The sequence below is a fragment of the Bradyrhizobium sp. USDA 10063 genome (genome assembly GCF_054063735.1).
Window position 1 is genome coordinate 7,619,408 of sequence record NZ_JBSSGP010000002.1, and the last position, 57,671, is coordinate 7,677,078.

Genomic DNA, 57,671 nt, shown 5'->3' on the forward strand with positions numbered 1-57,671 from the left:
CGCGCTCGGTGGTCGGCGTCGCTTCGCTCGCCAATCCCGGCTTCCTGGTCGAGATCGAAGTAGTCGCGGCCAAGGACGCGAAATAGCTTCACGGCGCGATTCGTTCACCCGGAACCAGGCTCCCGAGCGTCGGCCGTGAGAGACGCCGGTGTCTTCGGCGCGAAAGATACAGCAGAAAGCCGGTCACCACGAGCAGCGGCATCAGGCTCGCAGCTAGCATGAACAGCAGCTTGCCCGGCCATCCAAATATGCTGCCGCGATGAATATCGAGCACGCTTGAAAGTATTCGCTCGCCGAAGGTCTTGTCCGCGTAGATCTCCGCCGATATCAGCCGGCCGGTGACGGCATCTACCCGGAATTCGTCGCGCGCGCCCGGATGCGACGCATCGCGTGCCCAGGACCGGATCCGCACGACGGTACCCGCACCGGTCGGCAGTGTCAGTTGGGCCGTCGCGAAACGGCTGCCCTGTTCGTGCAGGAATGTCGACCATACGCGATCAAGCGCAAGCGGTCTGGCATCGGCTGCGGCGGCGTCTCGCACTGGCTTGGGCTTCATCGGTGCAGCAGCACTCGAAGGGCGCGACAGCAGCCAGGTGGCGCCGTTCTTGTACCAGTCGAACGAATACCACAGGCCGGTGAGCACCATCACCAGGTAGATCGGCAGCACCCAGGTTCCAGCGACGGCATGCAGCGACCTGTGGAAGCCGCGGCCGCGCAGCGCCAGATTTGGCTTCAACCACATTTTCGCGCTGCCGGCGCGATGAGGCCATCGCAGCACGATCCCGGAGATCAGCATCGCGATCAGGCCGATCGCGGCCACGCCGGTGATCTGCCGGCCATAGCCATTGGCATCGCCGGGCAACAACAGCCAGCGATGCAGCTTGCGGACGGTGACAAAAAAATTCTCGCCCCGCGGCGAGCCGAGCACGTGCGCATCATAGGGATCGACATAGATCGAGGAAGGCCGGGAGCCGCCCTCGCTGCGGGCAAACCGGATCCGCACCGCCGACGACGGCTCGCTCGCCATCGTCACGGCTGAAACCTTGCCGAAATCCGGATTCGTCTGCAGTCGCGCGATCAACTGGTCCGGTGTCAGCATCGGGGCCGGGCGAGCCTCGACCCGCATGATCCCGGCATTCAGGCTGGCCTGGATTTCATCCTCGAAGCTCATCATCGCGCCGGACATCCCGACCAGCCCCAGCACCAGCGAAAGCGCAAGGCCAATGACGGAGTGGACCTGCAACAAGGCGGCCTTGATCGATTGCTTGTTCATCAATTGGAAGGAACAGGTCGCGGGATCAGCGTCGAAATCGGCGAGGCCTGATGATCACCGCCCACTCAACAGCGTTTACCAAACGATACCGAAAAGATATTCGTCCCGCCACCCAGGCGAGGCTCACACAGTTTGTAATAGTTCTACGTTGTGTGCCGGCGCGCTATCGAGCACTCTCTACGACACTTGCCGTGAATAATAATGTCATCTTCGCGGGGTTTATGACAATTTTGTTTTCACTTCCACGCGCCTCCCCGCAGGACTACCAGCATATAGCCGATGAATGTGAACGAGGCGGGCCTCATGGTTCGAGACGCGCCGCAAGCGGCGCTCCTCACCATGAGGGTCTAAGATGCCGTCGCGAAATCAGACCTCATCCTGAGGAGCCTGCCAAAGCGGGCGTCTCGAAGGATGGGCCGCGAAGGGACTGCCCACCAAGTTCTATTGCATATGCGACAGCCCTGTGCCTCCGCGAGAGGTCCGTCTCAGAACTTCACCGTGGCCGAGAGCGAGACGCGCCGCGCGTCGCCGAGCGCGACGTTCAAATTGCTCACAGCCGAGGGATAGTAGACGGTGTCGAACAGGTTCTTGACGTTCAGTTGATAGATGACCGGCAGGTTCTCGTATTTGGTCTCATAGCTCGCGAACACGTCCGCAACGACGTAGGACGGCAGGACGAACGTGTTCGCTGCGTCGCCAGGCCGGTCACCGACATAATGCGCTCCACCGCCTAGCCGGAGCCGGCCCGGCAAGGCCGTGCCGAAGTCGTAGACCAGGTAAAGCGAGGCCGTGTTCAGGGCGACGTTCTGCAGCGCCATGCCGGCCAGCGTCGGATCTTCGATCACCCGCGCATCGGTATAACCATAGCTCCCGATCATGCTCCAATTGTCGCTCAGCCGTCCGGTGACGTCGACCTCGATGCTGATCCTTCAGCACCTGCTCCGGCACGACGTTGACGACTTGCGAGGTGTCGAGCGGCGAAGCGCCGGTGCGCAGCGTGGTCGAGCTGGGCATCGCGCGATAGCCCAGCCTGGCCTGGTACAGCGCCGCCGCTGCCGCGGCAGCGCGCTCCGACGGCGTGGGCTCGGCGGGCGCAACATTCCGATTTCGTTGAGGCGTTGTCGTCGCTGCTCGCGTGTGCGGCGCGGACGGACCCGCTGGGCGCGCCGGCCTGCGCTTCTGTGTCGGCGATTCCACCGTCACCGCCGGCAAGGTGACGCTCGATTGTGCCCGCGCGATTGTGATGGAAGAGGAGCAACCAGCCAGCAGGACCGCGGTGCCGATGAAAAAATTCCCCTGTCCCAGGAGACGGCGATCAGTGCTGACCTTCACTTCGATTCATTTCCAAGACGAGTTTTGCGGCGGTGCCTTTAGCAGCCGCAGCAAACAGAAAGAACAGCGCTGGAATTGAATCTCTCTAAGGACGCGCGTCGCACGAATGATTTGCAAATCTGTCGCGCGATACGCCAAGAGTCTGTTGTCGCGTCGAGCTGCTTCTTTCAATTTGTTGCGAAGGAGCGGGGGAAAACTTGACAGTGGCGTCACCGCCACCGCGCCGCGCCATCTTGCAAAACCTCAGCGTCCCTGTCTGAATATCGCACAACTGGGGCGAGTGGAATCGGAGACCCGAGATGGTTGGAAACGTCAGACCAAGGCTTGCAATCCTGCTATCGACCGCGCTCGCTGCGGCTCTTGGAACGACAGCGATCGCCGCGGAAGGACTGAGTCCCGAGCGGCAGTTCGCGCGCGACATCTACCAGGAGCTTGTCGAGATCAACACCGTCACCGCGACCGGCGACACCGCGAAGGCGGCGGAGGCGATGGCCGCCCGGTTGCGCGCCGGCGGCTTTGCGGACAGCGACGTGCAGGTGTTCTCGCCGGCGCCGCGCAAGGGCAATCTGGTGGCGCGGCTGCGCGGCAGCGGCGTGCGCAAGCCGATCCTGCTGCTCGCCCATATCGACGTGGTTCCGGCCAATCGCGAGGACTGGTCGGTCGATCCGTTCAAGCTGACCGAGCAGGACGGCTATTTCTATGCCCGCGGCAGCGGCGACGACAAATACATGGCCGCGGCCTTCGTTACCAATCTCATCAGATACAAGAAAGAGGGCTACAAGCCCGACCGCGACATCATCCTGGCGCTGGAGACGGATGAGGAGATCCTGGACGCCAACGGCCTCGGCATCCAATGGCTGCTCAAGAACAAGCGTGACCTGATCGATGCCGAATTCGCGCTCAACGAAGGCGGCGGCGTCGGCTTGAAGGATGGCAAGCCGATCCGCAACAGCGTGCAGACCACCGAAAAGGTCTCGCTGAGCTACCTGCTCGAAGTCAGGAACCGGGGCGGCCACAGCTCGGTGCCGATAAAGGACAATGCGATCTATCGCCTCGCCGAAGGGCTAGTCCGCCTCTCGAAGTTCAGTTTCCCGCTCAATCTGAACGAGACGACGCGGGCTTATTTCGAGCGCACCGCCCAGTTCGAGAGCGAGCAGACGGCATCCGACATCCGCTCGGTGCTCTCGGACAAGCCCGACCCGGCCGCGATGTCGTTTGTCCGGCTCGCTGCCAATCCTGCCTATAACGCGCAGCTCCGCACCACCTGCGTCGCGACGATGCTCGAGGCTGGTCACGCCGTGAACGCGCTGCCGCAGCTTGCGACCGCCAAGGTGAACTGCCGCATCATGCCGGGCGAACCGGTCGACGGTGTCAAGGCGACGCTGGAGCGTGTGCTCGACGACGATCAGATCAAGGTCACCCAAATGGGCCAGGCCGTGTTGAGCGCGCCGTCGGCCCTGCACGAGGAGATCATGGGCGCGATCGATAAACTGTCGCACGAGTTCTGGCCGACAGCGGCGGTGATCCCGACCATGAGCACCGGCGCCACCGACGGCAGCTATCTACGCAACGCGGGCATCCCGACCTACGGCCATTCCGGGCTTGCCGCCGATATCACTGACATCCGCGCCCATGGCAAGGATGAACGGATCCTCGTGAAATCATTCTACGAAGGCGAGGAGTACCTCTACCGCCTGGTGAAGACGCTCGCCGGCGGCACGTGAATCGCCTCGTCATTGCGAGCGAAGCGAAGCAATCCATGCCTCCACGAGCGGCGAGATGGATTGCTTCGCTTGCGCTCGCAATGACGTGAGAGTGGCAGTGCGCCACGCCCACTCTCCACGTCGCCCAATGTTTATGCAGGGGTGAGCAGAATGAGCAGGGATTAGCTGCATTTACATGCAGTTCTGGTCGCCTTTGGGCTCGCCGGCTTTTGACCGGCATTGTTACACTGCAGATACTTTCATCTCGTGCTTCCAAGCCGATGCGGATGCGTTCGTCGAACGAGCCTTCATGAAGCCTGCTCCCTTCAAATACATTGCCGCTTCGTCGCTGGATCACGCGCTCACGCTCAAGGCCGAATATGGCGACGAGGCGAGATTCCTGGCGGGCGGCCAGAGCCTGATCCCGGCGATGAATTTTCGCCTGGCGCGGCCGGCGGTCGTGATCGATATCAATGGTCTGGATGAGCTTGCTGGCATCGATCACGGCTCAACCATTCGCGTCGGCGCACTGACGCGCTATTGCGCGCTCGAACAAGACAGCGAGTTCCTCGGTTCCTGTCCGCTGTTCGCCGACGCGCTGCCGCACATCGCGCATCCGCAGATCCGTAACCGCGGCACGATTGGTGGCAATCTCTCGCATGCCGATCCGGCGTCCGAGCTTCCTGCGCTGGCGGTCGTGATGGAAGCGCATATGCGGCTGAGATCGGCCGGCGGCGAGCGGAAGCTCGCGGCAGCGGAGTTTTTCCAGGGCTTGCTGACCACCGATCTCGCCGCCGACGAGATGCTGGTTGACGTCGAGTTTCCGGCACTGCCGCCGCGCAGCGGCGCCTGCTTCATGGAAGTGGCGCGGCGTCGCGGCGACTTTGCCATCGCCGGTGTGGCCGCCATCGTGACACTGGACACGGAAGGCCGCTGCACCAAGGTCCGGCTCGCGCTATGCGGTGTCGGCGAAACGCCGGTTGACGCCAGCGAAGCTGCTACCGCGGCCCTGATCGGTCAGACTTGCAGCGATGGCTCGATCAAGGCGGCCGCTGCCGCCATACAAGCTACGATTGAGCCGGCCGGCAACATCCACGCCAGCGCAGACTATCAGCGGCATCTCGCCGGCGTGTTGGCGCAGCGCGCGATTCGCATGGCCTATCAGCGGGCGGCCAATGCAGCCTGACCGCCACGAGATCAGCGTCTCCGTCAACGGGACCGCCTATCGGCGCAGCGTCGAGTCGCGGACGCTGCTCAGCGATTTCCTCCGCCACGATTTGCTGCTGGCGGGCACCCATGTCGGATGCGAGCACGGCGTCTGCGGCGCCTGCACGGTCCTGCTCGACGGCGCGCCGATCCGCTCCTGCCTGATGCTCGCAGTCCAAGCCAACGGGCATGAACTCTCGACCATCGAAGGCCTTGCCTCCGATAGCGGTGAACTCAGCCCGGTGCAGAAGGCGATGCACGAGCATCACGGCCTGCAATGCGGCTATTGCACGCCGGGCATCCTGATGACGATGACGGCGTTCCTGAAGCAGAACCCGTCGCCATCGGAAGATGAAGTTCGTGAGGCGCTGTCCGGCAATCTCTGCCGCTGCACCGGCTATCAGCATATTGTCGATGCCATGATGGCGGCGGCGCACGCAATGCGGGCGGCCACGCCATGACCACGCGTTTCTTTGGCGCCCCCGTCAAGCGCAACGAGGACCGCAAGCTCCTCACCGGGCAGGCGCTGTTCATCGACGACGTCGAGCTGCCGGGCATGCTGCACGCAGCGTTCCTGCGCAGCCAGGCCGCGCACGCGCACATCAGGCGTATCGACGTTTCCCGCGCGCTGCAGCGTCCGGGCGTCGTGGCGATCTATACTGCCGAAGATTACGGCGCCTATTGGCAGCCCGGTCCGCTATTGGTGCCGCCGCCGCCGATCCCGGGAAGTGTGTTCAACCTGCGCACGCAGGTGCCATTGGCGAAGGACAAGGTCCGGCATGTCGGCGAGCCCCTGGCCGTCGTCGTCGCCGAAAGCCGCTACATCGCCGAGGATGCTCTCGACGATATCGACGTCGATCTCGAGCCGCTGCCGGCGGTGATTGATCTTGAAGCCGCGCTGCGCCCCGGCTCAGTCCTGGTGCATGACGATCTCGGCTCGAACGTGTCAGCACATGTGCATCAGAGCAAGGGCGACTATCGTGCGGCCGCCGCCAAGGCGAACCTGGTGATCAAGCGCCGCTTTGCTTACGAGCACGGCATTTCCTCGACCATCGAGACGCGCGGCGTCGTCGCCCATTGGGAAGCGCGCAGCCAGCACATGACGATCTGGGATACGACCCAGGCGCCGGTGTTCGTCCGCAACGGCCTTGCCGCGGTGCTCGGCCTCGGTGAGCGGCAGGTGCGGGTGATCGCGCCGTTCGTCGGCGGCGGCTTCGGGCCGAAGATCATGATGTTCTATCCGGAAGAGGTCGCGCTGCCCTGGATATCGATGCGGCTCAACCGTCCGGTGAAATGGATCGAGGACCGGCTGGAGCATTTCTTTGCCACCACGCATGAGCGCGGCCAGATCCACGATGCCGAGATCGCGGTTACGCGCGACGGCCGCATCCTTGGCGTCAAGGACGTCTTCCTGCATGATGGCGGCGCCTATGATCCCTACGGCCTGACGGTGCCGATCAACAGCCAGTGCACCTTGCTCGGGCCCTACGTGGTGCCGTCCTACGACTCCACCTTCACCGCCGTGTTCACCAATCTGCCGATCGTGACGCCCTATCGCGGCGCCGGGCGGCAGCATGGCGTGTTCGTGATGGAGCGGCTGCTCGATCTCGCCGCACACGAACTGAACATCGACCCTGCCGAAATCCGGCGGCGTAACCTCATCCCGGCCGACGCATTCCCGTACAGGAACGGCATCATCTACCAGGACTTTTCCCAGCTCGAGTACGACAGCGGCAACTACGAGCCAGTGCTCGACCAGGCGCTGCAGGCGATCGGCTATGCCGAGTTCAAGCGGGAGCAAGACAAGTTGCGCGCGCAGGGCCGCCACGTCGGCATCGGTGTCGCCTGCTATGTCGAGGGCACTGGCATCGGGCCCTATGAGGGCGCGAAAGTGCAGGTGCAGGCCAACGGCAAGGTCAGCGTCGCGACCGGCATCGGCACGCAAGGGCAGGGGCATTTCACGAGCTTTGCCCAGATCGTCGCCGATCAGCTCGGCGTCGATGTCACCGATGTCGACATCGTCACCGGCGACACCGACCAGTTCTATTGGGGCGCCGGCACCTTTGCGAGCCGCGGCGCGGTGGTCGCCGGCAATGCGGTCAACGAAGCCTCGCGGGCGGTGCGGCAGAAGGCGCTGAAGCTTGCGAGCGACGCCTTCGAATGCGCCGAGGAGGATCTGGTGCTTGCCGACGGCAGGATCTCGATCGTCGGCATTCCGGAAAAATTCTTGAGCCTCGGCGAGCTCGCGCGGCGCGCCAACCCGATGCGCGGCGCGGTGAAGCCCGGCACCGAGCCGGGATTGGAATCGACGCAATATTTCGGGCCGCCGAGCGGCGCGACCGCCAATGGCGTGCATGCCATGATCGTCGAGGTCGATCCTGATACGTTCGATCTCAAGATCTTGAACTACGTGGTTGTCCACGATTGCGGCACGGTGATCAACCCGCTGATCCTCGAGGGGCAGATCCACGGCGGCGTCGCGCAAGGGATCGGCAATGCCTTCTACGAGAAGCTCGTGTTCGACGACCAGGGCCAGTTACTCAACGCCTCCCTCGCCGACTATCTGTTGCCGACCGCGCTTGACGTGCCGCGCATGGAGCTCGGCCACACCGTAACGCCATCGCCGCTCAACCCGTTGGGCATCAAGGGCGCCGGCGAGGCGGGCGCGATTCCGGTCGGCCCCCTGTTCGCGCAGGCGATCGAGGACGCGCTGCAGCTCAAGGAAAAGAATGTCGAACTGTTGGAGATCCCCTTGAGCCCGAGCCGGATCTTCGAGCTGATCGAGGCGAGCCAGCCATGAGAACGGCGCGGGTTTTCCGGCTTTCGATGGCGCATCCCGGCGATCTCTCCGAGCTCGAACGCCTGATCGCCGATGGCACAGTGCGCGCCGCCGACGTCGTCGCCATCATCGGCAAGACCGAAGGCAATGGCGGCGTCAACGATTTTACCCGCGGCTACTTCACCCAGACCTTGATGCTGCTGCTGTCGAAACATCTGAACAAGCCGGCCGAGCAGTTGATCCGCGAGATCCCCTGCGTGCTCTCGGGCGGCACCGAGGGCGTGATGAGCCCGCATTACAGCGTCTTCTGCATCAGCGAGACCGAACCGGCGCCAGAGGCCGGATCGTCGCTTGCGATAGGCACCGCTTTCAGCCAACCGGTCCCGGCGGAGGATGTCGGCCGCCGCGCCCATGTCGACAGCGTCGCCAATGCCGTGCGCGCCGCCATCGCCAATGCCGGGATCGAGCGACTGGAGGATGTGCACTTCGTGCAGGTCAAATGCCCCTGCGTGACGGTCGCCCGTGCCGCGGCCGCGATCGCTGCCGGCAAGACACCGCTCACCAACGATCCCAACAGGTCGATGGCCTTTGCCCGCGCCGCCGGTGCATTCGGCGTAGCCGTCGCGCTCGACGAACTGGCGCCATCGGCCTTCGCCGACGCGTCGCTGCTCAGCGACTTCTCCATCCAGTCGCCACGCGCCAGCATTTCCTCCGGCGTCGAGGTTGAAAGCAACGAAGTCGTCGTGCTCGGCAACAGCCCGCGCTGGACCGGCCCCTTGCGCATCTCGCACCGTCAGATGGCGGACGCGCTCGACATCGGTGCCGTCATCGACGTGCTCGCCGATCTCGGCATCGCGGCCAGTCCGCAGGTCTCAGCGGCGGACGCGACGCGGATCGTGACCGTGCTGGTCAAATGCGAGCCGGACCGCCGCGGAAGAATTCGCGGCAACAGGCACACCATGCTCGACGACACCGATATCAACGCCCAGCGCCACATCCGCGGCGCGGTCGCCGGGCTCGTCGCCGGCGTCATCGGCGACACCAGAATCTTCGTCTCCGGCGGCGCGGAGCATCAGGGCCCGGACGGCGGCGGCCTGATTGCCGTGATCGCTTCGCAAGGGAAAGGTTTGGCCTGATGCGCATCGTCATCATTGGCGCAGGCGTGGCGGGATGCGTGATGGCGCGGAGGCTCGCGCTGTTGGACGGCGTGGAGGTGACCTGCCTCGAGCAGGTGTCGCGCGATGATCATTCCGAAGCCGGCACCGGGCTCAATGTGGGGCCGAACGCCGTCAAGGCGATGAAGCTGGTCGATCCTGATCTTGCCGCGCGCATCACGGCGGCGGGATTTCTCTGGCACAATTGGCGGATCTCGCTCACCGACGGCACCGTGCTGTTCGACCTGCCGCTGAAGGAGGTCGCGGACGGACCAGGCTGGCGCATCCGTTGGTCGGAGCTTTACCGCGTGCTGCGCGAGGCCGCCGGCAACACGGTCTCCTATGGCTGCGAGATCGTCGAGGTCGGCCGTGATTGCGGCGATCCGCGCAAGACTTTCGTCACTTGGACCCAGGACGGCAAGACGCGTCGGCTCGACAACATCGATCTTCTGATCGCCGGCGACGGGCGCTATTCGCAGGTGCGCCGCTCGATCTCCGGTGAGCCGCGGATCACGCCGACGGGAGTAGCCATCTTCCGCGTGCTGGTGCCGAATACGTCGCTGGGCCTGATCGACGATTACGAGCAATGGTTCAACGGCCCCAACCGTCTCTTGTCGTTCCGCGTGCCGCCGGACCACATCTACGTCGCGGGCACTTTCCCGATCGATCCCGAGGCGCAGATCTCCGACCGTCAGAAAACGCCCGAGGTTCTGCGCGCCGCCTATACGCCGCGCGCGGCGCCGCCGAGCGCCCAGGCGCGCTGGCTGATCGACACCGTCTGCAACAATGTCGCCGACACCCATTGGGCGCGGATGCAGGAGCACGAGGTGCTCTACCGCGCCCCCGATTGCAACGTGCTCTATCTCGGCGATTCCGCCCACGGCATGGTGCCGACGCTGGGGCAGGGCGCGACCCAGGCGCTGGAGGATGCCGCCAATGCGGCAGCGCTGATCACGCAGCGCTACACGACCGGAAGCCGCGATATCGCAAGCTGGCTTACCGAGTTCGAGGCCCTGCGCAAGGACCGCATGCGCTTCGTGATGGAGTTCTCGCTTGCCGCCACCGATACGATGCTGGCAGGCGCCGATCCCGTCGCGGGAACCCTGCACAAGAACGAGGCGCCGTTCCTGAACAAGTTGAAGTCGCTCTATTGCGACGTCGGACTGCCGCTAACCTGACGGCCAAGGATTTGAGGAGATCAACGTCATGACCAGAGCCGAACCGACCCTGCCGATCGCAACCGTGCACGGGCTCTATCACATCGCCATCAAGACCGAGAATTTGGCGGCAACGCGGAAGTTCTATACCGAGATCATCGGGCTTCGCGAATTCCCGCGGCCCGATTTCGGCTATCCCGGCGCCTGGCTCGGCTGTCCGCAGCCCGGAGGGCTTGCGATCATGCACATCTATGCTGGCGGTCCCGCGCTCGGCCCCGAGGGCAAGGCGCCGGCGGGAACGGCGGCGATCGACCACGTCTCGCTGTCCTGCTCCGGCTATCGCTCGTTCGTGTCGCGCTTCAAGGCGGCGGGGCTCGATTGGCGCGAATTCATCGTGCCGGGTACGACGCTGTGGCAATTGTTCGTCTATGACCCCAGCGGCGTGCAGCTCGAACTGACCTTCGAGTGTGGCGGGGAGGGCGAGGAAAAGCCGGACATGTCGCCCGGCCGCAAATATGTCGCGGGCTCGAGCTTCTTCGACAAGGCGACCTATCCCAAGCTCGCCTGACGATGGCCGGTGAGCGCGCGGGACGATTGACACCCAGCTGCTTCTGCGGGAGAGGACAGTCACCTTTCCTTGGAGCAGTTGCATGGTGGATTCGAGCAGCACGCGATCCGGGGCACGCGTGGCCGTTGCAGGCCTCGGTGCCATCGGCGCGAGCGTGGTGAAGGAACTGGACCGCGGCATCGAAGGATTGGCGCTCAGCGCGGTCTCGGCGCAGAACATCGCAAAGCACCAAGCCTGGCTCAATGATCTGAAGACTCCGCCAAAGATCCTGCCGATCGAGGAACTGGCCGAAGCCGCCGATATCGTGGTCGAATGCGCGCCGAGCAAGCTGGTGCGTTCGATCGTCGCGCCCGTGGTCGAGCGCGGCAAGACTGCGATCGTGCTCAGCGTCGGCGCGCTGCTCCAGAACGAGGACCTGATCGCGCTCGCGCGGAAGAACGGCGGCCAGATCGTGGTGCCGACCGGAGCCCTGATCGGGCTCGACGCCGTCACCGCGGCGGCCGAAGGCACCATCCATTCGGTCCGGCTGGTGACGCGGAAGCCGCCGCTGGGGCTCGCCGGCGCGCCCTATCTCGTCGAGAACGACATCAGCGTCGAAGGGCTTTCCGAGCCGCTGCGGATTTTCGAAGGAACCGCACGCGAGGCGGCAAAGGGCTTTCCCGCCAACCTGAACGTTGCCGTCGCCCTTTCGCTCGCCGGCATCGGCCCCGACCGCACCCGAGTGGAAATCTGGGCCGACCCGACCGTAACGCGCAACACCCACCGCATCGAGGTGGATTCCGATTCGGCGCGCTTCTCGATGACGATCGAGAACATCCCCTCGGAAAACCCGCGTACGGGACGCATCACCGCACTGTCCGTGATCGCCTGCCTGCGCAAGCAGCGCGCCTCGCTCCGCATCGGGACCTGATGAGCGGCGCGGTTGCCTGCTGCGAGGCTGCGGGTTTTCGGCTAAGCTCCGCAGCCAGCCACAGCCGGATTGCCCATGCAGATTCATCCCGACGACCTGCTTCTCATTGTCGATGTGCAGAACGACTTCTGCCCCGGTGGCGCGCTGGCGGTTGCCGAGGGCGACGCGGTCGTGCCGGTGATCAATCGGCTCTCTGCGCGGTTCGATCACGTGGTGCTGACCCAGGACTGGCATCCGCCCGGCCACGGTTCCTTTGCCACCTCACATCCCGGCGCGGCGCCGTTCGAAACCATCGCCATGTCCTATGGTCCGCAGACGCTGTGGCCGGACCACTGCGTGCAAGGGACAGAAGGCGCTGCGTTCCATCCGAAGCTTTCGACCGAGAAGGCGGAGCTTGTGATCCGAAAGGGCTTTCGCTCCGCCATCGATTCCTATTCCGCGTTCTACGAGAACGATCGCACCACGCCGACCGGCCTTGCCGGCTACCTGCGCGAGCGTGGATTGAAGCGGATCTTCATGGCCGGGCTCGCCACCGACTATTGCGTCCACTATTCCGCGCTGGATGCGCGCCGCCTCGGCTTCGAGGCCGTGGTCGTCGAATCCGGCTGCCGGGCGATCGATCTTGCGGGTTCGCTTGCGGCTGCGCATGCGGGAATGGCTGCGGCCGGCGTTCAGGTCTTGAGCGACCTCGATTGAGGCGCCGCGCCCGAGAATATCCGGCAAAAACCGTTGTTTTGATTGGGCTTTTGCTCTAATCCCTCGGCTTCATCGGCGGTTCGAACGGAGACATTGTGTCGGGACAGACCTTACGCATCGGCACGCGCAAGACGGCCATGGCGATGGCGCAGACTGAAGAGGTCGCGCGGCTGTTGCGCGCGTCGGCTTCCGACCTGACCGTCGAGATCGTCAGGTTCGAAACCCGCGGCGATCAGGATCAGACCAGCAAGCTGCTGCGCCATGGCGGCAAGGGCGGCGCCTTCGTCGCCGAGATTCGCGAAGCGATGCGCGCAGGCGAGCTGCAGGCCGCGATGCATTCGCTGAAGGATGTGCCGGGCAATGAGGAGACACCGGGTCTCGTGCTCGGCGCGACCCTGCCGCGCGATGCCGCCACCGACTGCCTGGTGCTGCGTCCCGGTCTTTCGCTGGACAGCTTTCGCGCGAGCCGCGGCAAGGGTTTCAAGATCGGCACCAACGCGGTCCGCCGCGCGGCTTACTTGCGCCGGCTGTTTCCTGAAGCAAGCGTGATCCATTTCCGCGGCGCCGCCGACACGCGGATTGCAAAGCTTGATCGTGGCGACAAGCAGCGCTTGCCCGATGGCGGCGAGGTCGGCCCGGCCGATGCGCTGGTGATGGCACGCTCGGGGCTCGAGCGTATCGGGCGCGCATCCCGCATCGCCTATGATTTCCCGGTCGACGAGATGCTGCCTTCGGTCGGGCAGGGCATCGTTGCCGTCGAATGCGTGGCCAACGATTTCGCGACGCGCACCCGTCTTGCGAAGATCGAGAATGCGTCATCGCGCCTCGCCGCCGAAGCCGAGCGCGAGGTGCTGTGGATCCTGAACGGCCACTGCAATTCGCCGATCGCAGGCCACGCCACGCTTGCCGGCAGCGAAATGATTTTGCGCGCCTCGGTGCTGGATGAAACCGGCGACCGCTTCATCGAAGCCCTGCGCACCGGCGCCGCCGATCGCCCCCGCGAACTCGGCCGCGCCGTCGGATTGGAGCTGCTCGACAAGGGCGCCGCCGAAATCATCGCCCGCACAAGGCCGGAAGAGACGGACGAGTAAGCAAAGAACGGTAGGGTGGGCAAAGCGCAGCGTGCCCACCATTCACCTGCGAAGACTCTCTCCATGTCGTCCCTGCGAAAGCAGGGACCCATAAGCACAGGATGTGGTTGTGGCGCGAGCAAGCAGTTACAGCGGAGCACGCCACAGACGCCTGTGGGTATGGGTCCCGGGTCCCGGCTACGCCAAGGGGCTTCGCCGCGGCGCGCAAGCCCGGGACGACGGGAGTGCGCGTAGCGGCCAATGCGCGATGATGCGGAAGCGCGAGGCTGCATCGTCCTGGCGAAATAGCGCCAGCCGGTCGATCGCCAGCGTTGCAAGTCGCACAGACGCAAAGCGCTCTCGCAGCATCGGCACCACGACTTCATGGCGCTCGGCTTCCAATCGCCCGGTCAGCGTCATGTGGAAGCGGAATTCTTCCATCACGTAGGGATAGCCCCAGCGGTCGAGATATTCGACCTGCCGCGGCGTCAATCGCTCGGGATTCCGCCGTGCGCGATCCGCTGGCGTCAGCGGCGCGCGGAATGAGTCGAAGTCGTGCGTGACGTCGGCCGCGAGCTGCTGCAACTCTGCCGACGGTCTTGCCGGGATCATCGCGATGAAGCCGCTGATCGAATCGATGATAGGTTCGATTACGGGAATTTGCCGCGGCGTATCGGCGAAAGCCTCGCATGCCCCAGCCAAATCGGCCTCGGTCTTGCGCTCCGCCAGCGTAATCGGCGCCTTCAGCGTGGCATGAAAGCCGTATTTGCGAGGGTCTTGTGTGATCTCGCGCCAGTCCGGCGGCAAGCCCCGGGGAAAGGGCAGGTCGCCGCCATGATAGGCATCGTAGCCCAGCATCTCGGCGCCGAAGCGATCGAGCGCGCTGCTGGGTGCGGCGGCGTAGTAGAGGGCATAACGGGGATAGTTGGCCATCGTCGCGTCAAGCGGCAGCAACCGCCTTGCGCGGTGCTGTGGAATAGGTGAGCCGGCTGGCATCGGCCAGATGCACGAGACGTCCCGCCGATATCACCGCAACGATGCGCGGCCGCAGCGGCACCTTGTCATCGACGATGATCATGTCGGCGCGGCGACCTTCGGCGAGCACGCCGCGGTCGTCGAGCCCGGCGGCGCGCGCCGGCGCTGCCGAGATCAGGTCCCACGCCTTTTCCAGCGGCAGAACGCCATCAGCGGCAAGCCGGAAGGCCGCGAGCAGTTGCGCTGGATAGTAATAGTCCGAGGCCAGCACCGAGCAGAGGCCCTTGGCGATCATGTCGGACGCCTTGGTCCAGCCGGTATGGCTGCCGCCGCGCACGACGTTCGGCGCGCCGTACACGATGTGATCGCCGGCCGCCGCCGCTTCGCGCGCGGTCTCTTCGTTGACAGGGAATTCGGCGATGCCGACGCCCTGGTCGCGAAACGCCTTGCGCATCTCGGGGCTGTTGTCGTCATGCGAGAGCATGCGGACATTGGCCGAACGCGCCGCGACGGCGAGGCGGGAGACCGAGGCCGGCACATCGTTCGCGCGCGACACCACGCGTGCGACCAACTGGTCGAACTGCTCAGCCGAAAGTCCGGTGCGCTCCACCATCCGGTTGCGCTTCCGTGGCTTTGCCAGGTCCCCAATCGTCCCGTCCATATGGTCGTTGAACGCGAACAGGTCGACACGACCCTCCGCGAGCCAGCCGATGATCTCCGCTTCGGCGTCGAGATTGTAGGTCTCGTGGCGCAGATGGAAGCGCGTGTCGGCGGCAAGCTGCGGGCGCATCTGCTCGATCGCCTCCAGCAGCCTCCGCGCATTGTCGGCGCTGCGCAGGCCCGGCTCCCACGACCAGGTGGTGGCGTGGAACACCGTCGTGATGCCGTTTGAGATCGCCTGCCGGTCGCTGTCAGCGAGCGCCACGTCGATCGGGAAATCGACACCGGCACGAGGCATCATCTGCCGCTCGAAGGCGTCGCCATGCAGATCGACGATGCCCGGCAGCACCTTCAGATCCCGTGCATCGATGCCGAGCGCGCCGTGGCTGTCTCCATCTCCGCCGAGGGCTGCGATGTCGCGGCCCGCGGTCCGCAGCCGCGTTTCGACGATTCCGCCTTCAACCAGCGCCTTGCCGCGTTCGATGATAATGTCAGTCACGAGATGGCACTCCGGCGGGCTGTTGGCGCGTTCAGCGCTTCATACTTTGCGAGGAAGTCCTCGACAACCAGCTTGCGGAAATCCGGCAGCGCCTGACGCAACATTTCGTGATCCCAGTCCCACCAGGCGAGCGCAGCAAGGCGGCTGGTGATGTCGTCGGGAAAGCGCTTGCGAATCGGCCGCGCCGGATTGCCGGCGACGATGGTATAGGCGGGGACATCCTTGGTCACGATCGCGCCAGCCGCGACCACCGCGCCGGTTCCAATCGAGCGCCCGGGCAGGATGATGGCGCCATGTCCGATCCAGACGTCATGGCCGATATGCACACGGTGCTCTCGGCGCCAGGCGAAGAATTCGGCCTCGTCATGTTCGCCGGGGAAGTACGCGCTGGCGCGATAGGTGAAATGCGCCTGTGACGCACGGTGCATCGGATGATTGCCCGGATTGATCCGGGTCATCGCGGCGATCGAGCAGAATTTACCGATCGTCGTGTAAGTGAGCTGCGCATCATTCACGACGTAAGAATAGTCGCCCATCGTAACTTCGAGCAGGCTGGTTCGCGCGCCGACCTCGGTATAGGCCCCAAGCTGGCTATCCCGCACCGAAGCGGTGGGATCAACCGTCGGTACAACGGAAAGCATCTTGCCGGCCATCTTCGCCTCTCGAATGGTTGCGGGGGAACGCACGTCTTCGATGTGCTTCATAACATCAGCGTGACAGGTGTGTGACATCGCCGGCGCTGTGCACGATTGCCGCACTGCAACGCGTTCGTCACACAACTGTAATGCGGTGACGTTAGCCGTTAGCCGACGTGACGGGTTTCGGAGCACTGCATGCTGGTGGTGGAAGGTTTGACGTGCCGTTTCGGTACAAAAGCCGCGGTGGACAATGCTTCGTTCTCGGTTCAGCCCGGTAGTTTCGTCGGTGTGATCGGCCGCTCGGGCGCCGGCAAGTCGACATTGCTGCGGATGGTCAACCGTCTCGCCGACCCGACCGAAGGCCGTATCCTGTTCGAAGGTGTCGACGTCACCGCACTGCGCGGCAAGGCCCTGCGTCAGTGGCGGGCGCGTTCGGCGATGATCTTTCAGCAGTTCAATCTGGTCGGCCGGCTCGACGTGCTGACCAATGTGTTGATGGGCCGCCTTGCCGAGATCCCGTCCTGGCGCTCGCTGACCCAGTTTTGGCCCGACGAAGACAGGGCGCTTGCGATGTCGGCACTCGAGCAGTTCGACATGGCGCAGTTCGCGGCCCAGCGCGCCGACCAGCTCTCCGGCGGCCAGCAGCAGCGCGTGGCGATCGCCCGCGCACTGGTGCAGGAGCCCGACATCATCCTCGCCGACGAGCCGATCGCCTCGCTCGATCCGCGCAATACCAAGATCGTGATGGATGCGCTGCTGCGTATCAACAAGCATTTCGGCATCACCGTGCTCTGCAACCTGCATTCGCTCGATCTGGCGCGCAGCTATTGCGACCGCCTGATCGGCATGGCGGCAGGCCGCGTGGTGTTCGATGGTCAGCCGTCGATGTTGACCGATCACATCGCCCGCGAGCTCTACGATCTCGAGGCCAATGATGTCATCGGCGGGGCGCCAATGCCCGCGCCCGATGCCGCAACAGCTCCGGCGCTCGGCACCGCAGCCGCGGCCTGAACGTCGCAACCTTATCCAGGGAAAGCCGCTGCAGTGTGCAGTGGCCTAACAGGCGTTGCCACAACACAGGGGTAAACCATGATCACTCGTCGCATCATTCTCGCCGGCGCCGCCGCGCTCGCGTTCACCGCGTCCGCCTCGGCGCAGGACTGGAAGGCAAAATATCCGGAGCTGACCTTCGCGGTCGTGCCGGCCGAAAACGCTTCCGGCGTCACCGAGCGCTGGACGCCGTTCGTCAACTATCTCTCCAAGGAGCTCGGCGTGAAGGTCACGCTGCGTATCGCCAACGACTATGCCGCCGTGATCGAGGGCCAGCGCTCCGGCAACATTCAGATCGCAAGCTACGGTTCGGCCTCCTTCGCCCGCGCGCGGCTGACCGGCGTGAAGACAGACGCCTTCGCCAACGACATCAACGCCGACGGTTCGACCGGCTATTATTCGGTGTTCTTCGTCAAGGCGAACAGCCCCTACAAGACCCTCGATGACGTGAAGGGCAAGAACCTCGGCCTCGTCGATCCGAACTCGACTTCGGGCAATAACGTGCCGCGCTTCGAGCTCAACAAGAACGGCATTCCGGACGCCGAAGCCTATTTCAGCAAGGTCGTCTTCACCGGCAGCCACGAGAACGCGGTTCTCGCGCTTTCGCAAGGAACGGTCGACGTCGCCGCCAACCAGTGGACCAGCGACAATGACTCCACGCTCGCCCAGATGCTGCACAAGGGCATGCTGAAGAACGCGGACGGCTCGCCGATGAAGAAGGATGACTTCCGCATCATCCACAAGTCGGCAGAGATCATCAACGGGCCCTATGCCTACAACTCGGATCTTCCCGACGACCTGAAGGCCGCGATCGCGAAGGCCTTCTTCGATGCGCCGACCAAGGACAAGGCGATGTTCGACAAGCTCTCCGACGGCCAGAAGAAGGGCTTCCATCCCGCGACCACCAAGGATTGGGATGGCACGATCGAGCTGATCAAGTTCGTCGACGCCCTGCGCAAGAAGAAGGCGTCCTGATCGGTCGACACGAATACGCAGGCCGGGTCGATTGCGACCCGGCCTGTTTCCGTTAGAGCGTTTTCGAGCGAAGTGGACACCGGTTCGCGTGAAGAAAACGCGTCAGAACAAGAATCTAGAGCTTCGGTTCTGATTCAATCAGAACCGAAAATGCTCTAGGGGCAAGCAGCAGATCCCAAGCAAGCAGATCAGATGGCCACCGCCGTATCCATCCTTCCCGCCCAGCAACTTGAGGCGCTGAACGATGCCTATCGCAAGGCGGTCGCGCGCAAGCGGCTGAAGACGATGCTGGCGGCGGCGGTGTTCCTCGGAGCGCTCGTCGTCGCTGGCATCGGTGCCGAAGTGAATCTGCGCACGCTCTTCACCTATTTCGGCAACTTCGTCTCTTATTTCGACCGCATCCTGACGCTCGATAGCGGCCAGCGGGTCTGGACCGACGTCGGCGAATGGTTCTGGGGCTGGCAGAAATGGCTGAAGCTGCTCGGTGAGACCATCTTGATCAGCTATGTCGGCACGCTGATCGGCGCCGTCCTTGCCTTTGCGCTGAACTTCTTCGCCGCGCAGAACACCTCACCCGGGCCCTGGCTGCGCTTCATCGTCCGTCGCCTGCTCGAATTCGCCCGCACCGTGCCCGGCATCGTGTTCGCGCTGGTGTTCGTGATCGCGTTCGGCCTCGGGCCGATGGCGGGCGTGCTCGCGATCGCCGTGCATTCCACCGGCGCGCTCGGCAAATTGTTCTCCGAGATCGTCGAGAATGCCGACATGAAGCCGGTGGAGGGCATCCGCTCGACCGGCGCGAGCTGGCTCTCCTGCATGCGCTTTGCCGTGCTGCCGCAGGTCTCGGCGGGCTACGCCAGCTACGCGCTGCTGCGCTTCGAGATCAACGTGCGCGAAGCCTCCGTGATGGGTTTTGTCGGCGCCGGTGGTATCGGGCAGGAGCTCGTGGTCGCGATCCGCAAGTTCTATTATTCCGACGTCAGCGCCATCCTGGTCACTATCGTCGTGACCGTGTTCGTGATCGACATCACCACCGGCTGGCTGCGCGCAAAATTGTTCGGCAAGGAGGGGCGGGCATGAGCCAGTTGCCGAAGCCGGACTCGCAGGCACTGCGGAGCAAATATCCAGACATTTTCGAGCGTCCGGCATCGGCGCGGCTTGCCACGCCGCTGATGCTGCTCGCGGCCCTCGCCGTGTTCGCCTTCGGTCTGTTCGACCTCGGCTTCTCGCCGACCAAGCTGGTGGGCGGCATGCGCGAGCTCGGCTGGATCACGCTGATGATGATCCCGCCCGATCCCGGCTCGTCGCTGCCGACCTATCTCTCCGCCCTTGGCGAGACGCTGTCGATCGCGCTGCTTGGCACGACGCTTGCCGCATTCATGGCGCTGCCGGTCAGCCTGCTCGCGGCGCGCAACATCATTCCCTCTGCCATCTTCCGCTTTCCGGTGCGGCGCTTCCTGGATTCGATCCGCGGCGTCGACACGCTGATCTGGGCCCTGGTGTGGATCAATGTCGTCGGCCTCGGCCCGTTCGCCGGCGTGCTTGCGATCGCGGTGTCGGATTTCGGCGCCTTCGGCAAATTGTTCTCCGAGGCCATCGAGGGTGCCGACAAGAAGCAGGTCGAGGGCATCCGCGCCTCCGGTGGCAGCGCGCTGCACGAGATCCGCTTCGGCCTGATGCCGCAGGTGCTGCCCGTGATCGCGGGGCAGGTGCTCTATTACATCGAATCGAACACGCGTTCGGCCACTATCATCGGCATCGTTGGCGCCGGCGGCATCGGTCTGCAGCTCGCCGAACAGATCCGCGTGCTGGAATGGCAGAAGGTGTCGTTCTTGATTCTAATGATCCTGATCGCGGTCGCCGTGATCGACTGGATCTCGACGAAACTCCGCTTCGCCATCATCGGCCGGCGCGCGGTGGCGTGAGGCCAATCGCGATTCGTAGATTCGTAGATTCCATGGGGCGGTGAGCGCGCCCTTTCCGGTAGGTTTGGGTTTCCACACTCGAACCATCGGAGAGTCTGATGCAAGCATTGACCAAGAACACGCCCACCGCCGGGCATTGTGGCACGATTTTCGTTGCGATCGAACTGAGTCAGAAGACGTGGCTGGTGACGCTGCACAGTCCGGATCGGGACCGGATATCGCGCCACAAGCTGGAAGGCGGCGATCACGCCGGGCTGCTGGCGCTGATCGAGCAGGTCAAGGCCCGGGCGACTGCGAAGCTTGGAGCGGCGCCGCGGGTGGTGAGCTGCTACGAGGCTGGCTATGACGGCTTCTGGCTGCACCGGCTGCTCGCGGCGGCTGGGATCACCAACTTCATCTTCGACCCGGCGAGCATCGCGGTGGAGCAACGGGCGCGGCGGGCGAAGACAGACCGGATCGATGGCGAGCTTCTGCTGCGCACCTTGATGGCTCATTTGCGAGGCGAGCCGCGGGTGGTGCGGATCGTCCGGGTGCCGAGCGTGGCCGAGGAGGACGCCCGGCGCGCCAGCCGCGAACGCGAACGACTGGTGAAGGAGCAGACGGGGCACACCAACCGGATCAAGGCGCTGCTGCGCCTGTTGGGCATGGCGGCCGGCACCTTGCGACGACGGACCTGGCTCGCCTGGCTGGAGCAGCAGCGGGACTGGCAAGGGCAGCCGCTGCCGCCGCAGCTTCTGGCCGAAGTGAAGCGCGAGCATGCCCGGCTGATGCTGGTGCGCGACCAGCTCAAGGCGCTGGAGCAGGCCCAAGTCGCTACAGAAGTCGCGGCAGAAGTCGCGGCGGAAGCCGCCGCGGCGCCGGCGCCGATGGCGAAGCGACGGGATCAGTTGCAGCAGCTCAAGGCGCTCGGCCCGGCGTTTGCCGCGACGCTGGTGAACGAGGTGTTCTACAAGGACTTCCGCAACCGGCGCGAGGTCGCCAGCTATTGCGGATTGGCGCCCAGTCCCTGGCAAAGCGGCAGCATCGATCGCGAGCAGGGGATCAGCAAGGCCGGCAACCGGCGCGCCCGCCACAAGACGATCGAACTGGCCTGGCTCTGGCTGCGCCATCAGCCGGACAGCGCGCTCAGCCGCTGGTTCCGCACCCGCACCGAAAACGCCGGCAAGCGCGCCAAGCGCATCGCCATCGTCGCGCTGGCGCGCAAGCTGATCGTGGCGCTGTGGCGCTATCTCACCACCGGCCTTGTTCCGGAGCAGGCCGTGATGAAGGCCTAGCACCGGACCACGCCACCAGGGCGAGGCGGCTCCGCGCCGCGCGCCCCGTACAGGATGGATGATGACCGTGCCACCCAGGGGCCCAACCAGGCCGCTTTGTAGATGGGTCTCATCCTCTTGGCTTCCTCGCCGCAAGCATGCGGAATGTGGGTACGGATCAGCCGATCCGACCGGATATGAGGTGATGCAGTGAGCTGCAGAAATCTTCGGAAGCCAATCCTCGCCCGGGGCCCGGTCGTCGCGCTGCGCTACGCATGGCTCCGCGCGCCGCCCTCTCACTGCAAAAACCCAACCCGCACCGGTTCAAGAGCCTTGACTCACAAAGCCCCATATGAGGGTGGGCAAAGCGTAGCGTGCCCACCATCGCTAGCACCGCGCTGGATGGTGGGCACGGCGCAAGTGCGCCTTTGCCCACCCTACAACTCTTGCGGTGCCGGTTGCTCAAGGGCTCCGTTCGCCGGCATCCCTCACTCCGGCAGATTGTTCACCTTCTTCACCCAGGCGCGGACGTCGGCGAGGACGTCGGGCAGCACGGCCTTGACGTCCTGCACAGTCATGCCGGCCCTGATGCGGGGATCGTAGAGCAGGTTGAGGATGTACTGATCGTAAATGTCGAAATAGCCCATCGAGACGTTGTCGTTGAACATGGTCCAGGGCACGCTCGATGTGTCGTTGATCGGGCCGAGCGACTGCAGCAGTTCCTCATAGGCGCAGTCGAGGAAGACGAAATCGCCGTTGTCGATCGTGAGGATCACGTCGGAATGCTCGATCTCGAAATTGTCGTTCTTGCGAAAGCCGCTCAGGCACTGCGGATCGAGCGAGGAGCGGATCTCTTTCGCCCGCTCGCTGCCGTAGAAGGTCGTGATGGTGCGATAGAGATCGCGGTCGCGTACCAGCCTCACCCTGACATTGGCGGCCTCGCTGCTCTCGGTCATGGCGATGTCCAGATGCTGGACCTTGGCGGCGATGTCGCCGACGATCTTTGCAAGCTGCGCCTTGCGATCGGCGCGGGTGCCGTCAGCGAATACCCTGATCGGGCCGTCATATTTGCGGATGCGGTCGACGCGGCCGGCCAGATGGTACTCGGCGCCGAACGCGGTCTTCATGAAGCCTTCGGTGATCTCGCTATCGGTGAAGACTCGCTTCTCGTTGCGCTGGCGCGAGGCGATCGACGGCCTCTCGCCTGCCCACACCGGAGGCGCAACGAGAACCGGGGCAGTTGCGGCCAGCGCGGCCATGACGGCGACGAGACCGAGGATACGGCGCAGCATGCTCATTTGCGACGACGCTGCCGCAATCACCCTGCGCGCGCAAGCTTGGATAGAAGGCGCTTGCGCATGGCCAGGCCGGTTCCCTCGCCGTTCTAGTTCTTGACGACGACGGTGGTGCCGACGGAGACGCGGCTATAGAGATCGGTCACATCCTCATTGGTCATGCGGAAGCAGCCCGACGATACCGCCTGTCCGATCGTCTCCGGCTCGTTCGAGCCGTGGATGCGGTAGAGCGTCGAGCCGAGATACATGGCGCGGGCGCCGAGCGGATTTTCGATGCCGCCGGCCATGTGGCGCGGCAGATCGGGGCGGCGGCGCAGCATCTGCGCCGGCGGCGTCCAGCTCGGCCATTCCTTCTTGGCGGTGATGCGATGGGTTCCACTCCAGCGGAAGCCGTCGCGGCCGACCCCGATGCCGTAGCGCAACGCCTGGCCGTTATTGAGCACGAGATAGAGCCGTCGCTCGGCGGTGTTGATGATGATGGTGCCCGGCGCATAATTGGTCGGGTACATCACGGTCGTCCGTGGGATCGGGCTCGCGCCCGTGCCGAAGAAGTTCGGGCCGCCGCCCATGATATCGCGGGTGTCGAAGAATTGGGCCTGCGCCTGGCTGGCGCCTCCCAGCATCAAGAGCGCCGCCGACAGCAAAACCCAGCCCCTTGTCATTGCCTTCCTCGTCCAAATGCCAGCCTGTGGAAGTGAGGCCATAAGTTACTTGAATTCGCAACCCACGCCGCCGTGAGCAACAGATTATCGGACACTGCGGTTAAAAAAGGCAACACGTCGGAAACGATGGCAGCAATGTTCGCTAAACCTTTGACGAAACGGGTGAACAATGGTTGATCTGGGTTTGAGACACTGGACTTGAGACACTGGGCTTGGGCCAACACAACATCGCGGGAATGCGGGAGTACGACATGAATGGTGCGGAAAGTCTGGTGCGGACATTGGTCGCGGGCGGCGTCGACGTCTGCTTCACCAATCCCGGCACCTCGGAAATGCATTTCGTCGCCGCGCTGGACAGGGTCGAGGGCATGCGCTGCGTGCTCGGCCTGTTCGAGGGCGTGGTGACAGGAGCGGCCGACGGTTATTTCCGTATCAAGGAAACACCGGCTTCGACGCTGCTGCATCTCGGCCCGGGTCTCGCCAACGGTCTTGCGAACCTGCACAACGCCAAGAAGGCGAATTCCGGCATCGTCAACATCGTCGGCCAGCACGCGACCTACCACATCGGCTACAACGCGCCGCTCACCTCCGACATCGAGGGTTTGGCGCGGCCGATGTCGGCCTGGGTCCGAACCTCGCCGGACGCCAAGTCGGTCGCCGCCGACGGTGCCGCCGCGATTGCCGCCGCGAAAAGCGTGCCGCCGCAAATCGCGACTCTGATCCTGCCGGCCGACACCGCTTGGAACGAGGCCGACGGCATCGCGCAGGTCCCCGCCGAAAGCCAGCGGCCGAACTATTCGACGCAGGCGGTGGAGGCGGCGGCCAAGGTGCTGCGCGAAGGCGGCGCGCAGAACCTGCTGCTTCTGACCGGCAGTGCGCTGACCGAGCACGGGCTGGCGCTGGCGCAGCAGATCGCCGGCAAAACCGGCTGCAAGGTGATGGGCCAGACCTACAACCCGAAGATGGCGCGAGGGCGGGGCCGCTTCCTGATCGACCGCATCCCCTATGTGATCGAGCAGGCGCTGCCGATCCTCAAGGACTTCAAGAACATCGTGCTGGTCGAGGCCAACGATCCCGTCGCCTTCTTCGCCTATCCGAACAAGCCGAGCCTGCTGAAGCCGGCCGGCTGCGAGGTGCACCGCATGACCGCGGGCGGAGAGAACTCGGTGGCGGCGCTGGAGGCGCTCGCCGGCGCGCTCGGGGCCAAGCCGCAGGACGTCAAGCCGCAGACGCTTGTCGAGCTGGCGAAGCCGACCGGCGCCTTGACGTTTGCCTCGATCGCGCAGGCGATCGCGTGCGCGATCCCCGAGAACGCCATCGTGGTCGATGAATCCATCACCACCGGCCGCGGCTTCTTCCCGCCGACGGCAGCCGCCGCGCCGCATGACTGGCTGCAGAACATGGGCGGCTCGATCGGCTTCTCGCCGCCGGTCGCGACCGGCGCCGCGGTGGCGGCTCCCGATCGCAAGGTGATCTGCATGGTCGGCGACGGCTCGTCGATGTACACGATCCAGGCGCTGTGGACGCAGGCGCGCGAGAACCTCGACGTCGTCACCATCGTGTTCGCCAATCGCATCTATCAGATCCTGCGCGGCGAGTTCGACGGCGTCGGCGCCGGCGAGCCGGGCAAGCGGGCGCAGGACATGCTCAAGATCGACCGGCCGACCATCGACTTCGTCGCGCTCGCCAAGGGCATGGGTGTGCCGGGCCGCGCGGTCACGACCGCCGACGAGTTCAACAAGGCGCTCGCGGAAGCAGTCGCCGAGCCGGGACCGAGGCTGATCGAAGTGCAGATGTAGCGGCCTACGCCGCGATATCCGGGAAGCAGAAGTCGCAGATCAGGCCTTCCGGCTTCCACTGCCGGGTGATGGTGCCGCTCAAGGTGCGGACCACGCCGTCGACGGCGCCGACGCCAAATCCCGTCCGCGCCGGCTCGGCCACCGTGGGGCCGCCGGTCTCCTTCCAGTGCAGCGCGAGCTGGGCGTTGTCGGTCCGCCAGCTCACCTCGATCCTGCCCGACGGATTGGAGAGCGAACCATATTTGGCGGCGTTGGTGGCGAGCTCGTGCACGGAGACCGCGATCGCCTGCGCCAGCGCGGCCGTCAGCCTCAAATCGCCGCCGCTGATCGCGACCCGCTTCGAGTCGCGCACCGCATAGGGCTTGAGCTCCTGCTCGATGATCGCCCGGATGTTGGCGCCGGTCCAGCGCGAGACCGAGAACAGCCGCTGCACATTGGCGAGCGCGCTGAGCCGGCCCTGGAAGGCCGCCTGGAACTCCTCCGCGGTATCGGCCTTGGTCAGGCGCAGGATCGCCTGGATCACCGCCAGCAGATTGTTCGCGCGATGGTCGACTTCCCAGGCGAGCCGCATCATGCGCTCCTCGGCCTGCTTGCGCGTGGTGATGTCGACCAGCATGTTGACGGCGCCGATCAGCCGGCCATCAGGGTCGCGCAATGGCGTGGGGTAGGGCATGAAGCAGATGCGCGAACCGTCGGGCCGCTCGGCGATCGCTTCCATATTGCGCACCGGGCGGTTCTCCCTGAGCGCGATCGCCATCGGGCACTCCCCATGCGGAAGCGGCGTGCCGTCCGGGCGGAGCAGCTTCCAGCTCACGCACCACATGTCGCCGATGTCAGGCACATGTCCGGCAAAATCGATGCAGGCCTGGTTGAAGAAGGTGATGCGACCGCTTGCATCCGTCGTGTAGATCGCGGCGGGCAGCGCCTGCAGCACATCGCGAAACTGCTTCTCGTGGGAACCGGACTCGTTCGCAGCGGCGCTGATGGCGGTGTGATGGGCCAGGATCTTTTCGATCTCTGCTTCTTCCGAATCGTCAAACAGCTTCAGCATCACATGTCCATGCCCGCGGGTCCTCAGCCGGTAATTCGACACCAAGGGAAATGTTCCTCCCGGTGAGCGCAGTGGCCTGCAAATCCAGTGGAAATCCGAGAGAGGAAGAACGATGAGCCATAGGACGCAGGACATGTGAAAGGCCGCCCCAGAGGGACGGCCTCTGTCCCCACAAATCCTGTCTTATTGGTGCATCGTGCTCTCGCCGGACTTCTTCGACGACTTCTTGGCCACCTTCTTTGAGCTTTTCTTCGGCGCCATTTTCGACGCGTCGTCCGGGCTCGCATTGTCGCTCTGTGCCGCGGGGCCAGTGGTGGCGCCAGCCTTGTCGGTGGTCTGTGCTGAAGCGGCCGACGAAATGAACGCCAGTGCGGTGGCGGCGATAATCAGTTTGCGCATCGGATGGTTCTCCCAAGTTGGCCCCGGCCTTCAACGGAACCGCAATGCTTCCAGTTCCGTTGCAGAGATCAGCTATCCGTGAGCGGCGCGTGAACTCGCGCGCCGTCGGCGCGATCTATTCGAGCGCGACGCTGGAGGAGGTCGCCGGCGTACGCGTGAGGCTGGAACCCGCAGCGCTTCCGGGCGTTCTGGTTTCGGGCAGGCTTGAGGAGATGGCCATGCGCTGGCGATCGACCACCGATCAGACGGATGCGATGCTCGGCACCGGACACGACGACACCGTTTACGCCGCCGGCTGGACCATCAGCGGCCTCGCGACGATTGCGACCATCGTCGCGATCTGGATGTTCGAGATTTGAGAGCGAAGCGCTGGGCGCCAAAGGGCCCCCAGCGCCGCCGCGACGGATATCATCTGGCTCTCCCATCGCGGACGCTTTTTTTGTCCTACTCAAGCACAAAAAATACGGACCAATTGAATATCCACAGCTCTGAATGGTTCATGCCAGAACGGAAGTTCCGCACGATTCAACCCATTAGAAAATCACGACTATCCGTCATTTTGGTCTGACGTGAATCGACATCTGCTCGCCCATTAAAACAGGGTGCGACAGCAGGACGAATTGATATTAAATGTTTAATGTATTAATTGTTATATTTAATTCTGTGGAATTAAATATTTTGGTGCCATGGTTGTAGCCACTAGGAACATCGGTGCGATCGCGGTCAAACGGCAGATCGTACCGCGTTACCAGTACGCGTTCTGGTTCAGAGTCGCTGCCCCCTGCAGCACGGCTGTGCAGCGTTCCACGATTGGCCCCTCCCTCAGATCCAAAGCAGTCGCTTCGGCATCAAGTCCGTCGTCAAGGCTGCAGCGTTCAAAGCCTTGTCATGCGTATTCCCCCTCTCTCTCGAGGATATCATGAAGTTCTTGTACGAAGATTCCGGTTTAGGCCGCATGGTTCTCGGACTGGGGACTTGGCCCCGCACGCTCCTGCGAAGAAATCTCCGAGCGACCGATACGGACTCCGAGAACGAGCCGCTGTCGCTGCTTGCCGCGCAGAATCTGTGGGAAGCTCCGCGCTTGAGCGCCTCAGGTGCCGCAGCGTTGGCATCCACTGCAACTTCCGACGCCGGGTTCGCTGGGGTCAGAGCAGAAGTCCAAGCGCCAGCCTCTGCAGCAGTCGAACCAGCGAGGACAAATCCCGTCGTCATCCTTGGTCAGGTCCCCTCGGCGACCTCAACCCCGAACATTATCGGATCTTCTACACCTCCAGCGGTCGCGCAGATTTGTGGCTGCGGCTACTTCATTGCTCCAACGCACTTGCTCGATCAGAAAGCGGCCAATGCGGCGTCGGCGCACCTGAACGGCCAGTTGCACGGTAGTCAAGTGTCCGGCGGAGCAGATCTCGTGTTGACCGGCCGCGCCGGGATCATGGGAGCCTCCATCAGTGTTGACATGTCATTGCAGAACGTTGCGCCGCTCGCGAATTGGAATGTACTGCCAGGCGGCGGAGAGGTCGGTACGGGGAAGGGTGAAATCGGAATTCTGTCCGGTTCGGTGACGACCGCAGAGCCGTCCCCAGTCGCGCGGCAAGACAACACGACCGCGTCGCCCAACCTGCTCGCGGCCGCGGCGACTTCTACAAACCCGATCGTTCTTGAGAACCAGAAGCCGGGAAACCCGCAAAGCGAATGGGATATCGTCGGCGCCGGCAGCTCGAACATCGAAGGTTTTGCCACCGACATCAGCGTGAACGTTGGCAACCAGATCGATTTCAAGATCAATACGGATTCATCAAACTACCGGATCGACATCTATCGCCTCGGCTATTATGGCGGCATGGGTGCGCGAAAGGTTCACACCATTCAGCACACAGGCGTGCAGAACCAGCCGGCGCCGCTGCGTGATGCCACGACCGGCCTGGTCGATGCTGGCAACTGGTCCGTCTCGGCTTCCTGGGAGGTTCCAGAGGATGCCGTGTCAGGCGTCTATATCGCAAAGCTCGTACGCGAGGACGGCGTCGAAGGCGCCAACCACATCCCGTTCATCGTCAGAGACGACAGCAGCACCAGCGACGTCGTGTTTCAGACTTCCGACACGACCTGGCAGGCTTACAACGGCTGGGGTGGAGCAAATTTCTACGGCGGCGACGGCCCTGCGACAGGTCAAGGTGCCGGACGCGCCTACGCGGTGAGCTACAACCGGCCGATTGCCACCCGCGGCAGCATCGGAACCGCCTCGGGTCCGCAGGACTATCTGTTCGGCGCGGAATATGCGGCGATCTACTGGCTTGAGCAGAACGGTTACGACGTCTCCTACATGTCTGGAGTTGACACAGATCGCTACGGCAATCTGCTCCTCAACCACAAGCTCTACCTCGACGCTGGTCACGATGAGTATTGGTCAGGGCAACAACGTGCCAATGTCGAGGCGGCCCGCGATGCCGGCGTGAATCTCGCGTTCTGGAGCGGCAATGAGATGTATTGGCGCACGCGCTGGGGCAACAGCATCAGCAGCGACGCCACGGCCTACCGCACCTTGATCTCGTACAAGGAGACCTGGTCGCCAGGAGCGTCGATCGATCCAAGCAACGAGTGGACCGGGACGTTCCGTGATCCCCGCCTCAGCCCGCCGGCGGTCGGCGGAGGGATTCCGGAAAATGCCTTGATCGGGCAGATGTTCCAGGTCGACGATGTCGGCCAAGGCAGCGGCCTTGAGGCAATCATAATTCCGTACGACGACGCCAATCTGCGCTTCTGGCGCAACACCAGCGTTGCCGACCTTAATGAGGGAGACATCGCGACGCTGACCAAGAACTATCTCGGCTATGAGTGGGACGAAGCGGTCGACAATGGATTCGATCCCGCCGGCCTGGTCCGGCTCTCTTCGACGACGGTCCCGGTTAATACCTACCTGCTTGACTACGGCAACACGACCGGAAGCGGCATCTCAACCCATAACCTGACGCTCTACCGCGCGGCAAGCAAGGCATTGGTCTTCGCCGCCGGAACGGTCTACTGGTCGTGGGGCCTGAGCAACAATCACGATCTGGCGCCGACGCCCACCGACTCGCGCGTGCAACAGGCGATGGTCAACCTGCTCGCCGACATGGGCATTCAGCCGGGGACGCTCCAGTCGGACCTGATCGCCAGCACCGCCTCGACGGATACTACCGATCCAACCTCTACCATCAACGCGCTGGCAAGTTTTAGTGCCGGAAGCGTGGTCACGATTTCCGGCACGGCATCGGATCTCGGCGGCGGCGAGATTGCTGGCGTGGAAGTATCAACGGACGGCGGCTTGAGCTGGCACCCGGCGATAGGCGACGAGACGTGGACCTACACCTGGTCTCCGCAGGTTGCCGGGACCTATACCATCATGTCTCGCGCGGTGGACGACAGCATCAATCTCGAAACGCCTTCGGCGGGTCGCGCGGTGACGGTCACGGATCCAACTTACATCACGCTCTTTCCGGGCTCGGCTACCCCGGACATCGTCAACACCACGGACTCAAGCGCCGTCGAACTGGGCGTGAGCTTCCAAACGTCGGTTGCCGGCACTGTGAGCGGTGTCCGATTCTACAAGAGCAGCCAGGATACGGGGACTCACACCGGCCAGCTCTGGTCAAGCACCGGCACCTTGCTGGCAACCGCCACATTCACGAACGAGACCGCGAGCGGCTGGCAGAGTGTGCTCTTCTCCAACCCGGTGTCGCTGACGCCCGGAGCCACCTACGTCGTCTCCTATCACACCAATGTGGGCCATTACTCCTCCAGCGTGAACTACTTCACCAGCAACGTGACGAGCGGTCCGCTGACCGCTCTTGCCAGCGGCAATGGCGTCTATACCTACAGCAGCGATGTCGCGTTCCCGACGAGCACGTTCTCGGCGACGAATTTCTGGGTTGACGTCATGTTCAATCCTTCTGTCGCCAACAGCGTGCCAGTAGCCGCAAATGACGACGGGCCGACCGCGACACGCGATTTGGCCCTGACGATCGCGGCGTCGTCCCTGACCGCGAACGACAGCGATCCCGATGGGGATGCGGTCAGCATCATCGCGGTGAGCGCAGCGACGCACGGCACCGTCGCACTCAACACGCAGACCAATCCGCAAAACAACACCATCACGTTTACGCCCGATGCGGGCTACACCGGTCCGGCGAGCTTTACCTACACGATCTCCGACGGGCGCGGCGGTACGGCATCGGCCACTGTCAGCCTCACCGTGGCACCGCCAGGGGCGGCTCCCGTCAGCCTGTTCAGCGCGTCAAGCACACCGGAGCTGACCAACCTCAATGAGGGATCTCAGCTCGAAGTCGGGATGAAGTTCTCGTCCTCGGTCGCCGGCCAGATCACGGCGCTTAGATTCTATCGCAGCCCGAGCGATACTGGCATCAACACCCTCGATCTCTGGACGTCGACAGGCACGCGCCTCGCCACCGCCACCTTTACCAATACGTCAGCAAGCGGTTGGCAGACCGTCATGCTGCCATCAGCGGTTTCGATCTCCGCCAACACCACCTATGTTGCTTCCTATCACACCACCGGCGCGTATGTGGCGACCAACAACTATTTCATCACGGCCGTCACAAACGGCCCGCTGACCGCGCCTTCCACCACTACCGCCGGCGGCAACGGTGTCTTCGCCTACGGCGGCACCAGCACTTCGGGCATCTTCCCGACCAGCACCTATAACGCCGCCAACTATTGGGTCGATGTCGTGTTTACGCCGTCCGGCGGCGGCAATCAGTCGCCGGTTGCCAACAACGACAGCGGTTACACCACCACGCAGAACACTGCACTGGCGATTGCGGCGGCAGCGCTGCTCGCCAACGATACCGATCCGGACGGCGGTACATTGGCGATCACGGGCGTTAGCGGTGCCGTCAACGGGACGGTCAGCTTCAACAGCCAGACCAATACGATCACCTTCACCCCGACCACCGGCTATACCGGGCCCGCGTCCTTCAGCTACGCCATCGCCGACGGACAGGGCGGCACGGCCACTGCGACGGTTAGCCTGACAGTAAATCCGGCAACCAACCAGCCGCCGGTTGCCAACAACGACAGCGGCTACGCCGCCACCCAGAACACCGCATTGGCGATTGCGGCGTCTGCGCTGCTCGCCAACGACACCGATCCGAATGGCGATCCTCTGGCCATCGCGAGCGTGAGCGGAGCCATCAACGGCACCGTGAGCTTCGACACCCAGACCAATGTCGTTACCTTCACGCCGACCGCTGGCTACACTGGCGCTGCGTCCTTCAGCTATGCCATCTCCGATGGGCGCGGCGGCACCGCGACTGCGACAGTGAATTTGTCAGTGACCACGCCGGCGGTGAGCCTATTCTCAAGCTCCGACACACCGGCAATTCTCTCGGATCCCGATACGACCCCGGTCAATCTCGGGGTGCAGTTCACGTCCTCTGCGGCCGGCACCATCAACGGCATCAAATACTACAAGAGCGCCGGCGACACCGGCACGCACACAGGTTCGCTGTGGAGCAGCACCGGCACGCTGCTGGCAACCGCCACCTTCACCAGCGAGACCAGCAGTGGATGGCAGACGGTCACCTTCAGCAATCCCGTTTCGATCACCGCCGGCACGACCTACGTGGCAAGCTTCCACAGCAACGGCCGCTACACGTCGACCAGCAACTACTTCACCACTGCGCGCGTCAACGGCCCGCTCACGGCAACCGCCGGCAACAACGGCGTCTACACCTACGGCACGGACAACCTGTTCCCGACCAGCACCTTTGGCGCCACCAACTACTGGGTGGACGTGCTGTTCAGCCCGGCGAGCAGCGCCGCAAACCAGATACCTGTTGCGGCAAACGACTCCGGCTTCAGTGCCACTCAAAACTCGTCGATCTCGATCGCAGCGTCTGCGCTGCTTGCCAACGACACCGATCCGGACGGCGACGCTCTGACGATCACGGGCGTAAGCAACGGCGTCAACGGCACCGCAAGCTTCAACGCCCAGACCAACACCGTCACTTTCACACCCAGTTCCGGCTATACGGGACCGGCGTCATTCAGCTATGCCATCTCCGACGGCAGAGGCGGGACGGCGAGCGCATCCGCCTCCCTGACCGTCAACGCAGCGTCTGCCAGCATCGTAAGCCTGTTCAGCTCCGATCCGACACCGAGCGTGCTGTCAGTCAATGATCCGAACTCGGTGGAGCTCGGGTTCAAATTCCAGTCGTCCAGCGCCGGCGACATCACCGGGCTGCGCTTCTACAAGGGTCCATCGAACACCGGCACCCATACCGCGAATCTCTGGAGCAGTACCGGCACCCTGCTTGCGACCGCCACCTTCACCAACGAGACGGCCAGCGGCTGGCAGCAAGTCGACTTCGCCACGCCGGTAACGATCGCCGCAGGGGCGACGTATGTTGCGTCCTATCACACCTCAGGAAACTACTCCGCCGATCCCAACCTGTTCAGCTCGGCGGTCAGCAACGGGCCGCTGACCGCACCATCATCGGCTTCGGTCGGAGGCAATGGCGTGTATGCGTATGGATCGGGCAGCCTCTTCCCGACCGATAGCTACAGCGCGACGAGTTACGGGGTCGACGTGCTGTTCCGTCCGCAACTCGCGGCATGACAACGGGATTGCCGGCTTCGGGACTGGACTTCGGCAGCTCGGGCAGGATCCGGGCTGCCACGTTTCCTTCGCAGAAGTGCCGCTCGATAGTTCTATCTTTTAATGGAGACATTTCATGAAAGCGTTGATTAGCCTGATTGTTCTCGCGTTCGTCGTTATGGTGATAGCATCGTCAGAAACGCCGTCGTATGCCGCCTCGTTTGGCGCCATGAGTGGAAAGGGAGATTTTGGAACAAAGGGATATAAACAAGCGGCCAAGGAGAAGGCGGCAAAAGGGACGAAGGCTCAAAAACAGCACTGACCGCGCTTGTCCGGCCAGTGCCTTAGCGGACCGTCCATCTTAGGGACGGCGCGCCGAAGCGCGGTATTCTCGGCTTTGAGTTCGTTGACGGCAGTGGTGCGCTGCGCGCGGGCAGGCAAAAAAATCGACGCACCGACCTGCGTGACCGGGCCGATGCGCCGACTTTTACGACGCTTGGATGCCGGGTGATCCGGCGGCTGCAGTCTAGCACACGAAGAACGAGCTATGCTTGGCGGCTCAAAAAAGAGCCGACCGCCGCTTCAACTTGCGAATCGCGATTACCTCGGTGAACCGGCGCGATGGAAAGAAGGGGCTTTCGATAGCTTGGAGGATTTTCGATCTTGCCAATCTTGGCTTATCGATTCTCGCCATCATGCCTAGAGCGAATCGACGTAGGGCTTAAGCAGGTCGGCGGTCTCCAACAGTCCAGCCGCTTCCATCCGCAACAATAACGCTTCGGCGGTCATTGACGGTTTTTTCAGGCGCTCGCGCATCTGCCGAATCGCGACGATCGCAAGACCTTCATCAAGTGCGATGGTGTCTGCGATGAACGCATCCGCCGACTTCGCTTCCATATTGAGCCCAGAGAGAATCGCGGCCGGAAAATGCTTGAGATTTTCGGTCACGATCATCGCGGCCTGAGTTTTGACGGCCGCAGCGATGACGTGTGCGTCGCCGGGATCGGGTAGGCCAGATGCGGGAGGCAGAAAGTTGTCAAAGTCCGTTACCATAGCATCTTCGAACGCTGCTTCCATGTTGGCGCGCGCCCGTCTCGCCTGCTCAGCCGCGTTGCTTTCGCCCTTGTCGCTGAGAAGTTTTTCAATTGTTGCTTCGGTCTCGTCGAGGATGCGGCTCGACCAGCGGAGGCGGAAAAAACCCGCCTCCGCCAGCGACAGCAGCAAATTCCGTCTCAACGGGCTGACGAGGGTGCAGGCATCAACCAGCGCGGTGAACCGATTGGCAAACAAGGCTTACATGTGCTTCGCATCAAACTCGGCGAGATCAGCCAGCGCCTTGCTTCGCTTCTCGTCGCGCACACGCTTGTAGGCAAACAAATCCTCTGCCTTGACCCTGCGATGGCGCCCGGTCATCGTGAACGGAATGTCGCCCCGCTCAAGCAGAGAGATCAGGAACGGGCGAGAGACATTCAGGATGTCGGCAGCCTGCTGCGTGGTCAGCATCTCGTGCACTGGCACGAGCGTCACCGCGTCACCCCGCGCGATGTGTCGCAATAGCTCCATCAACAGGGCAGACAGCGCCGGAGACAGGATGACCTCGGCAGGCTTCTGATCTTCATCGAGCACGCGCAGCTTGGCGTCGCCATCGACGTGGGACGCTAGTATTTGGCGAAGCCGATTGGCCGCCGCCTTCTCGCTTGCGGAAGGCAGCCGATCCGCTCCTAGCTCTTGGGCATAGGCTGGCATAGTCATGATGGTTCTCCCCTTGAGGGACCTCTCTACACCTCAATCGAAATAAACGCAATATAAGAAATAAACGCAACGCGCTGAGGTTCCCTCGGATGCATCGACCCGGCGAAAAACCGCCACCGAGCTATGCAGCTTCTTTGGTGTGGACCACGACGTTCGGTGTGCCCAGGCGATTTGTGAGTTTTTCGCGGGAGCGCTCGTTCTATCTCAAGTAATTGATTATGTTGGATTTTTTGGTGGACGCACAAGGGATCGAACCTTGGACCTCTCCCGTGTGAACAACAATCTGTAGACCCTAGTCAACCAAGCTCAGCCATAGTAGGATGGTGATAAGTCATTTTACTACAGTGGCTTATGACCATTTTGGCCTAAGTGGACCATAATTGGCCATACCGCATTTTGTATGCCCCTGTTGTGCCCGCCGCAGATTTTCCCTTGGGGTACAAAAACGAGGGGAGGTCTGAGACCCGCTTCTGTTTGGGTCCGTTGATCCTTCCTGCGTGGGCACAATGCGAGGGAAAGGCCTGAGACTTGTTCCGTTTGGGCTCGTCATCCTTCTCGCGGGGCACACCGGGGCACAAAAAAGGCAGGGATCATGATGGAGCCGAACAACCACCTGACACTCACCGATACGGTGATCCGTAACGCCACGCTGCCGCCGGGCAAGGCGCAGCATTATCTCCACGATGACAAGCTGCCCGGCCTAGCCCTGCGCATGCGCGCCACCGGCGGCCGGACCTGGGTCTACCTCTTCACCAAGCCGGGCCTGAGGGGGACCCAGCGCAAGACCCTCGGCGCGTGGCCTAGGTATAATGAGAAGGCTGCGCGCAAGGCCGCCACCATCGCCGCGGGCGAGGTCGTCAAGGGCGTGGATCCGAACGACGCGAAACGCGAGGCGAGGCGGCAACAGGCGGCCGAGAATCAGCGCGCCACCCTGGCGACACTCATCGTTGAAGATGGTCCCTACCAGACGTCCTTGACCGGACGTCAGGTCGTCAACTGGAAGCCAGCAATGTCGGCGCTGCGGCGCGGGCTCAAGGATTACGCCGAGAGCGGCGTGGGGGACCTGACCCGGCGGCAGATCATGGCGGCGGTCGACAAGATTGCCAAGACCGGCAAGCGCGGTGCAGCCAAGGACTTGCGCAAGCACACCCACACCTTCCTCGAATGGTGCGTCGGCGAAGGTTACGTCGAGCACAACGTGCTCGCCGGCTATCGCGAGCCCAAGGAAACCCGTGCGCAGAGGGTCGGACGCCGAACGAAGGGCCGCGCGCTGACTGATGAGGAAATCATCAAGGTCTGGCATGCATCCGGCAAGCTCGGGGCTTTTGGTCTCCTGACACGCATGTGCCTACTCGGTGGCCCGCGCCGCAGCGAGCCAACCATGATCGAGTGGCAAAAGCACATCATGGATGACCGCATCACCTTCGATGCGGCATGGACCAAGATGGGCCTGCACCATGACGTGCCGCGCACCCACCTCGTTCACGAGCTGCTCGTCGCCGCGAAACATTTCCAGCGCGCGACGTCCGACTATGTCTTTCCGTCGCCGAAGACCGGTGGCCAGATGTCGGGGTTCACCAAGATGGTCAACCGTCTGGTCAAGGAAGCGGGTGTCGCCAAGTTCACTATGCATGACTTAAGGCGCAGCTTGCGCACCGTCATGTCGCGCTGCGGCTACGACAACGAAATCCAACGGCTGTCTGTCGGTCAAAAGCCAAGTGGAATCGATCAGGTCTACAATCACGACGAACAATGGATCATCCGCAAGATGGCGTTCGAAGCTGCTCATGACTACATTGCTGAGTTGGTCGGCGCGAAACGGGTCGGCAAGGTCGCGCGCCTGCAGCGGACGAATCCGCTCGACCCCATCAAGGCCGAGCTGCTCGGCCGTCTCCGCGAGCATTATGCGGCTGAGGGCGCTTAGTATTCTTATCGCATCTGGCCAGATACTCGCGCACCGCATCGACACGATAGAGCGGACGGCCATCAACGTAGCGCCATTTCAGCGGGTGGTTCGGATCGCGCCGCCACTGCTCCAGCGCTCCGGGTGTGCGCCGGACGACCGCGGCTGCCTCTAATGCCGTCAAATTGGAGCTGCCCGGCAGCGTATCGATATCGAACGTCGCAGGCGGCGGCATGCCACGGTTCTTGCGATAGCGCTTCGTGGCACGCGGCATTTTCCGACTACCTGGCGACCCTAGTGCCTCGATCCGAGTCTTTTCGTCCTTGTCGCCCATGCCTGAACCACGATAGGTCTAGGGCAATAAGATCGTAGCCTTCTCCAGCAAGAAAGAGATCCAGAGCGCAGGTATGGCTGCTGGGTAGCCGTGGCGTACAAATGGGACGAACGGCGGGTATTCTCCCCTTGAGGGCGACGAAGTACACTTTCGATCTCTTAATCAGCGGGTCCCAGGTTCGAGCCCTGGTGCGCCCACCAAACAAATCCAGACCGCGAGAGAAACCGTTTGAGACGACGCTGTGGGGTGCAACTGCCAAAATCAGTCGAGTTCGAAGATCTTGGCGCCAGGGTAGACTCGCCGGGCGTATGAAATGACCAACTCCCGATCCCTAGTCTCCAGGAACGGAGTCCGGATCTGATACGACCCGACGATGATGTACCACAAGCCATTAAGCTTCTGGATAATGACGTTCATTTGAATCTCTGGCCGCCTCAATTGCACGAGCGTAAGCGTGGGGCTTGCAACTATTCCATGAACGCGGCTGTCGGCTTGCTTGGTACATTCAACGTTTTTGCGCTCATGTTTGCTTGCAAGACGTCCAAAATCGCTAGGCTGAAAATTATGGGCAAATAGAAGGCTAGCATGGGTTGCTCCACAAAGCTTCTAATCTTCAGCGAATTAATCGTATGGCCGCAGCTTTCGTTCCGGCACTTTTCTTGACTTTTCCCCAGAGAACCAGGAACAAAACGTCCGCTTCAGAAATTTGCTCTTCCGATGGGCAGGGACTTTTAGGAGTCCCGCATGCGACGCCGTCATTTCCAAGATACGACCTCACTCGAAGTGCGCCTTCGGCATGAGGCTGAGCGTGCCAGACAGCAAGCCAAGATGTTACCACCAGGCGAAGAGCGAGAGCTTCTATTGTGCAAAGCTCGCGACGCTGACAGAGCAATCCGCATCAACGAGTGGCTGACTTCGCCCGGACTACAGTCGCCAAGCTAGGCGAAATATCACTCCAGTACCTCGTACTCAAAAGCCGCTGTGCGCGTCGAGTGACGCGAACGGCTCGCGCTTCTTGATCGGTCGCGCGCCTCGAGGATCGGCTCACCGCGCCGCTAAGCGATGGCGAAGTGACTGCGCCAGGGCAATCCAGGTGATGCCATACAAGGCGAACGGGAGAGTTGGTGAGCAGAGAGAGCTAAGGTGGCCGCAAATTGGCGGCGCTATACAACACCACGCCAATGCAGCTGCAACTCTATGTGCGCTCTTTCGTATGTTGCCGGCGAGGCGCTCCATAGCCGCCAGAACCGGTCCCGGGGGCTTACGTTCAGGCGCCGAGGGGTTACGAATTGCCCTAGCGAACGCAGCATGCAATAAGTAGCAACTTTAACGCTTGGCGGGGATCGTCGCACGGTATGGTTGGTCTGGTCGAGGCGGCGCCTGCCTATTTGAATGGCGTGGCCGCATTGCTTTTTATCTTCGTTTTTCCAGGGGCCGCGCTCGTTCACAGTTTATCTCTGACCGATTTTTCTCAGAGATGGCTCACGGGATGCGTGGGAAGCATTGCCGCAAACTACCTCGTGGTTACCCTTGTCGCTCAGCTCAGGCTGAATCCGCTTCTGACATATCGCACATTTGTTGCGGTGACGATGTGCATCCTGATTTACATGACGCTGCGCCGCGTCCGCACTACGCCGCCCTTACGAGGCGTATCGGAGATCTCGCGATTGGAGACGGGCTGGCTCTTGGGGGCCATCGTCGTCGTGGCTCTCACCTACTTCAACATCTGGAAGCATGGTGTTCCGAACGTATTCCATGGCGGCGACGTCTCGGTCAGCTGGAACGTATGGTCGCTGGTATGGGCGGAAGGCCGTTTCCCGACGGGGTCCTACGGCTATCCGCAATTCATCTCCACCTTGTGGGCCGTGACGTATATCTTCACCGGATCCGATATCCAGTACTTTGCCTTCTACGTCTACATCGTGCTCATCATTGTCCCTCTTGTGCTGACGATCGGAATACTGGGCCGCGTTTCCGCGCTCGTTCCGGCTGCAGCGCTGGTGGCGTATGTCTGGTTCATAGCCGAGATCCGGCAACCCTGGTTGAGGCAAACCCTCCAGATAGGCTACCCAGACTGGGTGGCTGCGGTCTTTTGCTTCTGCGGAATATTGCTGTTTCTCTTTGGCAGTGGGCCTCAAACCGATGATGACCAGCCCGCCCTTCCGCTCCTTTCGCTGAGCATGCTGCTGATAGCGGCTTCCACCAAGCCGCTTTACGGCTTGTTCGCGTTGTCCGTCCTGGCGGCCGTCTGCACCGACGCGGTCAGGTATTTATCGCCGGTAAAGCGGAAGAAGACCTTTATTGCAGCCATCGGCCTCGTGCTCGTCTTCGCGGCGGCCTACGCCATGAGCTATTTGCATCTGACGGTGCGGTCGATGCCGAACTATCCGGTGGCAGAGCTTTCGGAGCGACTTTCACGAGCATTCGGGCTGTTCGGCACCAGCTTCACCATCATTTTTCGGGTGATGATTCTCGCTGGCCTTCTGCTCTGTCCGTTCTTGCCGCGGGTTCGATGGCTGATGTTGTCTCTGGTGATCGGAATCGGGGTATGGGCGAATACGGCAAGCTATGATCTGCGTAACGTGCTCGGATTCCTCCTAGTCAGCGCTTTCATTGCAATTTATTCCGCGACTCGCGTATTGGAGCCTGCATCGATGCGTTTGCTGCGCGAACGGGTAGTGACCGACAGAGCCGTGATCATCGGCGTGACTACCCTGTCGCTCGGACTGACGTTACCGTTGGCCTTGGACGACAACGGAATGAAAGAGAGATTCGCCAGGGACCAGTTGCGCGGAGGCAGGGGCGTTGAGTTTAATCAGAAGATTGGCGAGTTGCTGAAAAACGGCTGTACCGTTTTTGAATCAGATGGATACGTCCCGACAATTTCTGCGTTTGGTCCCTTTCGTGACCAGATCCAATTCTTCCATTATCCAGAGCCGCTGACTGGCGCCTTCGTCGAGCGTTTCGACGGGCCGGAGCCGTGCAAGGCGATCGTCTTTCCGCCCAAGTCAACTCATCCCGCCACGTTGGAGTTTATACAAGTGACGGAAAACTCGACCGCCTATCGCAAGGTATATGAAGCGAGCGAGCCCGGCTTCCTGATCTTCGAGCGAGCCGCTGATTAGACTCTGCCCTTGCGCGACACCACGCAGTATTGGGTCAGAACAAGTGGCCACAAGATACGAGAGGACTCGATTTGGCCCAGGCCTGCGACGGCCTGCTGAAACTCCTGCAACTGCAGGGGCCGCTCGTCGTGAAATATCCAATTGTTCGTGGCTTCGGCCAACGCGCGAACGCAACGGTAGAGCCACGTGGGGGTAGGGAACGTGATGAGCGCGGTCCCGCCGATGCGCAGGTAGTTGAAATGGGCTTGGATGGCGCGAGCCGTGCCCTCCGGGCTGAAATGTTCGACTAATCCGACGCTGAAGACAACGTCATACACACCTTGTACCGGCGGAGCCCCGAGGACATCGCCCTGCTGCACCGTCACGCGCGCATCATTCGGATAACGTGATTTGAGCAAATCAAGGCCAAGGCGGTTGCTGTCGATGACGTCATAACGAGCCGGGCCCACCTCCGTCAGGATCTTGTCGATGAAGCAGCTATTGGCACCACCCAGCTCGAGGATATTGGCTCCCGATCCGCCATGTACCCGGATCTGCTCCACCAGCACGGACGCCGTGTATCTACGGGTCAGCGACGCGGTCCTGTACGGCTTAGCGTAGTAGCTGTTCCAGTCTGTGTGGGTGGGCTTCAAACCTCGCTCCATCTGCGGAAGATGATGTCTCGCAGGAACATGAAATTGAAGATCCAGATCACCAGGTCGACGACAGCCTTTGCCAGCAAAGGCGACTGCGCAATATGCGTGGTAAACTGGATCTGCGCAATCGACGAGATGTAGCCCGAGAAAAATACGTACGCAACGTACGCCGCAAAGGTAGCCAGCCCCGCCTTGGTTTTGAACACGTACTTCTTCAGCAGCATGAACTGGATCCAGAGCGCGAAGCCGCGGCCACCCATATTCGCGGTAAGCACCGGCACATTGCTGCTTGTCAAAACATAGAACGCGATGAAGTCGGCGATGGCGGTCGCAATGCTGGAAATCGCGTAGCGGACGAGAACGAAATAGATCCGGAAGGAGTCCAGGACCGGATTGAAATGGGAGGCACGATTGTCATCGATATAGATCGTCTGGATGGGGATTTGGCGCATTGGAAGACCTTCCTGCTTTGCGACGATCAGCTGCTCGGTCTCGTACTCGTAGCGGTTTGCGCGAACATGAAGGCTTGCAGCCATAAGTTTGCGTGGAATGCCTCGGAGACCGGTCTGGGTGTCCGAAAGTTTGAGCCCAAGCAGTAGCCGATAGACGTAGCGGGAAACCACATTGCCTAATCGGCTTCTGAATGGGACACGCTTGCCGAAGTGGCGACAGCCGAGAATCATGTGGTCGGGCTGCTGACAAAACTCGTCTCGAAGCCGAATAATGTCTTTGGCTGAATGCTGGCCGTCGGCGTCGGCCGTGATAATGCCGATGCACTCCGGGTACTCGAGCAGGATATGGTTCATCCCATGCTTAAGCGCGGCACCCTTTCCAAGATTGATGGCGTTTCGAAGCAGCGTCACGGCCGGCACTGCATTAACGGCTTCAAAGACGTCCGCGTGGATCGGGTCGCTTCCATCATCGACCACCACAATCGGTGTGGAGGCATCCAACTGGCGAAGTGAGTTTAGCAACCCTGGGAAGACTGCCGTTGGCCGATAGGAAGGAAATAGGAGGACAATCTTATCCATAAGCCTAATCGCGGTTAAGTAGCATGAGTGATCGTCTGCGCTCTATCGACGGTCCGGGTGCCATACCTCGAAGGGGAAGGCTTCTGCTTGCCCAGCGAAAGTTCAGATCGCGGCGAAGGCCGTCGCTGAGCGGCCCTTGCTCAGTGCGAACCAAAAAAATATCGCGAACTGATCGCTCCCAAGCTAGTGCCCCTGACCGTGCAAGTCCTTCAGCTTCCGTACGTAGTATCCCTGCCTCTGAAGCGCCGAATTAATCTCATCACTGAGTCTGGTAACCTTCTTCCTGCTCTTGCGCCATTGCCCCTGTGCTCCAACAGGCGGCATTGGAAATCCTTTCTTCACAACGAGCAGATCACGTTTAGTGCTTAAGTATACGTCCACCATGCGCCCCTCCATAAACGACTGAGTTTATCGCCTTGTGAGCGAAATCGCTGGCTGCAAATCGCGTCCTGTGAATGGTGGGGACAACTCCCGGCTGTATCCTCGCAGTGGCCAATTTCTGCTTGGATGTTGCTCGCATGTTACCGGCAGATACCAACGACTATCTCGACGAGTACGAGCAGGATGTGAGAGGTCGTCGCCGCCTGTAACGGTGATCTGCGCAGCGCAATTAAGGCTTTGCTGCTCCTTAATAGGCAGTTGGAGTACAAACTGCACGGAGTAAGCGCAGAGAGAGCACCTCGCTCAAGGTCATCAACGGCTGAACTAAAATCCGGCTCGGCTTGGTGGTGATTGAGTAGGGATTGCACATGCTCGCCTCAGTGTTCGCCCGGACATCCAACCGAAGGCGCGCCGGCGGCACAAGGGCTCGACAAATTGCTTGGTTGACCGAGGTCCTGGTGATGGAACGGCAAGACGCGCCAAAGGTCGAGTGCAATCGCTGCAAGACCCGCGCAAGCCGCCGCGGACGCAATCCGCCGGCAGCGGGATACCACGCTGTGAAAGCTCGTGGCTTCGCTCAAGTGAGTGTCGGTCCTGCCGGAAGGGGCTGTCAGGCGGTCAATGGCCTATCGGCTTGTCTTTATCCGCCTTTCACCGCGATTGGGGACACGCGCAAGCAGATATTTGTACCGAATCGGTGGGGCGGACTTTTACTATCTCTTGCTATCTCAAACAGCGGATCGTTCGTGCGAATATTTTGTCCAAAAGCGATTTGGAGGGGTCTTGTCAGAAAAGCCTTACGTCAGCAAAACCATTCCATGGTGGGGCGCGCGCAAATTTGCGCGTGGCCTTCAGGAAAAGATTGAAGCGCTCAGCCAACAACTCGCGACTGAGAAAGCGAAGACCGACAGACTAGCCGACATCGCGCAAGACCTCGTTAGAGACGCGAAGGAGATTCAAGCGGAGAATGAACGGCTCAAATCTCAGATGGGCGAGTTGGGGGTGCTGCCGGTCGCCGAGCTAGAAGTGAAGCGCGCAGATTTAGCCAGCGAAGTTGACGCGCTGACTAAGCGTCTTGCGTCTGAGCGCGCATCAATCGAGCAAGAGCGTGCCGTGTTGCAAAAGCAAATATCCGACGCTCGACAAACGATAGTCGAGACGCGCGAGATCGCTCTTCTTCAGGAAGCCGGCATCTATGAATACAATCATCCCTTAAGGGAGGTCGTTGGCTACGAAAGCGCGTTGAAGCGGCTCCACGACGCCATCAAGGTCGCCGTCAAGTCTGACGGCGGCGCGATACAGTGTGCCACAAATTGGGAGGTAAACGGTTCTCAGTCCGAGGGGAAGAAGATGGTGCGTGAAATATCAAAACTTATGTTGCGCGCCTTCAATGCCGAGGTCGACGCAATCATCCGCGCGCTCAAGCCCTACAAGCAGGAAAGTGCAATTGATCGTTTGCGAAAGGTAGAGGAAACCATTCGACGACTTGGCAAAACAATGCAGATACAAATTTCCCCAAGTTATTTCCAATTGAGGACCGACGAAATCAAGCTTACGTCCGACTACCTTCAGAAGCAGGCCGAAGAAAAGCAGGTTGAGCGTCAAGAGCGTGAGCGGATGCGCGAAGAACGCAAGGCACAACAGGAAATGGAACGCGAGCGGGCTAAGCTGGAGAAGGAGCGGCAGCACTATGAAAATGCTCTGGATGCCTTGATAGCGAAAGGCGACGAAACAGGTGCCAACCGAGTGAGAGAACATCTTAACGAAGTCGCGAAAGCGATGGAAGATGTCGACTTCAGAGCCGCAAACATTCGGGCCGGATATGTCTACGTGATCTCTAACATCGGCTCCTTCGGAGAGAAGATGGTGAAAATCGGAATGACGCGGCGACTGGATCCGATGGATCGCATTCGCGAATTGAGTGATGCGTCAGTACCGTTCAATTTCGATGTCCATGCGTTGTTCTTTTCGAAGGACGCAGTTGGAATTGAATCAGCCATGCACGATCGATTGGCAGACGTCCGAGTGAATGCTATCAATCACCGCCGGGAGTTTTTCCATGTGACAGCCGAGGAAGCAAAAGCGCACCTCACTGGGTTGGCGGGCGAATTATTGCAGTTTGATGAGACGGCGGAAGCTCTGGAGTATCGCCAGACGCTTAGGCTCGCGCAGAATGCGAGCAGGCCAATTGCCATCTAGGATAATCCGGCAACTGCGAGCGCGGAGGTCGTGCAAGGCACCGAGAGCGATGCAACAGGACCATCAGGCATCGTTAGGCGGATATCGTCGCGGAAGGGCCCCGTGCAACTTAGCTGCGGCACTCATCAATCCGGTGAGGGGCAAGGGCCTGATCCCCAAGTTCGCCAAATGTCGAGGTTGACCGAGGGCTAGCGATCAGGCGCTGCGGCCGGATTCTTTTGCCGGTAGCCCGGTAATGTAGTCGGCGGCATCGCGAAGGGTGACCAGCTGTCTGCCGTTCGGCAGCACTATCGGTTCGGTAAACTCAGCGGACCAGGGCACCTTCTATCAGGTTTTTGGCGCACGGCGTTGAGCGCGGCGTGCTTCGGCTTCCGGTATCGGCGGCGGCGGTTGAATCGCGCGGGTGTTTCCGCGCTGAACCGTCTTATTGTCCAGTGTGCCGAGGACACGGTATTTCACCGCGACGCGCATGACTGGATTCATGCTTTCGTATCCAAGAAGCGCGGCTACCTCATTGAGTGCGTGACAACCCACATTCTCTATGGGACAGGCACGATGAATGTGGCCAGCCAGCGCGTTCTGGTCACAAGGCAGGCCGCGTGACGACGGCTTTAGTTGCGGCAACCGGGCCCGCGCGATCACGGCGCTCTTAAGCGCGCAAAATTCCTGGCGCTGGACTGCTCCCATCTTGGGAACCTTGTGCGCGAGCTTCAGTCCAAAGACCCTTCCATCCGAAAGGAGGCCGCCGCCTTGGAAGATGCCATCAGGGCAGGCGATCACATTCTGGTTCTTAGCTTGCACCACTTCCAGGAGTTGTTGGTTCATAGCGACAATGACGTTGTCGCACCACGCATGAGCCTTCTTCGGTCCTTGCCGCTCGTAGCCCTCGTCGCGTCCAGGCGCAAGATGGTGTCGCGGCATCAGTGCTCAATATCCAGACCGCGGAAGTTCTCGCCGCATTCCGGCACCCGGATGCAACGCCACGGATGATCCGGGATGAAGTTGCGGCCGGGATGTTTCAGCTGGTGTCCGGAATGGAAGCGGCGCGAGCACAACGGTCTCGCGCTGGATTGGCCCCAATACTCGAAGGGCAGATATCACGAAGCTCAGCGCGAGGCTGAGGGCGCGGGCCAGGGACTCTGGAACGGCAGCTACGTCGACCCGTGGGCTGTATCGTGCATGCATCCGCGCGGAAAGCTGTCCGCCTGTTCGGACGACGCAAATGCCCATCCTTGATGATCCGAGGCGTCAATCCACAAGGTACGATGGCCGATCAACGCATTTACGCAGGTGGCTCTAGCGCGGTCTGGGCGACTCACGCTACCCGATCATTCCCAGCCACCTAACTGCACAATGGAAATGAAATGGTTGCAGCCTCCCGTGAACTGCCGGCCTCCGGTTACGCGCTTGAAGTGGACGGCCGACTCAAAGCCGAATTTGCAACCAGAGACGGCGCCAGGGCAGGTGGAGAAGAACTAAAGAAACGTTTTCCCATGCTTCGGATCAGGATCTATGACGCGCAGACGAATGCGCGTGAGGAAATCTAGATCCTCCGACTCAAGTCTTAGCGGAGTTGTTTCGCTTGCGCGCGTGCGGGCAATGCCGCAACGGGCTCTCGTGAACCGAGCCGCGCGGTGTCTCGGCCGTGCGGCGTCGATCCCTCGCCCAAAGAGTGCGGAGCTCCTCGCCGGGGGCACTCGGGAAAGGGGGCCCGCCGTTATAGAGCATGCCGGCGTTGCTATCACTGCCCCGTTCCCGGGTACCCTCTTAACCGGTCTCGTCGCTGCACTCGGTCCCGCGTGCCGCCTTCGGCGTCGCTTTGCTCACGCTCCTGCGCGTGCCATTTTCCGTTGAGGCGACGCGCCGTTGGCGCACGCCTGATCGGGGCCTGCGGCCCTAGGCACCTCAAGGGTCAAGTCCATGAAGAATCGGAGGGAAGGCGGGCCGCGTCGCAGATTTCGCATTCTCTCACTTGTGTGCGTGTGGCGACGGCCAAGCAGGGCTCTCGCAGCCGAAGCACGCCGCCGCGTGGTCACACGGCGTCGATTCCTCGCGAAAGCGGCTCAGAGTATAGAGTGTCGGCCGGGTTTTGCCGTGACGGGTTACTGGCTGCGAGAGAGGCTCGCGGCGCCCGTCGCGGAGACCCGCGATGTCCAGACACTATCTTCGGGCGCGCACCGGTGATGACCGGACAAGCCTTTATGACGAAATCACCAACAAGATTATCGGCGAACTTGAGGCCGGCCGAGTGCCGTGGGTGCAGCCCTGGGGTACCGCGGCGGCGAAGGCTTCTTTGGCCATGCCGAAAAGCGCCGCAACCGGCCGTCAATACAGCGGCGTCAACGTTCTAATCCTCTGGGGGGCTGCTACCGAACGCGCATTCACAGGTCAGAGCTGGCTTACCTTCCGCCAGGCGCTGTCGCTCGGTGGTCACGTCCGCAAGGGCGAGCGCGGGACTACTGTTGTCTATGCCGACCGCTTTGTACCAGTTGACGAAAAGCGGCGCGCGAGCGAAACAGGCGACGAAGCGCAGGCCATCCCATTCCTCAAGCGCTTCACGGTCTTCAACACTGATCAGTGCGACGACTTGCCTTCGGACGTCGCAACGACAGCGCCGCCTCCGCCACCAGGCCTGATCGAGCCAAAAGTCGAATACCTGATCAAGGCGACCGGGATCGACTTCCGCATTGGTGGCAACCGCGCCTTCTATGTTCCGGCGGAAGATTACGTGCAGGTGCCGCCACCGCAAGCCTATTTCGAGCCGATCAACTGGCACCGAACGGCCTTACATGAGTTGGCACATGCCAGCGGCCACGCATCACGTCTAAACCGCGACTTGTCGGGCAGCTATGGCAGCAAGAAGTATGCCTTCGAAGAATTGATCGCGGAGATATCGTCCGCATTCGGTTGCGCCTCGCTCGGTATTGTGCCGACAGTGCGGCACGCCGACTATATCGGCTCCTGGCTTGAAGTGCTGCGAGAGGACAATCGCGCGATTGTGCGCGCTGCTTCGCAGGCCAGCAAGGTTGCGGATTATCTCCTTGGCTTTTTGTCGGAAACCGTAGTCGACATGACGACGGAGAGAGCGGAGCAGGAAGCGGCGTGAGGTTCTTCTCGGCCACCGCGGGTAAGAGAGTGAGAGGGCAGGGTGGTTTTCCGCGACGGGTCGGAGGCGGAGAAAGAGGCTCTCGGCCGCCCGTCGCGGAAAATCGACATGACGAGGCTATCCAAAAGATCACCCTGTCGCCCTCGCGCGACATTCCGTTCAACAAGCTGGTGCTGAGCCAATCCAATGTCCGTCATGTGAAGGCGGGAATTTCGATCGAGCAACTCGCCGAGAGTGTCGCGCAGCGTGCTCTACTACAGAGCCTCAACGTTCGGGCCGTCGTTGACGTCGAGGGGAACGAGACCGGCATGTTCGAAGTGCCTGCAGGCGGCAGGCGCTTTCGCGCCCTCGGAACTGCTTGTGAAGCAAAAGCGCATGGCGAAGACGCAAGCTGTTCCTTGCGTCGTTTGCGACCGTCAGCATCGATTCGGAAGGACGCCTCTCGGTGGACCGGGGTTATATCCGATCGGAGGACGACATGCCCGCAGTCGATCCTGATGTTGGGCGGGGTGCCGCTACACAGTCGATTGAGCGGCAGGCGACCGGTGCTTCCGTCCAGCGCACGGTTATCGCGGTCGCAGGTAGCGCTGCTGATGCCGAAGAAGATGATGAGGACGCGACCAAACCTCTGCTGGATCGGCTGATCACCGAGCTGACAGCATATCGCACGCTGGCATTGCGGGATGCGCTGGCAGAAAACCCCGCGATCGCGTTCCAGGCGGTGCTGCACAACTTCGTGCTGACGGCTTTTTACCAGCTCCTGGGTTAAGAGAAAGCGCGTCTGCGAAGGCCGTCGAGGCGCGGCATGAGAACTGGAAAGCACGACTGTCCAAGGCCGAGAAAGATCTATGGGATGCACTCACAGCCCTCGACGGCGCCGCACAGGCATCCCTGTTCGCTCATTGTCCGTCATTTGCGGTCAACGCCCTCTATGAACCGGCCAACCGCTACAATCAGGGCCGCGGCCCCGCCCACGGCGTCCGACGCGGCTCGACCTGGCCGATGTGCTGGCGCGGGCGGTCGGGCTCGACATGGTGGAGGCTGGCTGGAGACCGACCGTCGACAACTATCTCGGTCGGGTCACCAAGCCTCGCATTTTGGAGGCGGTGCGGGAAGCAAGAGGGGAATCCTCCGTGCAACCGATCGACCACCTCAAGAAGACCGACATGGCCAAGGAGGCCGAGCGCCTTCTCGATTGTTCGGGCTGGTTTCCGGAGCCGCTACGTCTGCTCGATTCTACCGCGTCGGCAGCGGAAGAGGAGGGTGAGGCGGGCCCATTGCCCGAATTCCTGGCCGGCGACGAGATCGGGAGAACGCCAGCGACGACGATCCGCAACAACTCGACGCGGCTTGAGTGACATCACAGAGCGGGATGGCTCCAGTTTTTGGGACCGGTGCACAGCGCCGGTCTCCTTTTTATTGGCGACGACTGAGAGGCAGAGCCGGACCGGGAAGGGTTTGAATCGCCGCGGTCGTAAGGAGAGCGCCGGGCGGTTCGACCCCTTCCTGCTCTCCCGAGAAATCCTGCCATGACCGAATCTCTCGCCGGCGGCGCCGCCGCTCCTCTCTCGATGCGTGCCGCTGCAAGTCTCACCTCGGCCACCGTCAGGGCCGCGCGACAGCTCTTGATCGATCTGGAGCGGCGCCGACGCATCGATGCCGCCGTCCTGCGTAGCGCCATGGAGGCTGCCTTCGGTGCCTCGGACACGGCCGGCGTCTGGAACTGGAAGACCGCCTATGACGTCTGCGAGGCGACAACAGTTCTTTTCCTTCGCAAGTTCGGTCTGGCCATGCGCGCCAAGGCTGGCTCGACGGCCGCGATGCTGCCAATGCTCGCGAAAATCGTGAGCTGTCTGCCGACCCATACGCGGCGTTCCGAGGACAGTCAGGCGTTTCAGCAATTCTCAACGCCGATCCCGCTCGGGCTGGCCGCATGCACCGCAGCCGACATTATGCCTACCGATCGCGTTCTGGAGCCTTCTGCGGGAACAGGCTTGCTCGCCATTTTTGCCGAGCTCGCCGGCGGCGCTCTGATGCTGAACGAGTTGGCCGAGGCCCGCGCGGCGCTGCTTGCCAACGTTAAGGTCACGCGGTTCGACGCCGCGCAGATCGATGATCACCTCGATGCGAGCGTCGCACCGAGCGTAGTCCTGATGAACCCGCCGTTCTCGGCGGTGGCGAATGTCGATCGACGGATGGCGGACGCGGCTCTCCGGCACATCGCGTCAGCCTTGGCACGCCTTTGCGACGGCGGTCGTCCCGTCGCCAACGTCGGCGAGAACCTTGCACCGGATAGCCCGGCATGGATCGACACCTTTGCTCGCCTCCAGGAACGAGGGCGGGTCGTGTTTTCTAGCGCCATCGACGGCGCCGTCTACGCGACGCACGGAACACAAACCGACACAAGGCTGCTTGTAATCGACAAGCTGCCCGCGGCAGACTCGAAGGCTTTTCCCGCGTCGCCTGGCATGGCAGGCGATGTCGTCACCCTGCTTGACTGGGTGAGCCAGCATGTGCCTCCGAGGTCGCCCGTCTCGACGCCGGTCGTGATCGACGCAGTCTGGCGTCCTACAATGTCGCGATCGAGCGGCACCGTTGCACCACGCCCATCCTCCACTTCAGGAGGTGTCGGGCCAAAAGCTGTAGAACTTACGTACGAGACGGTCGAGTGGTCGCCGCCGGAAGGCGCCCGCCTCACCAATGCGCTCTATGAGGAGTACGGATTGCAGTTGATCCGTATTTCCGGATCTTGCGCACATCCGACCAAGCTCGTGCAGTCCGCGGGGAGGGGGTCCGTTGCGCCACCGAGGCCCTCCTATCGTCCGCACCTGCCTTCGACCCGGCCGGCAGATGGAGTTCTGTCGGACGCCCAGCTCGAGAGCATCATTTATGCTGGCGAAGCCCATTCCGAATTCCTGGCGGGCTCCTGGACGGTCGACGCGGCGTTTGATGTTGTGGCCGCCGCGCGCGACGACGCAGAGAATGTCGGCCGCGGCTGGTTTTTGGGCGACGGTACTGGCGCGGGCAAGGGACGGCAGGTTGCCGGCATCTTGCTCGACAATTGGCTCAAGGGCCGGCATCGTGCGGTGTGGATCAGCAAGCTGATCGAAGATTCGCAGCGCGACTGGTCCGCGCTTGGCATGGAGCGATTGCTTGTAACGCGGCAATCACCCTTTCGCCAGGGCACGCCCATCCGTCTTTCGGAAGGCATCCTATTTACCACCTATGCCACGCTGCGCACCGACGAACGCGGCGAAAAGCTTTCGCGTGTCAGGCAGATCATTGAATGGTTGGGCTCCGACTTCGACGAGAGCCACGCCATGCAGAATGCGGTCGGGGGCAAGGGCGAGCGCAACGACCAGGCGGCCTCCCAGCAGCGACGCGCAGGCCTGAGGTTCCAGCACGCTTTGCCGAATGCTCGCGTGGTTTATGTGTCGGCGACGGGCGCCACCACGGTCCAAAATCTCGGTTATGCCCAACGCCTCGGCCTTTGGGGCGGCGCCGACTTCCCGTTCGCCACTCGTGCCGAGTTCGTCGAAGCGATCGAGGAGGGTGGCGGCGCGACGATGGAGGTGCTGGCGCGCGATCTCAAGGCGCTCAAACTCTATTCGGGCCCGCTTACTCTATCTCGCCCATTCCTTCCCGCTCCAGCTCTATGAGCCCTTTACCGACTCGGAGGGCAACCTCTGCTCCCGGCCTGTCTATCGTGATGGCCAGCCGGTCGTGAGCCGGGAAGCCGTCGCCGCACGTCGCGACCGCCTCATCGAGAAGCTCGCATCACTATCGCCGGTACCTGGCGCGATGGATCAGGTCGTGCAGCGCTTCGGCGCCGATATGGTCGCCGAGGTGACCGGTCGCTCGCGCCGCGTCGTTCGCAAGGGGGACCGGTTGGTGGTCGAAAATCGAGCTGGTTCAGCCAACCTCGCTGAGACCTCGGCCTTCATGGATAATCTCAAGCGTATCCTCGTGTTCTCCGACGCGGGCGGGACGGGCCGGAGCTACCATGCCGAACTGTCGGCCCGGAATCGCCGCTTGCGGGTCCACTACCTGCTCGAGCCCGGCTGGAAGGCCGACGCCGCGATCCAGGGCCTCGACCGCACGAACCGGACCAACCAGGCCCAGCCACCGTTGTTTCGGCCAATCGCCACCGACGTGAAGGCGGAAAAGCGCTTTCTCGGCGCCATTGCCCGCCGGCTCGATACGTTAGGCGCCATCACCCGCGGCCAGCGCCAGACCGGAGAACAGGGCCTGTTCCGGCCCGACGACAATCTCGAAAGCCAGTATGGGCACGACGCGTTGCGTCAACTCTACACGCTGCTGGCTCGAGGCAAGGTCGACGGCTGCTCGCTCGAGAGGTTCGAGGATGCGACCGGCCTGAAGTTGACGGATGCCAATGGGCTCAGGGATGACCTGCCGCCGATCACGACCTTCCTGAACAGGCTGCTCGCTCTCACCATCGACCTACAGAATGTCCTGTTCACTACCTTCGAGCAGCTCTTGTCCGCCCGGATCGAGGGCGCGGATGCATCCGGCACCTACGACGTCGGGCTGGAAACGCTCCGCGCCGAAAGCTTTGTCGTCACCGACCGGCGGACGATCTATGTCCATCCGGGCACCGGTGCCGAAACTCGGCTGATCACGATCACGCAGCGCCAGCGCAACCATCCTGTGGGTCTGGATGACGCTCTTGCTCGTGTCTCCGATCGCAACGCTATCCTGCTGATCAATGAGCGCTCGGGACGAGCCGCCGTGCAGGTCCCGACGCCGAGCGTCATGCTTGACGACGGCGAGATTGAGCGGCGCGTCCGCCTGATCCGGCCGACGGAGCAGCACAGGGTCCCTTTGAGCATGATGGTGGAAAGCCATTGGGTCGAAGCGGACCGTAAACGCTTCTCCGCGGCCTGGCTGACGGAGCTGGCCGAGGTGCCCGAGTTCACGGAAAGCACGATCCACGTCGTGGCGGGCTTGCTGCTCCCAATCTGGAAGCGGCTACCGAACGAATCGACTCGCGTCTATCGGCTTCAAACAGACAAAGGCGAGCGCATCATCGGCCGCAAGGTTTCTGCCGCGTGGGTCGCAAACGTCCTTGCGACGGACGCGCCCGCGCGGACGTCGGACGCTGCCTTTGTCGCGCTGATGGAAGGACGCACCGTCCTCGACCTCGCGGAGGGACTCCAGCTTCGCCCTGTCCGGGTGATGGGCGCATACCGCATCGAACTGTCGGGATTCAACGACACGATGCGCGATCGCCTCAGGGCTTATGGCCTGTTTGGGGAGATCATCTCCTGGAAGCTGCGCATGTTCGTGCCCACGGACGCAAGCGGCGTCGAGATCCTGTCGAGGGTGCTCGACAGCTATCCGGTTGCGCGCATCGACGAGCGGGAGGCCGCGTGATGCCACGCGACGCCTCCGAACTGGCACGACGCCTTGCGCGCGAGGCCGAGGCTGTGTGCCGACACTATCTCTCCAATGGCAAGCGGGAGGGGCGGTACTGGCTAGTCGGCGACGTTCACAACACGCCGGGCCGCTCGCTATTTGTGCGGCTCCAGGAATCACCGAAGGGCCCCGCCGGCAAGTGGACCGATGCTGCGACCGGGGAACATGGCGATCTTCTCGACATCATCCGCGAAAGCCTGGGCTTGCGCGATTTCCGCGAGCTCGCAGAGGAGGCGAGGCGATTTCTGAAGTTGCCTCGTCTTGAGCGGCAACTGACCCCGAAACCCGTTCGTTCAGCAGTGTCGACCGGATCGCAGGAAGCCGCCCGACGGCTGTTTGCTATTTCCGGTCCGATCGAGGGGACGGTGGTTGAAACGTATTTGCAGCGCCGCGGAATAGCCAACATCCACCATGGTGGCAGCCTCCGTTTCCACCCACGTTGCTACTATCGGCCAGACGAGCATTTGCCGACCGAAACCTGGCCGGCGATGATTGCCTCCGTCACGGACCTCGATGAACGGATCACCGGCGTGCACCGCACCTGGCTCGATCCAGACGGCTTTGATCGCGTACGGCTCGGCAAGGCCCCGATCGACACGCCACGACGGGCCCTCGGCGACCTACTCGGCAACGCCGTTCGCTTCGGCGTGGTGGACGACGTGCTCGCTGCCGGCGAGGGTATCGAGACCATGCTGTCGCTGCGTTGCATACTGCCGACCTTGCCGATGACCGCTGCGCTTTCGGCCAATCACCTCTCAGCGATGTTGCTACCGTCTGGCCTGCGGCGGCTCTACATTGCCCGCGACGCCGATGCCGCCGGAGATGCCGTACAGGCTATCCTCACCCAGCGTGCGGAAGCCGTCGGCGTTGAAGCGATCGCTCTGTCGCCCCGGCTGGGCGATTTCAACGAAGATCTTCACATCTTCGGCCTCGATGCCCTCCGAGCAGCCTTGCGGCTTCAACTCGTGCCGGAGGACGTCGTCCGTTTCCTGCGTTCGTCGACGGTAACCGCGGAATAGCTACGGTGCTCGATCGTGGTCGACAGGTCGGTCGCGGCGAGGCCAATGCCGGAAGAGGACGCGACCTCGGCCTTCTAGAGGGCGATCGGACGGCAAGCGGGTGCGGGCCGGCAATGGCTGCGTCCGGCTATTTTCCGCCGCGCGCCGGCGATGAGAAGACATATTAGCCATCTGGCGAGCGCGCTTTGCATCGCGAAGCAAAATAGCCGGCCTTCGCCATCCTCCGCTGCGCTTTGGCCCTCCGCTCCGCTCCGAGTTCTGGCCCGCTCCGCCCGCCGTCTGAATGATCGCCACGAAGGCCGCGATGGCGCGGCCGATCCGGCAAAGGACCTCCCCGATGACCGACCATGACGACATCGAACCGCCGCACGCCTCTTCTCCGTTCGACCACGTTCTCACCGAATTGCAGCTCTTCGGCTATCGCCCCTTCGACGACCAGCCCGATCCACGTCCGCTTCCCGAAGGCACGATGATCGCGGGCGCCGTCGCCGATATCTTCGACGCCCTCGTTGCAACCCTGAAGGACACGCGGCTTGAGTCGGACCTCGACGATCTGCTCTGGTCGACGGTCAACCTGTTCCATCGTGCCGTCGACCGCATCGAACGCCAACTCGACGACAACGAACAGGCGCAGCAGAAGAGCCAGCGCGAGCAGAACGGCTCCGAAGTACGATCGGTCGAACTCGAACGCCTGACGGCCGAAGGCATCACACTGATTGAGCGCCGCAACTGCCTGGAGCTCTTCCGCGACCAGGCCATCGAGCGCTTTGAGACACACACCGGCTCATCCTGGCGCCCTCGATCGGGATCGCTGGTGAACCATCGCACGCTGACCGCAGCGATGATCGACTCCCGCGATTTCATTGCGGCCAAGCGCCGCGCCGAGACCGAGGTCATGTTGCCGGCGGGACCGAAGATCGCACTCACCGGCGGGCTCGACTTCAATGATCATCACCTCATTTGGGATCGCCTTGACAAGGTTCACGCCAAGCATGCCGACATGGTCCTGCTTCATGGCGGCTCACCGAAAGGAGCTGAACTCATTGCCTCCAAATGGGCGGCCAACCGCAAGGTGCCTCAGATCGCCTTCAAGCCCGACTGGACGAAACATGCCAAGGCGGCACCGTTCAAGCGCAACGATGCCATGCTCGAACTACTGCCGATCGGCGTCATGCACTTCCCAGGCACCGGAATCCAGGACAACCTCGCTGATAAGGCGAAGCGGCTCGGCATCCCGGTTTGGAGCTTCGGCGGCGCGTGAGCGCCGTCCTCTCGCGAGGGCGGAGTTGCATACGCCGCAACTCCGCCCTCGCTTCGACTCTATATCCGAAGTTGCGCCGTGGTGGTGGTGGAAGGCGCAGCTGTTAAATTAATGCACATGGAGCCACCTCCATGCTCGCCCTTGGGCTTGTTCTCAACACACTCGGCGTCGGTTCGTTCTGCTGGGCAATCTTCGCGCTTGCAGTGTATGCCCTGCCGTTTTTCGTCGCACTCAACGTCGGGATGATGGCGTTTCAGAGGGGCGCCGTCGTCGTCGGCGCGTTACTTATAGGGACGGCCGGGGGCACGCTGACGCTTGCCGTCGCTCAGGCCACCGTCGCTGTCACTCGGTCCTTGACCTTGCGCGTCGCTGTCGCGACCGCATTCGCTGTTCCCGCCGCGGTTGCTGGCTATCATGTGGTGTCTGCACTGTCCCAGATCGGGATGCCTTCGCTGGCTTGGCGTGAGGCCTTGGCTTCCCTGGGCGCGGTTTGCATTGGCGGCACGGCGTGGACGCGCTTGACCGTTTTTTCGGAGACCCGCCCGTTCGAGCCGGCTGGGGTGATGCAGAATCCATCCCGACCAATGCTTACGGCCGCCAGGCGCGAGGGATGACCGTTCACCGCCCTCATCGTCGAACAGGTTCGCGTAGATCGGCGCGTTGAACGAGGGATGATCGGGACCTGAGCGTGGAGGGGCGCAGTCCTCCTCCGAGTGCCTTGACCAAGCCGCGGCCATTTTCGCAGGTCCCACGTAGCCGCGACGGTGCGGCGCGCTCTTGGTCATTGCTTCGGAGACGATACCGCCCTTTGCAGCAGATTGTTTCTCTTTCTGCGCCGAATCGTCCCGACCCCTTGTTCAGCACAACCGAGATACGCCACGTCTTCTCCTTAAGATTGCGGTTCAGCACGCGGACGCACGTGGCCTCGTTGATGGCTTGATCTGGCCGAAGACCGGCTTCGCCTCGATCGTCTGAGCCACAACGCCGTTGATGCGACTTTCTTCCCCTGGGCTTCGCCCATTCCTCGCGAGGCAAGAAAGTCGCCACAACGGCGTCCTCCGCTGCGCTCCGGCCCTTGAAGCGGGTGCGTCGCCGATCGTCTTCGGCCTTTTGATCGCCATCGAGGCCGCGGTGGTCGCGGGCTCGAAACACAAGAGGAGAAGTGACATGGCTAACATCGGTTCTTTCAAGAAGGTCGGCAACGATTTCCAGGGCGAGATCATCACCCTCAGCCTGCAGGCCAGGGGGGTCCGCATCGTCGCCGAGCCTAACCGCGCAAGCGAGAACGCCCCCAGCCACCGTATCTACGTCGGCCGAGCCGAGATCGGAGCAGCCTGGTCGAAGCGCTCCGAGGAGGGCCGCGACTACCTCTCGCTCAAGCTCGACGACCCCTCGTTCAACGCGCCGATCTACGCGAACCTGTTCGACGATGAAGCCGGCGAGGGCTATACACTCCTCTGGTCGCGGCCGCGCAAGAACGGCGATTGAGGCTCACCTCCGCCAAGCCCCGCCCGAGCTGCTCGGGCGGGGCTTCTCTTTGGCACCGATAGCAGGACGGCGTCGCGATGCATCAATCAATGGATAAGGCCACCATTGCCGCAGTGCGCCGAATCTCGAAAACGAATCAGCTGGCACCTCGCGCGTTGCGATCGTAAAGAAGGAAGTTCTAGCGCGGGCCACTCAGCGATCCGAAATCGTGACTGACAAAGTTACCCGCTGGTCGGGATTCGACCTGTTCGCTTGCCTGCCGGTGGCTGAGGACGCCTCAGAAGATCAGCTGCCTCGACGCCGAGGACTGTTGCAAGGCGATCGACCACATCAATACTGGCCGCATAGACGCTCCGCTCGAGGGCGCTGATGTAGGTCCGATC

Annotated in this window: 44 protein-coding genes and 4 pseudogenes (2 of these 48 running past the window's edge); 32 read left to right on the forward strand and 16 right to left on the reverse strand. The window is 62.3% G+C overall.

What is annotated here, in order from left to right; genetic code table 11:
• Positions 1-86, forward strand: the 3' portion of a protein-coding gene (locus tag ACVJGD_RS37790; RefSeq protein WP_456638969.1) for a RidA family protein. Its footprint begins 406 nt before the window's first position; only the last 86 of its 492 coding nucleotides appear in the window; its start codon lies beyond the left edge, outside the window; its stop codon occupies positions 84-86.
• A 2-nt stretch (positions 87-88) separates the two neighbouring features.
• On the opposite strand, the gene ACVJGD_RS37795 is transcribed toward ACVJGD_RS37790, so the two are convergent.
• Positions 89-1,273, reverse strand: a complete 1,185-nt coding sequence (locus ACVJGD_RS37795) for a PepSY-associated TM helix domain-containing protein (RefSeq protein WP_456638970.1) — start codon at positions 1,271-1,273, stop codon at positions 89-91.
• Positions 1,274-1,758: 485 nt separating this feature from the next.
• Positions 1,759-2,193 (reverse strand): annotated as a pseudogene (locus ACVJGD_RS37800) (TonB-dependent receptor domain-containing protein); the annotation flags it as partial.
• 215 nt (positions 2,194-2,408) lie between these two features.
• Here ACVJGD_RS37800 and ACVJGD_RS37805 point away from each other — a divergent pair.
• From ACVJGD_RS37805 to hemC, 11 genes are all read left to right on the forward strand, one after another.
• On the forward strand, positions 2,409-2,684 hold the full coding sequence (locus ACVJGD_RS37805) for a hypothetical protein (protein ID WP_456638971.1): 276 nt from the start codon (positions 2,409-2,411) through the stop codon (positions 2,682-2,684).
• Positions 2,685-2,904: 220 nt separating this feature from the next.
• Entirely contained in the window at positions 2,905-4,329 is a 1,425-nt protein-coding gene (locus ACVJGD_RS37810) for a M20/M25/M40 family metallo-hydrolase (RefSeq protein ID WP_456638972.1), read from the forward strand.
• 289 nt (positions 4,330-4,618) lie between these two features.
• Positions 4,619-5,494 carry an FAD binding domain-containing protein gene (locus tag ACVJGD_RS37815; protein ID WP_456638973.1) on the forward strand — a complete coding sequence of 292 codons (876 nt, stop codon included), beginning with the start codon at positions 4,619-4,621 and terminating at the stop codon, positions 5,492-5,494.
• A complete protein-coding gene (locus tag ACVJGD_RS37820; protein ID WP_456638974.1) occupies positions 5,484-5,975 on the forward strand; it encodes a (2Fe-2S)-binding protein in 492 nt (163 codons plus the stop codon). The genes ACVJGD_RS37815 and ACVJGD_RS37820 overlap by 11 nt, the downstream gene beginning before the upstream one ends.
• Positions 5,972-8,314: a molybdopterin cofactor-binding domain-containing protein gene (locus tag ACVJGD_RS37825; RefSeq protein WP_456638975.1), complete on the forward strand. Its 2,343-nt coding sequence runs from the start codon at positions 5,972-5,974 to the stop codon at positions 8,312-8,314. The genes ACVJGD_RS37820 and ACVJGD_RS37825 overlap by 4 nt, the downstream gene beginning before the upstream one ends.
• Complete coding sequence (gene atzD / locus ACVJGD_RS37830; protein WP_456638976.1) at positions 8,311-9,429, forward strand: cyanuric acid amidohydrolase; 1,119 nt, start codon at positions 8,311-8,313, stop codon at positions 9,427-9,429. Before ACVJGD_RS37825 ends, atzD begins: the two co-directional genes overlap by 4 nt.
• Positions 9,429-10,625 (forward strand): FAD-dependent oxidoreductase, encoded by a 1,197-nt coding sequence (locus tag ACVJGD_RS37835; protein ID WP_456638977.1) that lies wholly within the window; start codon positions 9,429-9,431, stop codon positions 10,623-10,625. Before atzD ends, ACVJGD_RS37835 begins: the two co-directional genes overlap by 1 nt.
• 28 nt (positions 10,626-10,653) lie before the next feature.
• The gene (locus tag ACVJGD_RS37840) at positions 10,654-11,172 is read left to right on the forward strand and encodes a VOC family protein (protein WP_456638978.1); all 519 of its coding nucleotides are present in this window, start codon (positions 10,654-10,656) and stop codon (positions 11,170-11,172) included.
• Positions 11,173-11,254: 82 nt separating this feature from the next.
• Complete coding sequence (locus ACVJGD_RS37845) at positions 11,255-12,082, forward strand: aspartate dehydrogenase (RefSeq protein WP_456638979.1); 828 nt, start codon at positions 11,255-11,257, stop codon at positions 12,080-12,082.
• A 75-nt stretch (positions 12,083-12,157) separates the two neighbouring features.
• Entirely contained in the window at positions 12,158-12,778 is a 621-nt protein-coding gene (pncA, locus tag ACVJGD_RS37850; RefSeq protein ID WP_456638980.1) for a bifunctional nicotinamidase/pyrazinamidase, read from the forward strand.
• A gap of 95 nt (positions 12,779-12,873) precedes the next feature.
• Positions 12,874-13,869, forward strand: a complete 996-nt coding sequence (hemC, locus tag ACVJGD_RS37855) for a hydroxymethylbilane synthase (RefSeq protein WP_456638981.1) — start codon at positions 12,874-12,876, stop codon at positions 13,867-13,869.
• Positions 13,870-14,046: 177 nt separating this feature from the next.
• On the opposite strand, the gene ACVJGD_RS37860 is transcribed toward hemC, so the two are convergent.
• From ACVJGD_RS37860 to ACVJGD_RS37870, 3 genes are read right to left on the reverse strand one after another with little or no spacing between them, the layout of a single operon-like run.
• Positions 14,047-14,781, reverse strand: a complete 735-nt coding sequence (locus tag ACVJGD_RS37860; protein ID WP_456638982.1) for a DUF1045 domain-containing protein — start codon at positions 14,779-14,781, stop codon at positions 14,047-14,049.
• A 7-nt stretch (positions 14,782-14,788) separates the two neighbouring features.
• Positions 14,789-15,982 (reverse strand): alpha-D-ribose 1-methylphosphonate 5-triphosphate diphosphatase, encoded by a 1,194-nt coding sequence (locus tag ACVJGD_RS37865; protein WP_456638983.1) that lies wholly within the window; start codon positions 15,980-15,982, stop codon positions 14,789-14,791.
• Positions 15,979-16,635, reverse strand: a complete 657-nt coding sequence (locus tag ACVJGD_RS37870) for a chloramphenicol acetyltransferase (RefSeq protein WP_456638984.1) — start codon at positions 16,633-16,635, stop codon at positions 15,979-15,981. Before ACVJGD_RS37870 ends, ACVJGD_RS37865 begins: the two co-directional genes overlap by 4 nt.
• A 180-nt stretch (positions 16,636-16,815) precedes the next feature.
• Here ACVJGD_RS37870 and phnC point away from each other — a divergent pair, with 180 nt between their 5' ends.
• From phnC to ACVJGD_RS37895, 5 genes are all read left to right on the forward strand, one after another.
• Positions 16,816-17,631, forward strand: coding sequence for a phosphonate ABC transporter ATP-binding protein (gene phnC / locus ACVJGD_RS37875; protein ID WP_456638985.1), 816 nt, complete (start codon positions 16,816-16,818; stop codon positions 17,629-17,631).
• Positions 17,632-17,709: 78 nt separating this feature from the next.
• The gene (gene phnD / locus ACVJGD_RS37880) at positions 17,710-18,645 is read left to right on the forward strand and encodes a phosphonate ABC transporter substrate-binding protein (protein WP_456638986.1); all 936 of its coding nucleotides are present in this window, start codon (positions 17,710-17,712) and stop codon (positions 18,643-18,645) included.
• A 192-nt stretch (positions 18,646-18,837) separates the two neighbouring features.
• Positions 18,838-19,722 (forward strand): phosphonate ABC transporter, permease protein PhnE, encoded by an 885-nt coding sequence (phnE, locus tag ACVJGD_RS37885; RefSeq protein ID WP_456638987.1) that lies wholly within the window; start codon positions 18,838-18,840, stop codon positions 19,720-19,722.
• Entirely contained in the window at positions 19,719-20,567 is an 849-nt protein-coding gene (gene phnE / locus ACVJGD_RS37890; RefSeq protein WP_456638988.1) for a phosphonate ABC transporter, permease protein PhnE, read from the forward strand. The genes phnE (ACVJGD_RS37885) and phnE (ACVJGD_RS37890) overlap by 4 nt, the downstream gene beginning before the upstream one ends.
• 98 nt (positions 20,568-20,665) lie before the next feature.
• Positions 20,666-21,841 carry an IS110 family RNA-guided transposase gene (locus ACVJGD_RS37895; RefSeq protein ID WP_456632918.1) on the forward strand — a complete coding sequence of 392 codons (1,176 nt, stop codon included), beginning with the start codon at positions 20,666-20,668 and terminating at the stop codon, positions 21,839-21,841.
• 467 nt (positions 21,842-22,308) lie between these two features.
• On the opposite strand, the gene ACVJGD_RS37900 is transcribed toward ACVJGD_RS37895, so the two are convergent.
• Entirely contained in the window at positions 22,309-23,079 is a 771-nt protein-coding gene (locus ACVJGD_RS37900; RefSeq protein WP_456640500.1) for a DUF2927 domain-containing protein, read from the reverse strand.
• 125 nt (positions 23,080-23,204) lie between these two features.
• Positions 23,205-23,777, reverse strand: a complete 573-nt coding sequence (locus tag ACVJGD_RS37905; protein WP_456638989.1) for a L,D-transpeptidase — start codon at positions 23,775-23,777, stop codon at positions 23,205-23,207.
• Positions 23,778-24,028: 251 nt separating this feature from the next.
• Between ACVJGD_RS37905 and ACVJGD_RS37910 the strand changes: the two genes are divergently transcribed.
• Positions 24,029-25,576: an acetolactate synthase large subunit gene (locus ACVJGD_RS37910; protein ID WP_456638990.1), complete on the forward strand. Its 1,548-nt coding sequence runs from the start codon at positions 24,029-24,031 to the stop codon at positions 25,574-25,576.
• A gap of 4 nt (positions 25,577-25,580) precedes the next feature.
• Here ACVJGD_RS37910 and ACVJGD_RS37915 read toward each other — a convergent pair whose 3' ends face one another.
• On the reverse strand, positions 25,581-26,627 hold the full coding sequence (locus ACVJGD_RS37915; RefSeq protein WP_456638991.1) for an HWE histidine kinase domain-containing protein: 1,047 nt from the start codon (positions 26,625-26,627) through the stop codon (positions 25,581-25,583).
• A gap of 183 nt (positions 26,628-26,810) precedes the next feature.
• Entirely contained in the window at positions 26,811-27,026 is a 216-nt protein-coding gene (locus tag ACVJGD_RS37920) for a hypothetical protein (protein ID WP_456638992.1), read from the reverse strand.
• An 89-nt stretch (positions 27,027-27,115) separates the two neighbouring features.
• Here ACVJGD_RS37920 and ACVJGD_RS37925 point away from each other — a divergent pair, with 89 nt between their 5' ends.
• The 3 genes from ACVJGD_RS37925 to ACVJGD_RS37935 all read left to right on the forward strand — a co-directional run bounded on the left by ACVJGD_RS37925 (position 27,116) and on the right by ACVJGD_RS37935 (position 33,940).
• Positions 27,116-27,385: a hypothetical protein gene (locus tag ACVJGD_RS37925; protein WP_456638993.1), complete on the forward strand. Its 270-nt coding sequence runs from the start codon at positions 27,116-27,118 to the stop codon at positions 27,383-27,385.
• Positions 27,386-28,347: 962 nt separating this feature from the next.
• The gene (locus ACVJGD_RS37930; RefSeq protein WP_456638994.1) at positions 28,348-33,639 is read left to right on the forward strand and encodes a DUF4082 domain-containing protein; all 5,292 of its coding nucleotides are present in this window, start codon (positions 28,348-28,350) and stop codon (positions 33,637-33,639) included.
• A 115-nt stretch (positions 33,640-33,754) separates the two neighbouring features.
• A complete protein-coding gene (locus tag ACVJGD_RS37935; RefSeq protein ID WP_456638995.1) occupies positions 33,755-33,940 on the forward strand; it encodes a hypothetical protein in 186 nt (61 codons plus the stop codon).
• A gap of 377 nt (positions 33,941-34,317) precedes the next feature.
• On the opposite strand, the gene ACVJGD_RS37940 is transcribed toward ACVJGD_RS37935, so the two are convergent.
• Together ACVJGD_RS37940 and ACVJGD_RS37945 are read right to left on the reverse strand one after the other, a co-directional pair.
• A complete protein-coding gene (locus ACVJGD_RS37940; RefSeq protein WP_456638996.1) occupies positions 34,318-34,908 on the reverse strand; it encodes a PIN domain-containing protein in 591 nt (196 codons plus the stop codon).
• Between the two features lie 3 nt (positions 34,909-34,911).
• Positions 34,912-35,370 (reverse strand): excisionase family DNA-binding protein, encoded by a 459-nt coding sequence (locus tag ACVJGD_RS37945; protein ID WP_456638997.1) that lies wholly within the window; start codon positions 35,368-35,370, stop codon positions 34,912-34,914.
• A gap of 592 nt (positions 35,371-35,962) precedes the next feature.
• Between ACVJGD_RS37945 and ACVJGD_RS37950 the strand changes: the two genes are divergently transcribed.
• On the forward strand, positions 35,963-37,294 hold the full coding sequence (locus tag ACVJGD_RS37950; RefSeq protein WP_456638998.1) for a tyrosine-type recombinase/integrase: 1,332 nt from the start codon (positions 35,963-35,965) through the stop codon (positions 37,292-37,294).
• 1,668 nt (positions 37,295-38,962) lie between these two features.
• On the forward strand, positions 38,963-40,732 hold the full coding sequence (locus ACVJGD_RS37955) for a hypothetical protein (RefSeq protein WP_456638999.1): 1,770 nt from the start codon (positions 38,963-38,965) through the stop codon (positions 40,730-40,732).
• Here ACVJGD_RS37955 and ACVJGD_RS37960 read toward each other — a convergent pair.
• Together ACVJGD_RS37960 and ACVJGD_RS37965 are read right to left on the reverse strand one after the other, a co-directional pair.
• Positions 40,729-41,364: a class I SAM-dependent methyltransferase gene (locus ACVJGD_RS37960; RefSeq protein ID WP_456639000.1), complete on the reverse strand. Its 636-nt coding sequence runs from the start codon at positions 41,362-41,364 to the stop codon at positions 40,729-40,731. The two genes, ACVJGD_RS37955 and ACVJGD_RS37960, sit on opposite strands and share 4 nt — an antisense overlap.
• Positions 41,361-42,398, reverse strand: a complete 1,038-nt coding sequence (locus ACVJGD_RS37965; protein WP_456639001.1) for a glycosyltransferase — start codon at positions 42,396-42,398, stop codon at positions 41,361-41,363. The genes ACVJGD_RS37960 and ACVJGD_RS37965 overlap by 4 nt, the downstream gene beginning before the upstream one ends.
• Positions 42,399-43,562: 1,164 nt before the next feature.
• On the opposite strand from ACVJGD_RS37965, the gene ACVJGD_RS37970 reads away from it, so the two are divergent.
• Entirely contained in the window at positions 43,563-44,978 is a 1,416-nt protein-coding gene (locus ACVJGD_RS37970) for a DUF4041 domain-containing protein (protein ID WP_456639002.1), read from the forward strand.
• Between the two features lie 327 nt (positions 44,979-45,305).
• Here the strand turns inward: ACVJGD_RS37970 and ACVJGD_RS37975 are convergent, their stop codons facing one another.
• Entirely contained in the window at positions 45,306-45,899 is a 594-nt protein-coding gene (locus tag ACVJGD_RS37975) for a hypothetical protein (protein WP_456639003.1), read from the reverse strand.
• 443 nt (positions 45,900-46,342) lie between these two features.
• Between ACVJGD_RS37975 and ACVJGD_RS37980 the strand changes: the two genes are divergently transcribed.
• The 7 genes and pseudogenes from ACVJGD_RS37980 (at position 46,343) to ACVJGD_RS38010 (ending at position 56,414) form a co-directional block, all read left to right on the forward strand.
• Positions 46,343-46,525, forward strand: a complete 183-nt coding sequence (locus tag ACVJGD_RS37980; RefSeq protein ID WP_456639004.1) for a hypothetical protein — start codon at positions 46,343-46,345, stop codon at positions 46,523-46,525.
• 602 nt (positions 46,526-47,127) lie between these two features.
• Positions 47,128-48,084, forward strand: coding sequence for an ArdC family protein (locus ACVJGD_RS37985; RefSeq protein ID WP_456639005.1), 957 nt, complete (start codon positions 47,128-47,130; stop codon positions 48,082-48,084).
• Between the two features lie 119 nt (positions 48,085-48,203).
• Positions 48,204-49,438 (forward strand): annotated as a pseudogene (locus ACVJGD_RS37990) (ParB/Srx family N-terminal domain-containing protein).
• A gap of 175 nt (positions 49,439-49,613) precedes the next feature.
• Positions 49,614-53,478 (forward strand): annotated as a pseudogene (locus ACVJGD_RS37995) (strawberry notch C-terminal domain-containing protein).
• Positions 53,478-54,539, forward strand: a complete 1,062-nt coding sequence (locus tag ACVJGD_RS38000) for a DUF7146 domain-containing protein (protein ID WP_456639006.1) — start codon at positions 53,478-53,480, stop codon at positions 54,537-54,539. Before ACVJGD_RS37995 ends, ACVJGD_RS38000 begins: the two are co-directional and overlap by 1 nt.
• A gap of 337 nt (positions 54,540-54,876) precedes the next feature.
• Positions 54,877-55,800 carry a DUF2493 domain-containing protein gene (locus ACVJGD_RS38005; RefSeq protein WP_456639007.1) on the forward strand — a complete coding sequence of 308 codons (924 nt, stop codon included), beginning with the start codon at positions 54,877-54,879 and terminating at the stop codon, positions 55,798-55,800.
• 131 nt (positions 55,801-55,931) lie between these two features.
• Positions 55,932-56,414, forward strand: coding sequence for a hypothetical protein (locus tag ACVJGD_RS38010; protein ID WP_456639008.1), 483 nt, complete (start codon positions 55,932-55,934; stop codon positions 56,412-56,414).
• 57 nt (positions 56,415-56,471) lie between these two features.
• Here the strand turns inward: ACVJGD_RS38010 and ACVJGD_RS38015 are convergent.
• Positions 56,472-56,585: pseudogene (locus ACVJGD_RS38015) on the reverse strand (hypothetical protein); the annotation flags it as partial.
• Between the two features lie 382 nt (positions 56,586-56,967).
• On the opposite strand from ACVJGD_RS38015, the gene ACVJGD_RS38020 reads away from it, so the two are divergent.
• Positions 56,968-57,288: a DUF736 domain-containing protein gene (locus ACVJGD_RS38020; protein WP_456639009.1), complete on the forward strand. Its 321-nt coding sequence runs from the start codon at positions 56,968-56,970 to the stop codon at positions 57,286-57,288.
• Positions 57,289-57,509: 221 nt separating this feature from the next.
• On the opposite strand, the gene ACVJGD_RS38025 is transcribed toward ACVJGD_RS38020, so the two are convergent.
• A protein-coding gene (locus ACVJGD_RS38025; RefSeq protein WP_456639010.1) for a helix-turn-helix domain-containing protein crosses the window boundary here: on the reverse strand, positions 57,510-57,671 show its 3' portion. 93 nt of this gene lie beyond the right edge of the window; 162 of the gene's 255 nt are visible here — the last part of the coding sequence; its start codon lies off the right edge, out of view — the gene reads right to left on this strand; its stop codon occupies positions 57,510-57,512.

Excerpts from the sequence above, each read along its gene's own strand:
- ACVJGD_RS37795 (WP_456638970.1), bottom strand. The coding sequence starts at position 1,273 with ATGAACAAGCAATCGATCAAGGCCGCCTTGTTGCAGGTCCACTCCGTC.
- ACVJGD_RS37810 (WP_456638972.1), top strand. The coding sequence starts at position 2,905 with ATGGTTGGAAACGTCAGACCAAGGCTTGCAATCCTGCTATCGACCGCG.
- ACVJGD_RS37815 (WP_456638973.1), top strand. The coding sequence starts at position 4,619 with ATGAAGCCTGCTCCCTTCAAATACATTGCCGCTTCGTCGCTGGATCAC.
- ACVJGD_RS37820 (WP_456638974.1), top strand. The coding sequence starts at position 5,484 with ATGCAGCCTGACCGCCACGAGATCAGCGTCTCCGTCAACGGGACCGCC.
- ACVJGD_RS37825 (WP_456638975.1), top strand. The coding sequence starts at position 5,972 with ATGACCACGCGTTTCTTTGGCGCCCCCGTCAAGCGCAACGAGGACCGC.
- atzD (WP_456638976.1), top strand. The coding sequence starts at position 8,311 with ATGAGAACGGCGCGGGTTTTCCGGCTTTCGATGGCGCATCCCGGCGAT.
- ACVJGD_RS37835 (WP_456638977.1), top strand. The coding sequence starts at position 9,429 with ATGCGCATCGTCATCATTGGCGCAGGCGTGGCGGGATGCGTGATGGCG.
- ACVJGD_RS37840 (WP_456638978.1), top strand. The coding sequence starts at position 10,654 with ATGACCAGAGCCGAACCGACCCTGCCGATCGCAACCGTGCACGGGCTC.
- ACVJGD_RS37845 (WP_456638979.1), top strand. The coding sequence starts at position 11,255 with ATGGTGGATTCGAGCAGCACGCGATCCGGGGCACGCGTGGCCGTTGCA.
- pncA (WP_456638980.1), top strand. The coding sequence starts at position 12,158 with ATGCAGATTCATCCCGACGACCTGCTTCTCATTGTCGATGTGCAGAAC.
- ACVJGD_RS37860 (WP_456638982.1), bottom strand. The coding sequence starts at position 14,781 with ATGGCCAACTATCCCCGTTATGCCCTCTACTACGCCGCCGCACCCAGC.
- ACVJGD_RS37870 (WP_456638984.1), bottom strand. The coding sequence starts at position 16,635 with ATGGCCGGCAAGATGCTTTCCGTTGTACCGACGGTTGATCCCACCGCT.
- phnC (WP_456638985.1), top strand. The coding sequence starts at position 16,816 with ATGCTGGTGGTGGAAGGTTTGACGTGCCGTTTCGGTACAAAAGCCGCG.
- phnD (WP_456638986.1), top strand. The coding sequence starts at position 17,710 with ATGATCACTCGTCGCATCATTCTCGCCGGCGCCGCCGCGCTCGCGTTC.
- phnE (WP_456638987.1), top strand. The coding sequence starts at position 18,838 with ATGGCCACCGCCGTATCCATCCTTCCCGCCCAGCAACTTGAGGCGCTG.
- phnE (WP_456638988.1), top strand. The coding sequence starts at position 19,719 with ATGAGCCAGTTGCCGAAGCCGGACTCGCAGGCACTGCGGAGCAAATAT.
- ACVJGD_RS37895 (WP_456632918.1), top strand. The coding sequence starts at position 20,666 with ATGCAAGCATTGACCAAGAACACGCCCACCGCCGGGCATTGTGGCACG.
- ACVJGD_RS37900 (WP_456640500.1), bottom strand. The coding sequence starts at position 23,079 with ATGGCCGCGCTGGCCGCAACTGCCCCGGTTCTCGTTGCGCCTCCGGTG.
- ACVJGD_RS37905 (WP_456638989.1), bottom strand. The coding sequence starts at position 23,777 with ATGACAAGGGGCTGGGTTTTGCTGTCGGCGGCGCTCTTGATGCTGGGA.
- ACVJGD_RS37910 (WP_456638990.1), top strand. The coding sequence starts at position 24,029 with ATGAATGGTGCGGAAAGTCTGGTGCGGACATTGGTCGCGGGCGGCGTC.
- ACVJGD_RS37915 (WP_456638991.1), bottom strand. The coding sequence starts at position 26,627 with ATGCTGAAGCTGTTTGACGATTCGGAAGAAGCAGAGATCGAAAAGATC.
- ACVJGD_RS37920 (WP_456638992.1), bottom strand. The coding sequence starts at position 27,026 with ATGCGCAAACTGATTATCGCCGCCACCGCACTGGCGTTCATTTCGTCG.
- ACVJGD_RS37935 (WP_456638995.1), top strand. The coding sequence starts at position 33,755 with ATGAAAGCGTTGATTAGCCTGATTGTTCTCGCGTTCGTCGTTATGGTG.
- ACVJGD_RS37945 (WP_456638997.1), bottom strand. The coding sequence starts at position 35,370 with ATGACTATGCCAGCCTATGCCCAAGAGCTAGGAGCGGATCGGCTGCCT.
- ACVJGD_RS37950 (WP_456638998.1), top strand. The coding sequence starts at position 35,963 with ATGATGGAGCCGAACAACCACCTGACACTCACCGATACGGTGATCCGT.
- ACVJGD_RS37955 (WP_456638999.1), top strand. The coding sequence starts at position 38,963 with ATGGTTGGTCTGGTCGAGGCGGCGCCTGCCTATTTGAATGGCGTGGCC.
- ACVJGD_RS37965 (WP_456639001.1), bottom strand. The coding sequence starts at position 42,398 with ATGGATAAGATTGTCCTCCTATTTCCTTCCTATCGGCCAACGGCAGTC.
- ACVJGD_RS37975 (WP_456639003.1), bottom strand. The coding sequence starts at position 45,899 with ATGCCGCGACACCATCTTGCGCCTGGACGCGACGAGGGCTACGAGCGG.
- ACVJGD_RS37980 (WP_456639004.1), top strand. The coding sequence starts at position 46,343 with ATGGTTGCAGCCTCCCGTGAACTGCCGGCCTCCGGTTACGCGCTTGAA.
- ACVJGD_RS37985 (WP_456639005.1), top strand. The coding sequence starts at position 47,128 with ATGTCCAGACACTATCTTCGGGCGCGCACCGGTGATGACCGGACAAGC.
- ACVJGD_RS38000 (WP_456639006.1), top strand. The coding sequence starts at position 53,478 with ATGCCACGCGACGCCTCCGAACTGGCACGACGCCTTGCGCGCGAGGCC.
- ACVJGD_RS38005 (WP_456639007.1), top strand. The coding sequence starts at position 54,877 with ATGACCGACCATGACGACATCGAACCGCCGCACGCCTCTTCTCCGTTC.
- ACVJGD_RS38010 (WP_456639008.1), top strand. The coding sequence starts at position 55,932 with ATGCTCGCCCTTGGGCTTGTTCTCAACACACTCGGCGTCGGTTCGTTC.
- ACVJGD_RS38020 (WP_456639009.1), top strand. The coding sequence starts at position 56,968 with ATGGCTAACATCGGTTCTTTCAAGAAGGTCGGCAACGATTTCCAGGGC.